Source organism: Cytobacillus massiliigabonensis, assembly GCF_900199725.1.
GTDB classification, from domain to species: Bacteria; Bacillota; Bacilli; order Bacillales; family Cytobacillaceae; genus Cytobacillus; species Cytobacillus massiliigabonensis.
This window is the reverse complement of sequence record NZ_LT904904.1, coordinates 1,983,840-2,041,510: the sequence shown is the minus strand read 5'-3', so window position 1 is coordinate 2,041,510 and position 57,671 is coordinate 1,983,840. Positions and strand designations below refer to the sequence as shown.

General features: G+C 36.7%; 58 protein-coding genes, 1 pseudogene and 1 riboswitch (1 of these 60 only partly in view). Of the genes and pseudogenes, 21 read left to right on the top strand and 38 right to left on the bottom strand.

The features are described from left to right. From C1726_RS21250 to C1726_RS21220, 7 genes are all read right to left on the bottom strand, one after another. A protein-coding gene (locus C1726_RS21250) for an ammonium transporter (RefSeq protein WP_102274970.1) crosses the window boundary here: on the bottom strand, positions 1 to 170 show its 5' end (the start). It extends 1,132 nt beyond the left edge of the window; only the first 170 of its 1,302 coding nucleotides appear in the window; the start codon lies at positions 168 to 170; its stop codon lies off the left edge, out of view. A 28-nt stretch (positions 171 to 198) separates the two neighbouring features. Then, entirely contained in the window at positions 199 to 1,677 is a 1,479-nt protein-coding gene (locus C1726_RS21245) for a glutamate synthase subunit beta (protein WP_102274969.1), read from the bottom strand. Positions 1,678 to 1,693: 16 nt separating this feature from the next. Then, positions 1,694 to 6,277: a glutamate synthase large subunit gene (gene gltB, locus C1726_RS21240; RefSeq protein ID WP_102274968.1), complete on the bottom strand. Its 4,584-nt coding sequence runs from the start codon at positions 6,275 to 6,277 to the stop codon at positions 1,694 to 1,696. Between the two features lie 219 nt (positions 6,278 to 6,496). Beyond that, positions 6,497 to 6,808, bottom strand: a complete 312-nt coding sequence (locus tag C1726_RS21235; protein ID WP_216629077.1) for an STAS domain-containing protein — start codon at positions 6,806 to 6,808, stop codon at positions 6,497 to 6,499. A 15-nt stretch (positions 6,809 to 6,823) separates the two neighbouring features. Next, a complete protein-coding gene (locus tag C1726_RS21230) occupies positions 6,824 to 8,509 on the bottom strand; it encodes a methyl-accepting chemotaxis protein (RefSeq protein ID WP_102274967.1) in 1,686 nt (561 codons plus the stop codon). A gap of 35 nt (positions 8,510 to 8,544) precedes the next feature. Further along, entirely contained in the window at positions 8,545 to 8,976 is a 432-nt protein-coding gene (locus C1726_RS21225; RefSeq protein WP_102274966.1) for an ATP-binding protein, read from the bottom strand. Beyond that, positions 8,977 to 10,062 carry a SpoIIE family protein phosphatase gene (locus C1726_RS21220; RefSeq protein WP_102274965.1) on the bottom strand — a complete coding sequence of 362 codons (1,086 nt, stop codon included), beginning with the start codon at positions 10,060 to 10,062 and terminating at the stop codon, positions 8,977 to 8,979. It abuts the gene before it with no gap. A gap of 1,073 nt (positions 10,063 to 11,135) precedes the next feature. Between C1726_RS21220 and istA the strand changes: the two genes are divergently transcribed. After that, positions 11,136 to 12,425: an IS21 family transposase gene (gene istA / locus C1726_RS21205; RefSeq protein WP_102271267.1), complete on the top strand. Its 1,290-nt coding sequence runs from the start codon at positions 11,136 to 11,138 to the stop codon at positions 12,423 to 12,425. Beyond that, entirely contained in the window at positions 12,418 to 13,170 is a 753-nt protein-coding gene (gene istB / locus C1726_RS21200) for an IS21-like element helper ATPase IstB (RefSeq protein ID WP_102271268.1), read from the top strand. Before istA ends, istB begins: the two co-directional genes overlap by 8 nt. A 195-nt stretch (positions 13,171 to 13,365) precedes the next feature. Here the strand turns inward: istB and C1726_RS21195 are convergent, their stop codons facing one another. The 6 genes from C1726_RS21195 to C1726_RS21170 form a co-directional block, all read right to left on the bottom strand. Continuing rightward, a complete protein-coding gene (locus C1726_RS21195) occupies positions 13,366 to 13,584 on the bottom strand; it encodes a hypothetical protein (RefSeq protein WP_235822877.1) in 219 nt (72 codons plus the stop codon). A gap of 231 nt (positions 13,585 to 13,815) precedes the next feature. Beyond that, on the bottom strand, positions 13,816 to 15,483 hold the full coding sequence (locus tag C1726_RS21190; protein WP_102274963.1) for a peptide ABC transporter substrate-binding protein: 1,668 nt from the start codon (positions 15,481 to 15,483) through the stop codon (positions 13,816 to 13,818). Between the two features lie 335 nt (positions 15,484 to 15,818). After that, positions 15,819 to 16,478, bottom strand: coding sequence for a TVP38/TMEM64 family protein (locus C1726_RS21185; protein WP_102274962.1), 660 nt, complete (start codon positions 16,476 to 16,478; stop codon positions 15,819 to 15,821). A gap of 122 nt (positions 16,479 to 16,600) precedes the next feature. Then, positions 16,601 to 16,987 (bottom strand): hypothetical protein, encoded by a 387-nt coding sequence (locus tag C1726_RS21180; protein WP_102274961.1) that lies wholly within the window; start codon positions 16,985 to 16,987, stop codon positions 16,601 to 16,603. Between the two features lie 106 nt (positions 16,988 to 17,093). Then, positions 17,094 to 18,467, bottom strand: a complete 1,374-nt coding sequence (locus C1726_RS21175; RefSeq protein ID WP_102274960.1) for a sensor histidine kinase — start codon at positions 18,465 to 18,467, stop codon at positions 17,094 to 17,096. Then, entirely contained in the window at positions 18,464 to 19,138 is a 675-nt protein-coding gene (locus C1726_RS21170; RefSeq protein ID WP_102274959.1) for a response regulator transcription factor, read from the bottom strand. The genes C1726_RS21175 and C1726_RS21170 overlap by 4 nt, the downstream gene beginning before the upstream one ends. Before the next feature lie 186 nt (positions 19,139 to 19,324). Here C1726_RS21170 and C1726_RS21165 point away from each other — a divergent pair, with 186 nt between their 5' ends. Next, entirely contained in the window at positions 19,325 to 19,954 is a 630-nt protein-coding gene (locus C1726_RS21165) for a LysE family transporter (protein WP_102274958.1), read from the top strand. A gap of 36 nt (positions 19,955 to 19,990) precedes the next feature. Here the strand turns inward: C1726_RS21165 and C1726_RS21160 are convergent, their stop codons facing one another. Beyond that, a complete protein-coding gene (locus C1726_RS21160; RefSeq protein WP_102274957.1) occupies positions 19,991 to 21,340 on the bottom strand; it encodes an amino acid permease in 1,350 nt (449 codons plus the stop codon). Positions 21,341 to 21,487: 147 nt separating this feature from the next. On the opposite strand from C1726_RS21160, the gene C1726_RS21155 reads away from it, so the two are divergent. After that, positions 21,488 to 21,667: an H-type small acid-soluble spore protein gene (locus tag C1726_RS21155; protein WP_102274956.1), complete on the top strand. Its 180-nt coding sequence runs from the start codon at positions 21,488 to 21,490 to the stop codon at positions 21,665 to 21,667. A 67-nt stretch (positions 21,668 to 21,734) separates the two neighbouring features. On the opposite strand, the gene C1726_RS21150 is transcribed toward C1726_RS21155, so the two are convergent. Beyond that, positions 21,735 to 21,947 (bottom strand): cold-shock protein, encoded by a 213-nt coding sequence (locus tag C1726_RS21150; protein WP_102274955.1) that lies wholly within the window; start codon positions 21,945 to 21,947, stop codon positions 21,735 to 21,737. A 352-nt stretch (positions 21,948 to 22,299) separates the two neighbouring features. Between C1726_RS21150 and C1726_RS21145 the strand changes: the two genes are divergently transcribed. Continuing rightward, positions 22,300 to 22,590, top strand: a complete 291-nt coding sequence (locus C1726_RS21145; RefSeq protein WP_102274954.1) for a DUF6509 family protein — start codon at positions 22,300 to 22,302, stop codon at positions 22,588 to 22,590. A 33-nt stretch (positions 22,591 to 22,623) separates the two neighbouring features. Here C1726_RS21145 and C1726_RS21140 read toward each other — a convergent pair whose 3' ends face one another. From C1726_RS21140 to C1726_RS21125, 4 genes are all read right to left on the bottom strand, one after another. Then, positions 22,624 to 23,031 (bottom strand): cytosolic protein, encoded by a 408-nt coding sequence (locus C1726_RS21140; protein ID WP_102274953.1) that lies wholly within the window; start codon positions 23,029 to 23,031, stop codon positions 22,624 to 22,626. A gap of 125 nt (positions 23,032 to 23,156) precedes the next feature. Continuing rightward, the gene (locus tag C1726_RS21135; RefSeq protein WP_102274952.1) at positions 23,157 to 23,357 is read right to left on the bottom strand and encodes a cold-shock protein; all 201 of its coding nucleotides are present in this window, start codon (positions 23,355 to 23,357) and stop codon (positions 23,157 to 23,159) included. A 123-nt stretch (positions 23,358 to 23,480) separates the two neighbouring features. Continuing rightward, the gene (locus C1726_RS21130; protein ID WP_102274951.1) at positions 23,481 to 24,935 is read right to left on the bottom strand and encodes a DEAD/DEAH box helicase; all 1,455 of its coding nucleotides are present in this window, start codon (positions 24,933 to 24,935) and stop codon (positions 23,481 to 23,483) included. A gap of 336 nt (positions 24,936 to 25,271) precedes the next feature. Beyond that, entirely contained in the window at positions 25,272 to 25,472 is a 201-nt protein-coding gene (locus C1726_RS21125; RefSeq protein WP_053476600.1) for a cold-shock protein, read from the bottom strand. 1,069 nt (positions 25,473 to 26,541) lie between these two features. On the opposite strand from C1726_RS21125, the gene C1726_RS21120 reads away from it, so the two are divergent. After that, positions 26,542 to 27,336 (top strand): nucleotidyltransferase domain-containing protein, encoded by a 795-nt coding sequence (locus C1726_RS21120; protein WP_102274950.1) that lies wholly within the window; start codon positions 26,542 to 26,544, stop codon positions 27,334 to 27,336. 180 nt (positions 27,337 to 27,516) lie between these two features. Here the strand turns inward: C1726_RS21120 and C1726_RS21115 are convergent, their stop codons facing one another. From C1726_RS21115 to ku, 5 genes are all read right to left on the bottom strand, one after another. After that, on the bottom strand, positions 27,517 to 29,181 hold the full coding sequence (locus C1726_RS21115; protein ID WP_102274949.1) for a glycerol-3-phosphate dehydrogenase/oxidase: 1,665 nt from the start codon (positions 29,179 to 29,181) through the stop codon (positions 27,517 to 27,519). 229 nt (positions 29,182 to 29,410) lie between these two features. Then, the gene (gene glpK / locus C1726_RS21110; RefSeq protein WP_102274948.1) at positions 29,411 to 30,901 is read right to left on the bottom strand and encodes a glycerol kinase GlpK; all 1,491 of its coding nucleotides are present in this window, start codon (positions 30,899 to 30,901) and stop codon (positions 29,411 to 29,413) included. A gap of 34 nt (positions 30,902 to 30,935) precedes the next feature. Further along, on the bottom strand, positions 30,936 to 31,760 hold the full coding sequence (locus tag C1726_RS21105; protein WP_102274947.1) for an MIP/aquaporin family protein: 825 nt from the start codon (positions 31,758 to 31,760) through the stop codon (positions 30,936 to 30,938). Positions 31,761 to 31,928: 168 nt separating this feature from the next. Next, positions 31,929 to 32,477, bottom strand: a complete 549-nt coding sequence (locus C1726_RS21100) for a glycerol-3-phosphate responsive antiterminator (RefSeq protein ID WP_102274946.1) — start codon at positions 32,475 to 32,477, stop codon at positions 31,929 to 31,931. A 122-nt stretch (positions 32,478 to 32,599) separates the two neighbouring features. Next, positions 32,600 to 33,430: a non-homologous end joining protein Ku gene (ku, locus tag C1726_RS21095; RefSeq protein ID WP_102274945.1), complete on the bottom strand. Its 831-nt coding sequence runs from the start codon at positions 33,428 to 33,430 to the stop codon at positions 32,600 to 32,602. A 145-nt stretch (positions 33,431 to 33,575) separates the two neighbouring features. Here ku and C1726_RS21090 point away from each other — a divergent pair, with 145 nt between their 5' ends. Next, positions 33,576 to 35,402 (top strand): DNA ligase D, encoded by a 1,827-nt coding sequence (locus C1726_RS21090; protein WP_102274944.1) that lies wholly within the window; start codon positions 33,576 to 33,578, stop codon positions 35,400 to 35,402. A gap of 38 nt (positions 35,403 to 35,440) precedes the next feature. Here the strand turns inward: C1726_RS21090 and C1726_RS21085 are convergent, their stop codons facing one another. From C1726_RS21085 to C1726_RS21060, 6 genes are all read right to left on the bottom strand, one after another. Continuing rightward, positions 35,441 to 36,685, bottom strand: coding sequence for an EAL and HDOD domain-containing protein (locus tag C1726_RS21085; protein WP_102274943.1), 1,245 nt, complete (start codon positions 36,683 to 36,685; stop codon positions 35,441 to 35,443). 183 nt (positions 36,686 to 36,868) lie between these two features. Continuing rightward, positions 36,869 to 37,339 carry a 6,7-dimethyl-8-ribityllumazine synthase gene (ribH, locus tag C1726_RS21080; protein ID WP_102274942.1) on the bottom strand — a complete coding sequence of 157 codons (471 nt, stop codon included), beginning with the start codon at positions 37,337 to 37,339 and terminating at the stop codon, positions 36,869 to 36,871. 17 nt (positions 37,340 to 37,356) lie between these two features. Beyond that, positions 37,357 to 38,550: a bifunctional 3,4-dihydroxy-2-butanone-4-phosphate synthase/GTP cyclohydrolase II gene (locus C1726_RS21075; RefSeq protein ID WP_102274941.1), complete on the bottom strand. Its 1,194-nt coding sequence runs from the start codon at positions 38,548 to 38,550 to the stop codon at positions 37,357 to 37,359. A gap of 25 nt (positions 38,551 to 38,575) precedes the next feature. After that, positions 38,576 to 39,232 carry a riboflavin synthase gene (gene ribE / locus C1726_RS21070; RefSeq protein ID WP_102274940.1) on the bottom strand — a complete coding sequence of 219 codons (657 nt, stop codon included), beginning with the start codon at positions 39,230 to 39,232 and terminating at the stop codon, positions 38,576 to 38,578. A 4-nt stretch (positions 39,233 to 39,236) separates the two neighbouring features. Then, complete coding sequence (ribD, locus tag C1726_RS21065) at positions 39,237 to 40,328, bottom strand: bifunctional diaminohydroxyphosphoribosylaminopyrimidine deaminase/5-amino-6-(5-phosphoribosylamino)uracil reductase RibD (protein WP_102274939.1); 1,092 nt, start codon at positions 40,326 to 40,328, stop codon at positions 39,237 to 39,239. Between the two features lie 128 nt (positions 40,329 to 40,456). After that, positions 40,457 to 40,601, bottom strand: a riboswitch (FMN riboswitch). A gap of 224 nt (positions 40,602 to 40,825) precedes the next feature. After that, the gene (locus tag C1726_RS21060) at positions 40,826 to 41,038 is read right to left on the bottom strand and encodes an XtrA/YqaO family protein (protein ID WP_102274938.1); all 213 of its coding nucleotides are present in this window, start codon (positions 41,036 to 41,038) and stop codon (positions 40,826 to 40,828) included. A 697-nt stretch (positions 41,039 to 41,735) separates the two neighbouring features. On the opposite strand from C1726_RS21060, the gene C1726_RS21050 reads away from it, so the two are divergent. Beyond that, on the top strand, positions 41,736 to 42,119 hold the full coding sequence (locus C1726_RS21050; RefSeq protein ID WP_102274076.1) for a hypothetical protein: 384 nt from the start codon (positions 41,736 to 41,738) through the stop codon (positions 42,117 to 42,119). A gap of 525 nt (positions 42,120 to 42,644) precedes the next feature. Here C1726_RS21050 and C1726_RS21045 read toward each other — a convergent pair. Next, positions 42,645 to 43,259, bottom strand: coding sequence for a hypothetical protein (locus C1726_RS21045; protein WP_102274075.1), 615 nt, complete (start codon positions 43,257 to 43,259; stop codon positions 42,645 to 42,647). 773 nt (positions 43,260 to 44,032) lie between these two features. On the opposite strand from C1726_RS21045, the gene C1726_RS21035 reads away from it, so the two are divergent. Beyond that, positions 44,033 to 44,416, top strand: a complete 384-nt coding sequence (locus C1726_RS21035; RefSeq protein ID WP_102274076.1) for a hypothetical protein — start codon at positions 44,033 to 44,035, stop codon at positions 44,414 to 44,416. A gap of 525 nt (positions 44,417 to 44,941) precedes the next feature. Here the strand turns inward: C1726_RS21035 and C1726_RS21030 are convergent. Then, entirely contained in the window at positions 44,942 to 45,556 is a 615-nt protein-coding gene (locus C1726_RS21030) for a hypothetical protein (RefSeq protein WP_102274075.1), read from the bottom strand. A 99-nt stretch (positions 45,557 to 45,655) separates the two neighbouring features. Further along, positions 45,656 to 45,922 (bottom strand): hypothetical protein, encoded by a 267-nt coding sequence (locus C1726_RS21025; protein WP_102274074.1) that lies wholly within the window; start codon positions 45,920 to 45,922, stop codon positions 45,656 to 45,658. A gap of 247 nt (positions 45,923 to 46,169) precedes the next feature. Between C1726_RS21025 and C1726_RS21020 the strand changes: the two genes are divergently transcribed. Both C1726_RS21020 and C1726_RS26990 read left to right on the top strand, forming a co-directional pair. After that, positions 46,170 to 46,628, top strand: coding sequence for a hypothetical protein (locus C1726_RS21020; RefSeq protein ID WP_102274936.1), 459 nt, complete (start codon positions 46,170 to 46,172; stop codon positions 46,626 to 46,628). A 208-nt stretch (positions 46,629 to 46,836) separates the two neighbouring features. Continuing rightward, positions 46,837 to 47,298 carry a CBO0543 family protein gene (locus C1726_RS26990; protein ID WP_102274935.1) on the top strand — a complete coding sequence of 154 codons (462 nt, stop codon included), beginning with the start codon at positions 46,837 to 46,839 and terminating at the stop codon, positions 47,296 to 47,298. A gap of 170 nt (positions 47,299 to 47,468) precedes the next feature. Here the strand turns inward: C1726_RS26990 and C1726_RS27040 are convergent, their stop codons facing one another. The 3 genes from C1726_RS27040 to C1726_RS21005 all read right to left on the bottom strand — a co-directional run bounded on the left by C1726_RS27040 (position 47,469) and on the right by C1726_RS21005 (position 49,366). Then, on the bottom strand, positions 47,469 to 47,714 hold the full coding sequence (locus C1726_RS27040) for a DNA cytosine methyltransferase (RefSeq protein ID WP_216629076.1): 246 nt from the start codon (positions 47,712 to 47,714) through the stop codon (positions 47,469 to 47,471). After that, a complete protein-coding gene (locus C1726_RS21010; protein ID WP_235822816.1) occupies positions 47,711 to 48,661 on the bottom strand; it encodes a DNA cytosine methyltransferase in 951 nt (316 codons plus the stop codon). The genes C1726_RS27040 and C1726_RS21010 overlap by 4 nt, the downstream gene beginning before the upstream one ends. 336 nt (positions 48,662 to 48,997) lie before the next feature. Continuing rightward, the gene (locus C1726_RS21005) at positions 48,998 to 49,366 is read right to left on the bottom strand and encodes a YopX family protein (RefSeq protein ID WP_180968258.1); all 369 of its coding nucleotides are present in this window, start codon (positions 49,364 to 49,366) and stop codon (positions 48,998 to 49,000) included. Between the two features lie 123 nt (positions 49,367 to 49,489). Between C1726_RS21005 and C1726_RS26800 the strand changes: the two genes are divergently transcribed. Beyond that, positions 49,490 to 49,624, top strand: coding sequence for a hypothetical protein (locus C1726_RS26800; RefSeq protein WP_268877036.1), 135 nt, complete (start codon positions 49,490 to 49,492; stop codon positions 49,622 to 49,624). 351 nt (positions 49,625 to 49,975) lie between these two features. Here C1726_RS26800 and C1726_RS20995 read toward each other — a convergent pair whose 3' ends face one another. Next, positions 49,976 to 50,869, bottom strand: coding sequence for an ATP-binding protein (locus C1726_RS20995; protein WP_102274932.1), 894 nt, complete (start codon positions 50,867 to 50,869; stop codon positions 49,976 to 49,978). A gap of 460 nt (positions 50,870 to 51,329) precedes the next feature. Between C1726_RS20995 and C1726_RS20985 the strand changes: the two genes are divergently transcribed. The 7 genes and pseudogenes from C1726_RS20985 (at position 51,330) to C1726_RS26795 (ending at position 53,540) form a co-directional block, all read left to right on the top strand. Further along, entirely contained in the window at positions 51,330 to 51,413 is an 84-nt protein-coding gene (locus C1726_RS20985; protein ID WP_235822875.1) for an SHOCT domain-containing protein, read from the top strand. Positions 51,414 to 51,443: 30 nt separating this feature from the next. Next, entirely contained in the window at positions 51,444 to 51,959 is a 516-nt protein-coding gene (locus tag C1726_RS20980) for a hypothetical protein (protein WP_102274929.1), read from the top strand. A gap of 23 nt (positions 51,960 to 51,982) precedes the next feature. Continuing rightward, positions 51,983 to 52,243: pseudogene (locus tag C1726_RS20975) on the top strand (excalibur calcium-binding domain-containing protein). Positions 52,244 to 52,314: 71 nt separating this feature from the next. Beyond that, the gene (locus C1726_RS20970) at positions 52,315 to 52,644 is read left to right on the top strand and encodes a hypothetical protein (protein ID WP_102274928.1); all 330 of its coding nucleotides are present in this window, start codon (positions 52,315 to 52,317) and stop codon (positions 52,642 to 52,644) included. A 10-nt stretch (positions 52,645 to 52,654) separates the two neighbouring features. Continuing rightward, a complete protein-coding gene (locus C1726_RS20965; RefSeq protein WP_102274927.1) occupies positions 52,655 to 53,053 on the top strand; it encodes a site-specific integrase in 399 nt (132 codons plus the stop codon). Between the two features lie 3 nt (positions 53,054 to 53,056). Next, a complete protein-coding gene (locus C1726_RS20960) occupies positions 53,057 to 53,392 on the top strand; it encodes a tyrosine-type recombinase/integrase (RefSeq protein ID WP_102274926.1) in 336 nt (111 codons plus the stop codon). Positions 53,393 to 53,405: 13 nt separating this feature from the next. Beyond that, positions 53,406 to 53,540 carry a hypothetical protein gene (locus tag C1726_RS26795; RefSeq protein WP_268877035.1) on the top strand — a complete coding sequence of 45 codons (135 nt, stop codon included), beginning with the start codon at positions 53,406 to 53,408 and terminating at the stop codon, positions 53,538 to 53,540. Positions 53,541 to 53,736: 196 nt separating this feature from the next. On the opposite strand, the gene C1726_RS20955 is transcribed toward C1726_RS26795, so the two are convergent. After that, positions 53,737 to 55,038, bottom strand: a complete 1,302-nt coding sequence (locus tag C1726_RS20955) for an NCS2 family permease (protein ID WP_102274925.1) — start codon at positions 55,036 to 55,038, stop codon at positions 53,737 to 53,739. Between the two features lie 177 nt (positions 55,039 to 55,215). On the opposite strand from C1726_RS20955, the gene C1726_RS20950 reads away from it, so the two are divergent. Further along, positions 55,216 to 56,010, top strand: a complete 795-nt coding sequence (locus tag C1726_RS20950) for an EcsC family protein (RefSeq protein WP_102274924.1) — start codon at positions 55,216 to 55,218, stop codon at positions 56,008 to 56,010. A gap of 244 nt (positions 56,011 to 56,254) precedes the next feature. Continuing rightward, positions 56,255 to 57,439, top strand: coding sequence for an IS256 family transposase (locus C1726_RS20945; RefSeq protein ID WP_102272155.1), 1,185 nt, complete (start codon positions 56,255 to 56,257; stop codon positions 57,437 to 57,439). The last annotated feature ends 232 nt before the right edge of the window (positions 57,440 to 57,671 follow it).

Here is a 57,671-nt window from a genome sequence, read left to right as displayed (position 1 = left end):
AAAATGATAGAGGCAATACCGAAAGAAAAAATAGTTTTACCTGCAATATGACCAGCATTTTTCATCCTAGTAGAGCCTGCTTCTAATAAAATAAACCCACCCTGCATGAAAATGACCAAAATTGCACCTAACATAATCCATAAACTATTAACCAAAAATAAATCCGCCATCTTCATGCCTCCAATATATTTAATTTTACTATTTGATCTTACTCATCATATATTTATCACAAACTAAAGCTGCTTCCCTCCCTTCACGAATCGCCCATACAACAAGGCTCTGCCCTCTGCGCACATCGCCAGCAATAAATACCCCCTCTATATTAGTTGCATACTTATCATTCTCCGCCTCCATCTTCTGCTGTTTTTCTTGTTTGAGCGCAAATGCTTGAAGCACTTCCACTTCAGGACCACTAAATCCAATTGCAATTAGTACAAGATCAGCGGACCATATTTTTTCACTGCCGGGGATTTCATGAATAAAAGTATTTCCATGCTGATCCGTTGTTTTCTCAATTTGAACTGTATGCAGCTCTTTCACATACCCGTCTCCATCACCAACAAATCTCTTCGTTAATATCGAATATTCCCTTGGATCGTTACCTATTTGTACACTAGCTTCTTCATATGCATAATCTAATGAGAAGGTATTTGGAAATTCTGGCCACGGATTAGAAGCTGTACGCTCAATTGGGAGCTGTGGATGCTTTCCGAATTGTACAATGCTTTTACACTTATGTCTTAAAGCAGTTGCAATACAGTCTGCTCCTGTATCGCCTCCCCCAATGACGATGACAGCCTTTCCTTCTGCCGAAAGATATGCTCGATCCGCCAAATTAGAATCTAATAAACTCTTCGTGTTAGCTGTTAAATAATCCATTGCAAAATGGATGCCTTTTAGCTCTCTCCCTTTAATTGACAAATCTCTAGGTTTTTGTGCACCAGTACAAAGAATAACCGCATCAAAACTTTCGCGTAATTCGTTTGCTTGAATGTCTTTGCCAATTTCCGTATTTGTAATAAACTGTATGCCTTCAGCTTCTAATAAACGAACTCTCCGCTCGACAATGTCTTTTTCAAGCTTCATATTCGGGATGCCATACATAAGCAATCCGCCTATCCGATCAGAACGTTCAAAAACAGTTACTAAATGCCCCAATTTGTTTAATTGATCTGCACATGCAAGCCCTGCTGGACCTGACCCAACTACTGCTACCTTTTTTCCAGTACGTATAGCCGGCTGGTTTGGAGTAATCCACCCTTCCGAGAAACCTTTTTCAATAATGGCGCGTTCAATGCTTTTAATGGCAACAGCTGAATTATTGATAGCAGCTGTACAGGATCCTTCACATGGAGCAGGACATACACGTCCAGTGAATTCAGGGAAATTATTGGTTTTAATTAACCTCTCAAATGCTTCTTTCCATCTTCCACGGTAAATAAGGTCATTCCATTCGGGAATTAGATTATTTGTTGGGCAGCCTATCATGGACCTTCCTATTTGAATCCCCGTATGGCAAAACGGGGTTGCACAATCCATACATCGTGCCCCCTGCTTTTCCATGCTGTCTTCAGAATGTGTCTGCAGATATTCTCCCCAGTCATTCAAACGTTCACTCGGTTTTCTTTCTATCGGCCCTTCCCTGTCATATTCAATATAACCAGTATGCTTTCCCATCGATTCACTCCTTTCTTTAATTCATTAAGCTTATAGTTCGTGACGTTGGATCTATTTGATTAGGGTTAATAAAATCAGGTATTCCTTCTGCCTTCTTATCATTCCAGCCCATTTTTTGAACAGCAAGTTTATATTCCTTTGGAATTACTTTCACCCATGTCGATAAAAGACCGTTCCAGCGATGTAGAATATATTCTGCTCGTAAACTTTTTGTATAATATTGATGTTTTTCAACAAGCTGCTTAAGCTCTTCGATTTCTTCTCTCTTATCAAGCGGCTCCAAAATGACTAAATCCTGATTGCATTTCTTATAAAAGTCTTCATAATCCTCTGCAAAAACATAAACTATACCGCCAGACATTCCAGCTGCAAAGTTTTTCCCAACTGATCCCAGAATAGCAACACGTCCCCCTGTCATATACTCACAGCCATGATCGCCAATTCCCTCTACAACAGCATGAACCCCGCTATTTCTAACACAGAAACGTTCACCAGCTAAACCATGAATGTATGCTTCACCTGATGTTCCTCCATAAAAGGCAACATTTCCAATAATTGTATTATTTTCAGGGGAAAAAGCAGATTTTACTGATGGATTTACTATGATTTTTCCGCCCGATAACCCTTTGCCTACATAATCATTTCCATCCCCCAAAAGATTCAGCGTGACTCCTTTCGGTAAAAATGCCCCAAAGCTTTGTCCAGCCGATCCCGAAAATTGCAATTCAATTGTATCTTCTGGCAGACCAGCCTGCCCATAACGCTTCGTTATTTCACTTCCTACAAACGTGCCCACTGTCCGATGAATATTTTGAATTGTGAAACTCGCTTTTACTTTCTTTTTATGTGTAAGTGCGGGCTGACAAATATCTAAAAGCACTTTCTGATCAAGAGAGCGTTCAAGCTTGTGATTTTGCGGTCTTTGATTATACATTCCCCCCTTGTTTAAAACCTTTGGCTTATATAATAGTGCTGAAAGATCCAAGTCTTTTGTTTTCCAGTGCGTTTTTGATTTATCTATTTGCACTAGCCTATTTGTTTGGCCAATCATTTCATTAATTGTTCTAAAACCAAGCTCAGCCATAATTTCACGAACATCCTGCGCAATAAATCGCATGAAGTTAACGAGATATTCCGCTTCCCCATGGAATTTTTTGCGCAGTTCAGGATCTTGGGTAGCAATCCCAACTGGACAAGTATTTAAATGACAAGCACGAACAAGAACACAGCCTAAGACAACGAGGGGTGCTGTACCGAAACCGAATTCCTCTGCTCCTAGCAGTGCTGCAATCACAATGTCTCGGCCAGTCATCATTTTCCCATCCGCTTCTATCGCAACCCGGTCTCTTAGCCCATTGAGCATCAAGGTTTGATGCGTTTCTGCAACCCCAATCTCCCAAGGCATACCTGTATGTTTAATGCTTGTTTTCGGTGCTGCACCCGTTCCGCCTTCTGATCCGCTTATTAAAATGACATCTGCCAGCCCTTTCGCAACACCGGCAGCAATTGTGCCGACACCAGCCTTCGCGACAAGCTTAACACTAATTCTCGCTTGCGGATTGGCATGTTTTAAATCATGTATGAGCTGGGCAAGATCTTCTATAGAATAGATATCATGGTGCGGCGGTGGTGAGATTAGACCAACACCTGGTGTAGAGCCTCGCACTTCTGCTATCCATGGATAGACTTTGCTACCTGGCAAGTGACCGCCTTCACCTGGCTTTGCCCCTTGAGCCATCTTAATTTGAATTTCCTCCGCATGGATTAAATAATGACTTGAAACCCCAAATCTTCCTGAAGCAACCTGCTTAATCGCACTTCCTCTCCTGTCGCCATTTTCATCTGGGATACTGCGGTCTGGATGTTCTCCCCCTTCCCCGCTATTGCTTTTGCCTCCAATCCGATTCATCGCAATTGCAATTGTTTCATGAGCCTCTTGGCTTAATGAACCATATGACATGGCTCCCGTTTTAAAGCGTCTGCAAATTGATTCAATACTTTCCACCTCATCTATTGGAATGGACGGAGTCCTTTTAAATTCCAGCATCCCACGCATGAAAATAAGTTGTTCTTCATTGGCCAATTCCGCATATTTTTTATAAAGCTGATAATCATTCGTACGGCATGCATACTGCAGAAGATGTATTGTTTCAGGACGGAAAGCATGAGCTTCTCCACCATACCGCCATTGAAAATCACTGCCGCTCTTTAATGTTTCCTCTTTATTTTTTTGTTGGAAGGCTTCTGCATGCCGAAGCAGTGTTTCTTTCGCAATTGCTTCGAGTTTCATTCCGCCTAATCTTGCTGGTGTTCCAGTAAAATACTTTTCAATAACGAGAGAATCAATTCCAACAGACTCGAAAATTTGTGCTCCCCGATAACTTTGAATAGTAGATATCCCCATTTTAGAAAGGACTTTAATCATTCCATGTGTTGCAGCTTGAATATAGTTCTCTATTGCTTCAAAGTAATCTAATGTTTGATTTGGCCGGCTAATTAGCATGTCTTTAATTGTCTGAAATACAAGATATGGATTGACAGCATCTGCCCCATACCCAATTAGCATACAAAATTGATGGGCATCTCTTGCCTCACCTGTTTCTGCGATTATACTCACCTTCGTTCTAGTTCCCTGCCGTACTAAATGGTGATGAACCCCGCTAACCGCAATCAGTGCTGGAATGCCCGCAGCACTTTTGTCCATATTTCTATCAGATAAAATTATGATTGATACTCCTTTTTTAACTGCTTGATCAACCGAAGAAAATAAATGATTTAATGCCTTTTCTAAACCTTGTTCTTCATCTTTGACATCAAATAAAATTGGAAATGTTTCTGTTTTAAATGAAGCATAGGGATTATGCCGGAGCCGCTTAAGCTGATCATCCGTGCAAATTGGTGTTTCCATCCGAATGCGACGGCAATTTTCAGGTGTTGGATTGAATAAATCTCCTTCAGCACCCAGTAAGGTGACAGTCGATATAACAAATGATTCACGTATAGCATCAATTGGAGGATTGGTTACTTGGGCAAACATTTGTCTAAAGTAATTGTATAAAAGCTGTGAATGATTGGAGAGAACAGCTAATGGTGTATCATTCCCCATGGAACCTACAGCCTCTTTCCCCTCCATTGCCATTGGTTCAATATGCTTTGCCAGCTCTTCATACGTGTATCCGAATGCGCGCTGAAATTGTAATAGATTTGTGCTTTTTTCTTGATGAGATTTATTCACTTCCGGCAGCATACTCAAATGAATCTGTTTTTCATCTAACCATTTGCGGTATGGAAATTCATTGGCGATGCTTTCTTTTATTTCCTTGTTCGAGAGAATGCTGCCTTTTTGTAAATCTACTAACAGCATTTCTCCAGGGCTTAGTCTTCCTTTTTGAATAATTAGATCAGGATCTATATCAATTACCCCTGCCTCAGATGAGAAAATGATTGTATTATCAGATGTTACATAGTAACGTGCTGGACGGAGACCATTGCGATCTAGCATCGCACCGATTTGCTTTCCATCAGTGAAACCTAAAGCAGCAGGTCCATCCCAAGGCTCCATCAAATGGCTGTGATATTCATAAAATGCCTTTAATGAATCCTCCATACGTTCGTCTTTTTCCCAAGGTTCAGGTACCATCATCATTGCTGCATGGGGTAGGGAGCGTCCAGATAGGATCAAAAATTCCAAACAATTGTCAAAAGATGAAGAATCACTTCCATCTAAATCAATAATTGGCAATAGTTCATTTATCCTCACCCCAAAAACTGAAGATTCAATTACTTTTTCCCGTGCTTTCATCCAATTTACGTTCCCTTTTAACGTATTTATTTCTCCATTGTGAATTAAATATCGGTTTGGATGGGCTCTTTCCCAGCTCGGAAAGGTATTTGTACTAAATCTTGAATGGACAAGAGAAAATGCAGATGTAAAAATTTTCTCCTGGAGATCAACGTAATAAGCACCTAGCTGTTCAGGAGTGAGCATCCCTTTGTAAACGATTGTCCTGGAAGATAGACTGGAAATATAGAATTTTTCACTTCCAGCCAATTGTCTTGCTCTAATAGTTTTTTCCGTTTTTTTTCGAATAACATAGAGCCTTCTTTCAAAAGAAGCATCGTCCATTTCTTTATCCGTTTTCCCAATAAACACTTGTCGAATAAATGGCTGACTGCTCTTAGCAGAATTCCCAAGAGTTGAATCATCGGTCGGGACAGTTCTCCACCCTAATAATTGTTGGCCCTCTTTCTCTATGAATTTTTTTATTTGATGCTCACATTTCTTCCGCCATTGCATCTTTTGTGGCAAAAAAATCATTCCAACCCCGTAATTTCCTGCTTCAGGAATACTTATCTTCTCACATTTAGTTAAGAAAAACTGATGAGGAATCTGAGTCATGATTCCAGCTCCATCTCCAACAGCAGGATCACTACCTTGACCTCCTCGATGCTCTAACCGGTTAAGCATGGACAATCCCTGCCTAATTATTTGATTAGATGAATTGCCATTTATATTAGCAACAAATCCGATTCCGCACGCATCATGTTCATAAGCTGGATCATATAAACCTTGTTTCAAAGGAGTCATATTATTTTTCATCATTCCACCCTTTCTTATGGTTATGAAGAATAAAAAATTACTATTTTAATTTGATTTAATTTTTATAATTTTCTTATTTTTATATTGTATATTTTGTTATTAATCTAATCAATACGTTTTTTATATAAAATCAATCTAATTATTAGAACGATTGATTATTCTTCATAAAAAAAGCTGTGATGTATAATTGTAATCTACAATTCATACATCACAGCTTTTTTATTCGATATCAAATACTTTATTTAATCTAGTTAGTTCAAACAGTTCTTTAATTTTCCCGCGAACGCCTTTAATTGTTAATGTTCCTCCTTTTTGTGTACATCTTTTATGAAGGGCAATGAGCACACCTAAACCTGAGCTATCTATATAGTTTACCCCCCCTAACTCTATATCCATTGTATGGATGCCTTTATCAATCTGCCGAAGCAGTCTTTCGCGTAACTCTGCTGCCTCTTCAACATATAGATCCCCTTCCAAAACAACCTTTATCCTAGTTGGTGTGGTTGATGAAATTTCCATATTCTTTATCATGGCCCGCTAATCTCCTTATATTTTAAATATTTGTACGGATGTTTTTAGTTCCATGGCCATCGCACTAACTTCCTCTGCACTCCCTGATAATGTCTCAATCGCTGCCGATGATTCTTCGGTTGCTATAGAGACTTCTTCTGTTTTTGCAGTAGTATTTTCCATTACAGTTGAAAGCTCATCTATTAAGGATACAATTTTTTCAGAGCTTGCCACTTCTTCATCTGTTACATCAGTAATCCCATCTACTTCCTTTGAAGTAACAGAAACGGCTGAAAGAATACGATCTAATGCACTGCCTGCACTGGCTACAATTTTCACTCCTTGCTCAACCTCAATTCTATTCTGTTGCATTGCCTGTACCGCTTCACCAGTGCTCCCAGATATTTTCCTTACAAGCTCTCCCACTTGATGTGCTCCGTCATTGGATTGTTCTGCTAATTTACGTACTTCTTCTGCTACAACCGCAAATCCACGACCTTGATCCCCTGCTCTTGCAGCTTCAATGGAAGCATTTAGTGCAAGAAGATTCGTTTGATCCGCAATGCTAGTTATCATTTGCGTTATATGACCGATCTCGATTGAATACTGATCTAAGCGCTGAATGAGATCTTCAGTTTCTATTGTTCTTGTCTTAATAATTTCCATTTTATTAATTGAATCGTTTACTATTTCCTTGCCCTCACAAGCAGTTTCATAGGTAGCTTTAGAATTAAGCAAAGCAGATGAAGCTTTTCCTTTAGCTATTTGGATAAGAGAAGAAAGCTCTAATAAAACTTTCGTAACATCCATTACAGATTGATTTCCCTTTTCAGTGTTCGCTGCTACTTGATTCATTGATACCGACACTTCTGTAGCAGATGCAGCCACTTGTTCGCTTGAAGCTGCCATTTCGTCAGAATATGCCGACAATTCTTTAGAGGACTGATAAACGGAAGATACGACTCTTCTCAAAGATTCATTCATCTCATTAAACGAGCTTGCAAGATCACCAATTTCATCCTTATTCTTTACTTGAATTGCTTCTCCGGTCAAATCTCCATTTGCTATTTTGTAGGCTCTTTCAGATATTTTCCTAACAGGCTGGGCAATCATTTTGCCTTCAAACAGCCCAATGCCAATCGCTAATACAACAGCAAATAAAACTATAATTAAGAGAGTAAGTCGTGATTGAACATATTCTTTCTCATTTTGTTTAATTAAGTCTTCGGCGACTTGCTTCTTTATTTTTATCAGCTCTTTTAAGTTTTCGCTTGCAATAGTAAAAGGTTCTCTTCCAAGCTTTAATCCTTCATTTGCTTCTTCATATTTCCCCGCTCTTATAAGGGAAATATTTTTTGCCACTCGATCAGTGAACAACGTCCAGTTCGTTTGAAACTCTTCAAACTTTTTCTGTTCCATTGGAATCATTCTGCCTTTTTTGTATTCACTAATTAGTTCACTTATATAGGCAATATTTTCCTCAGCAATCGTCGTAAGATCAGGATCCTTAGTATTTCCGGCAGTTACCATTTGAACCCTAGTATTCTCTGAAAACTTGGCAATTTCAGCTATTTGACTTAGCGGTACAACCGTATCCTCATGCATAGATATTCCATTATCATTTACTGCGGAAAGTGTTGATACCGCTGTGATGCCAAGCCCAGCCATTATAACAACAATAATAAAATACGAAAATAATAGTTTCATTGTTAATTTTGACATCTATCGGAGCACCTCAACGCTTTTTTTGGTTTGGATTATATATTACAGTCTGCTTCTGTCCTTATATATTTCATTAAAAGCAATTCATTGCCTTTTTGATTAAAAATCATTTTATCTGTAGCCATTTTTATAATGCTGAGCCCTCTGCCACATTCACTAGTTAAATTTTTCTCAAATAATAACTCAGGTGAACTAGTTATCTCTTTTAATGTTTTACTAACATTAAAGCCTTCACCCGCATCCTTAATTCGAACAATTAGACGTTTACCAGAGGCAATCCTCAAACTCAGTGTAATTGGATTCATCGAATGATTAGCGCAAAGGGCATTATTTACCGCTTCATTAATTGCCACTTCCATGAGAAAAGAATCATTCACACCAAAAATATTCTGAACATCCGCTTTAATTAATGAACGGAGCAGACAAAATTCTTCATGTGTACGAAATCTAAGCTGAAGTATGTTCATTCATCCTCCTCCAACTTGTTTTATCAAGATTCCAATGGCAGATGCATCATCTTTTAATTCTGAAATACTTACCCCGCTTAACATGTTCATATTTCCTTTTAAGTCATTTGCGTGAAATGTATTGTTCATTTCAATAATATCCATAAAACCATCAGTCATGAAAAACAATAATTCTCCCATTCCGATCTCTTCTGTAATTTCATCAAAAGCAGGCTCATTCAATATTCCTAAATATGGACCAGGCTGCTTTACAACCTTTAATTCACCATCTGATTGACATTTAATAAATTTATTTATTCCTGCACAGGCATATGTCAAGATGCCATTTCCCAGATCAATCCTGAAACAGAGAGCCGCGGCAAATGTATCTTCCAGAAAGTAAATCATTGATTCTTTATTAATGGCTTTCAATACATCGACAAGTGTACTATTATTATCAAAATTTTGGCGGAACAATACTCGTAATACGGAATTTTGGAAAGAAGCGGTTACCCCATGTCCCATAATATCTATAATATAACCAGATAAAACCCTTTTTTCTGAGTCCCAGTAATAATCAAAGAAGTCGCCTCCAAGATAGTTCAATGGTCTGAAAACAGTATCAATTTCTAACATCTTTATATCCATGGGTGTAGGGAGCAAGGTTCTTTGAAGCATACCAGTCCTTATGATATCCCTTCGTAATTTTTCTTCCTCTGAGATATCCGACACAACTCCCACAAATTGGTTAATGATATTTCGTTTATCTCTGATAGCAATGATGCTTAGCTTTTGGAGAAACAAACGTCCACTTTTATGACGATTCCATATCTCCCCTTCCCATCTCCCTTCCGATGTTATCCGCTTCCATAATTCGCGGTAAAAGGCTTTATCATGAAGATTTGACTTTATAATATTAAGATTTTTCCCTAGTAATTCTTGAACAGAATAGCCTGTAATCAAACAATATGCTTGATTGACATTTAAGATATTCGCATTTATATCTGTAATAACTAGGCCTTCTTTCATTCCTTGGAATACTGAATAAACGACATTCGAGGAGGTAAGCATTTTTTGCAGTTCTTCATTGTTTCCTCTATCATCCATGTTTAGTTCAATGGCTATTTCCTACACCTTCTTTGTCGATTTTTCCCATTANATTAGCAGCAAACTAATTTTATATAGTGTTTCCTAGAATAAAGCTGAAATAAAAAGGTATAAAAATCCAGCAGATAGTGCTATGTGAAATATAGATAGCCAAAAATTTTTCCTTCGAAGATTAATAACAGCCAAATCGGCATTGTATATGAAAATGGCAGCATAACAAACTATTAAACCTGAGTCTATTTTACCTATTAATAAGAAAATAATTATTAGTACCAATAAAGAAAAACCAAGAAACTTTTTCAACTCATTCACCTCTTAGAAATATTTTACAGTTGGAAGTTTGAAATGTATAGAGTGATTAAAAGGATTAATAGGATTCTTTAAAGGAGGAATGAACGTGCGTGAGATAAAAGTTCGTGGCTACTTTAGTTTACTGTTGAAAAAAATAGAGCTAATCGGATATCCGATCAGCTCCTTAGTTTTTGATATTTACTAATTTCGAATCCTGCATTAAAAATTGAAATTACCATTATGAAGAAAAATAGGATTTGAATAAATGAGTTAGCAGACCAATAGCCTATAAAGTTCATAAAAACCAGAATAAAAAATAATAATGCTGTAGTGACAGAGATAATAGATCTAAATTTGTTATTCATAAAAACCTCCTCGTATATATGTAAACAATTATAGTATAAGGTTAACATATTCTATTGAGTGTTAAAACCCAAAATTTAACAAAGATTTATGAAACTGAGGAGAAAGCTGTTTAAAAAAACTACCTTGTTATAAAAAGGTAGTTTAAGCAGATAAAGCAAAAGACTTTTTCATCAATAATAAAGGCTTACTGACTTACTTTCTTGGTATGTTGGTTTTTGTAGAACCATTTGAAATGCAGACGTGATATGTAGTTGGTTATAAACATAGTGATAAAACTCCAATACCAGGTCCAATTTTCTCCATATTTAATAAGTCTAGTGTATTTTACAAATGCTAATTTAAATATGTACAAAAATGATTAAATAAAGGTGTACAGTTTTGACTCGGTTTTTCATACTAATCTTGAGGTGATTAGTATGTACATAGCGTTGAATATCCAGACAGATTTTGAGATTAATAGTCTTACAGACTTACCGAAACTAAAAATACTGATGGAGAATTTAAATATGCGAATTAATAAGAGTCAATTAGCTAGGGAATTAAATGTGGACCGGAGGACCATTGAAAAGTACCTTAATGGGTTTACTCCAAAGAAAACCAAGAATAAAACTTCGAAATTTGATAAGTTCTACGGAGTTATTTCACTCCTCTTATCAAAAGAATCAAAACAAGTATTTTATTACAAAAGAGTGCTATGGCAATACCTAAAAGATAATCATGGATTAGATTGTGCAGCTTCATCATTTCGTAGATACATCCAAAGTAAGCCGGAGTTCCAATCTTATTTTAGTGAAGGAAAGAGAACGAATCCAACACCGTCTAGTATTCGATATGAAACACCGCCTGGGGAACAGGCACAGCTGGATTGGAAGGAAAACCTTCGGTATGAAACGAAAGATGGAGAAATTGTTTATATCAACGTAGCTGTCTTATTACTTTCTTTTTCAAGATTTCGTACTTTTTATATGAGTATATCGAAGTCACAAAGTGTACTATTTTCATTTTTGACAGAAGCCTTTGAAGCTATCGGGGGCGTTCCAAAGAAAATCATGACTGATAATATGGCAACTATAATGGATGATGCGAGGACGAAACATTTCAAAGGGAAAGTGAATAAACGTTTCGCTCAATTTGCAGAAGACTTCGGATTCAAAGTACATCCTTGTATCGCAGGAAGGCCAAGAACAAAAGGGAAAATAGAATCACCCATGAAATATCTTGACGAAATCTATGCCTATCAAGGGAAACTTAGTTTAGAAGAACTTCACAAGTATGTACAGCAACTCGGAGAAAGAATCAATAATAGTTATCATCAGGGGACTGGAAAAATACCGATTTTAGCCTTAAAACGAGAAAAGAATCTCTTACTGCCCCTACCACGGCAACAAATAAGAGATTCTTACAGAATCAACCATACACTAGTAAAAGTAAATTCATCCAACATGGTATCCTATAAATCCAATCAATACTCAGTTCCAGCTGAGTATCGAGGAAAGACAGTTGGTTTACAAGCATATGATGATCAATTATTCATTTATTATAACACGGAGTTAATTGTCCAACACAAAATAAGTCATCAAAAAATCAATTACAAGGAAGAACACTACAAAGATGAGCTCAGTAGAGCTCTTCCCTACTATCCTGATATTGATGAATTGGCAAAGAAAAATCTAGAGGCAATTGGAGATGTGTATAAAAATGAATAATTCTTACCAACAGTTAGTGCAAAATCTTGAATATTTGAAACTCAAGCAAATGATCCAGCATTTAAGTGAAACCATCGACTATAGTGTAGGCAATCAGGTATCCTTCGTGGAGACACTCGTAAAACTTACAAACTATGAGATCGATGTTCGTGAGAAGAACATGATGCATTCCATGGTAAAGGTGGGGGCATTTCCCCACCTTAAGGAAATAAATGAATTTGATTTTGATTTTCAACCATCCATTAATAAACAACAAATACTTGATTTTCTTACTTTGCGTTTCATAGAAGAGAAGGAAAACATTATCTTTTTAGGACCTAGTGGTGTAGGAAAAACTCATTTAGCAACGTCAATTGGAATAGCCGCTGCCAAAAAACGAACAAGTACCTATTTTATTAAATGTCATGATTTACTACAACAATTAAAAAGAGCTAAAATTGAAAATCGATTAGAAGCAAGGTTGAAACATTATACCAAGTATAAGCTGCTTATTATCGATGAAATCGGATATTTGCCTATTGATGCTGAAGATGCAAAATTATTCTTTCAACTAATCGATTTCAGGTACGAAAAAAGAAGTACTATCCTAACCACCAATATCAATTTCAAGTCTTGGGACGAAATATTTCAGGATTCCAAACTAGCTAATGCGATCTTAGATCGTGTTTTACACCATGCAACGGTAGTTAGTATTGTTGGAGAATCTTATCGAATAAAGAATCATCTTGCGAAAGAGCCCGAGTAATTTTGTACATATTTAAACGATCAATTATGTACATGTTTAGGTTGACATTTATACCCATTAAATTATTTTATTACTTTTTACCTATTTTTCCTATCTCTATAAACAGAGTTCACAATCATTTCATTAATTTATGTAAAATAAGTGAAAATAAAAGACACTAACAAGTGTTAGTGTCAAAAAACAAGTGTATTCTAGTTATTTTCCTTGTACTGCTTCTTCTTTTGTCCTTTCACGTTCCTCAAACCATAACTTTAAATGAGTGAAGATTGTAAACAAAAGAAAGAAGTTCATCGCCCACACAGAAATAAAAGGTCCAATCCCTCCAAAGTCAATTGTTTGGTAGTTTTTCAATAACAAAACTACATAGGATTCAATAAAAACAAGGATAAATCCCCCAATCCCAGCAATAGTCATCCGAATCAAACCTTTTCAACCCCTTTATCAAATTATAATTATTATAATTTATTTTTTTAATTTATTAAATGATAAATATCACAAAATTGTCATATTTTTTTATTTACATCTATTGATCTTTATAATAATCTGCACTTTGAGTTAAGCAGACTATTTAGTCAGACCTGTACAAAACAAAGAAAAGACTATCGAGACAACTCGACAGCCTTTTCGTATCATATTGCCTTGTTCTTATTCGAAATAAGCCCATTTATACTGCACATCACCAAGACCAGATACAGCCACATCTTTTAAGTTTTCAGCTTGTACCCAGTTGTTTGTGTAGAAGTAAATAGGGGCAACTGGCATATCTTCCATAAATACTTTTTCAGCATCTTTTAATAACTGCTGACGTGCATCATGGTCGCCTTCAGTCGCAGATTTAGCTAATAAATCTTGGAACTCTTTGCTTTCCCATCCTGTATCGTTGTTACCACCTTCAGCATCACGATACATTTCAAGGAAGTTGATTGCATCGTTAAAGTCACCTAACCAGCCCATACGAGCTACTTGATAATCTAGTGCATGTACTTTATCTAAATATACTGCCCACTCTTGGTTATCAAGCGTTACTTCAATGCCAAGGTTTTTCTTCCACATATCTTGGATTGCTTGAGCAATCTTTTGGTGTGCCTCAGATGTGTTGTAAGAAAGAACAATGGCTGGAAGCTCAGAAGCATCTTTAAAACCAAGCTCCTCTAAACCTTTTTGTAAAAATTCTTTTGCAGCTTCAACATCATTATCAGGGAAATGACCTTTTTCATTTTCAGGGAACATGGACGGCGGTACAATTCCCATTGCCGGCAATTGTGCACCTTGAGTAATGTTATCAATTAATTCCTGACGGTTAATGGAATGTGCAAGAGCTTTACGAATATTCACGTTAGCAGTTGGTCCAGCGGTTGTATTGAACTTATAATTGTAAACACCCGCAATTGATTGTGTAATTAAACGTCCGTCATCCTTAAGGGCTTGCATGGCATCCGTTGGAAGGGCACCTGTTGGGGCACCTGCCCAATCAAGCTCCCCGTTATCGAACATAGATAATTCAGTGTTTGGATCATTAATCATAATCATTTCAATTGTTTCTAATTTTACTGTGTCAGCATCCCAATATGTTTCATTTTTTTCAAGAAGTATCTTATCGCTATGAGACCATTCAGTCATAACGAAAGGCCCGTTAGACGTATAGTTATCACCAGCATCATTTGCCCAGTCAGGATTCGCTTCAGCAATCTTGCTGTTGATTGGCAGATAAGTATAGAATGCAGTTAATTCTAAAAAGAATGGTGTCGGATTGGCAAGTGTAACTTCTAGCGTTTTATCGTCTAAAGCTTTAACACCTACATCATCAAGTGAACCGCCGTTTAAGTTTGCATCTTCTCCACCTTTAAGGTAGTAAAGCTGGTATGCATACTCAGATTGGTTCTTCGGATCTAATGCCCACTTCCATGCATATTCAAAGTCTTTCGCAACGACAGGATCTCCATTTGACCATGTAGCATCGCGTAATGTAAAAGTATATACTGTTTGATCGTCAGAAACCTCTACTTTTTCTGCAGCAGCCTCTTCCGGTTTTCCTTCTTTATTGATACGAGTTAATCCTTCAAATGTTTGACGAAGAACTGTGCCAGAAGTAGCATCTTTCGCTAATCCTGGGTGCAATGAAGGCGGTTCAGTATTAATGTTTACACGTAAATTTTGTGGTACATCAGGATTTGCCTCAGCAGTTTCATTGCCTTCAGCTTTTTCACCATCGCTAGACGCTGGTTCATTGCTTTTCCCGCCGCCGCTACATGCAGCGAGGAACATACTAAGAACGAGCAGCATACTAAAAAAGAATGATAATCTCTTATTCACAATTTTCCCCCCTATATTTTATCTCAAACGGATATTACATTTTGTTATTCACTTAATATTCAACTATGTGCCCTATGTATTTTGATTATTCGCTAGTAATTAAGTCATGCAGATTACTAACTTTTAGCACGAATGTAAATAAATAGTCAGATAGGATTAAGCTTTGTAACAATTTTGTAAAACTCCGTCTGTTAAGATTATTATAAATAGTCGGAAAACTTTATGCAAGTAGTTTTCAATTTTTTGAAACATCTGTCAGTTTTAATCGCTGTTTTACAGGATAAATACTGACAGATATGATCTCTATGACTTTTGGATTATATGAACTTCTTAGCCTATTTCTGATTTTCTCTAGCGGTTTTCCTATTATTTTTGCGATAGAATTTTTTAAACAAATAAAAGAGTAATATTAGGAAAAAAGCAAGAATCCCTAATACATATACATTTATTTCCCCTGAAAATAATCCCGCAGGTATAAGAGATAATATAATAAAATAAATAAAATTACCGATTGAAGTAGCTGTAATAAATTCCTTTAATCGTATCCCGCTTAATCCCGCTGTAATATTTATAATGCTCGTCGGAATAAAGGGAATCACTCTTGCTTGGAGTACATATAAAAACCCATGCTTCTCTCCCATATTTACTATCTCCGGCTTTAATTTCTTCAACATCCAATCTTGAAATCCAAACCGAATGCCAAGAAAAACGATAATGCTTGAAATTATGCTCGTTATCCAGCTCCAAAAAAAACCATAATACAGTCCATATAGGGCAATATTTAATGAAATAACTAAGATAAGCGGAATAATTGTAAATGAGTTTTGGATGATCATAATAATAAAGGTGATGCCGAGAGTATAATATATATTTTCACCGAGAAAGGATTTAATCGTTTCAATATCACCTGATTTTAATACGTGGTATAAGCTTGAATTAAAAAAGAAATAAATGGCGACGGCAATTAATGCCAATAAGATGATTAACTTATGCAAGGTTCTTATAATGCCACCCCCCAAATGAATCTTAATTGACTTAACAACATCATATCAAATTTGTATGAAGACGTTGTGAAAAAAATTAAAAAGCACCTGGCTCCCCAAGTACTTTTTTTGCCTTACTTTTCTTTTATAAAAGTTAATAAGAAAAAGAATAAAAAGCTAAGTAATAATACGGTGCCGCCCGCAATGTAAAGGATTGTATGCATAACAGGAGAAAAAATCGCAGGTTTAAAAATAAATAGTGCCATTCCTCCAGTTAATCCTATTGAGCCAGCAATAGCCGAGTACACGTGAAGCTTAGCAAGCAGCCCTAATTTCGGTGAAAATATTTTATAATAAACAGCCCAAGCAAATATTGTTAACCAGCCTACAACTAATATATGGGCATGAATTGGTCTAAAAGCATAGCTGCCTGACCCTGCCATATGCGATCCTAAAAAGGAGCCAATTAATGCAAAAATTGCTGATAATCTTAATAAAATCGTACTGTAATTATTTTTCATCAAACCATTCTCCCTTAATATAAATTACCACTATTTCCATAGTGTTAATTTATATAATGAATATGAACGGATGATGAATGAAACATTACAATTCTTTTTAATTTATCTAAACTTTTCGCAAACGGATAGTAAACGTAGTCCCTCTTTCCTTTCTACTTTCTACACATATTTTACCGTGGTGCATTTCAACAATGGAGTAAACGATGGATAAACCCAGTCCTGTTCCTTCAATCGTGCGGGTTCTCGAAGAATCCCCCCTGTAAAACCGATCATAAATTCGTTCAATCTCTCCCTCATCCATTCCTATACCGGTATCCGTGAAAACAATTACATAGTAAGTGTCATTTTCCGTGAGAGAAATGTCGATCTCCCCATTATCAATATTGTATTTAATTGCATTCGTTAATATATTTTCCCAGACTGAATACAGCAGTGATGGGTCACCATTGACAAAGGTTTCAGGCAGAGTATAGCTCATCACGATTCCCTTTTCATTTAAGTTCCATTGATATTGTCTGATAACCGTTTTGATTTGTTCACTTAAATTGAAATGCTTTACATCCATCAAATCTTTCTTAGAATCAATGGAAGACAATAATAAGAGCTGCTTTGTCAAATTGGATAAACGAGTGACTTCAGATTCCACAACCTCTAAATAACTTTTCTCTTCACTATCTAATTTCCTAGCTCTCAATAGCTTTATGTATCCTTTAATATTTGCTAAAGGGGATTGAATATCATGTGAAATGTTAGAAATAAATTCTTTACGCATATCATTTACATTTTCAAGCTTACTTGCCATCTTTTTAAAGCTAGCCGCAAGCGCGCCAATTTCGTCTTGCCGTTGAATAGAAAGCTTAATTCCAAAATTTCCTTCTGCAATTAATTTTGTTGCCTTGTTCAATTTACTGATTGGCTTCACTAAAAATTTTGTGCTAATTAAAACAAACATCATGCTAATTAGGATTGTGCCGACAACAATCCAGCCAAACATAATATGCATTTCATTAAACAAAAGTTTAATATCTGGACGGAGAAAGAGTGCATAGGCTTTGTTTTTATATTCAATAGGAACTCCAACTGTATTTTTTAATTCATTTGCAAAAAATCCAGTCACAAAGGTTTTATGAGGAAATTGCGCAATCCCATGATAAATCTGGCCATTTAATACTTCAGTAACAGCTTTATCTGATAGTTCGCGTTCTCTAAATTCTGCACCATAAGTCTTTTTCATGCCCCCATCAGTTATGTACAGCTGATAGCCAATCGATCCAATATGTTCTAAATATTCATTTAAATTTATCTGATCATGTGAATGAAGAAAATCAGAAATCTCAGATGCCATCTTAACTATTTTCAAGTCATTTTGCCTCTTTAAATAGTTTTGATAATACATATTTGTAAACAAAAATGAAAGGATTCCACTGAAAAACATAATTGCAATCGTTGTAACAGCAAATTTAGAGTAAAGAGATTTCATTTGCGAACCTCAAGAGAATAGCCAATGCCTCTAATCGTCTTTATTGAAAAATCATCGGATGCTTTCAAGAAACGCTCTCTTAATCGTTTAATATGAACATCAACTGTTCTTTCATCCCCCTCATAATCGATTCCCCACACTTGTTCAATTAATTGGGCTCTGCTAAACACTTGATTGGGGTGTGATGCCAAGTAATATAAAAGCTCAAACTCCTTTAATGGCAGGATGAATGTTTTCCCATTCCATTCTACCTCATAGCTTTTTTTATTAATCAAGACGGAACCGATTTTTATATTTAATTCACCTGCTTTTCCGTATCTTCTTAATAACGCATTCACCCTAAATAAAAGCTCTTTTGGTTCAAACGGCTTAACTAAATAATCATCTGTTCCAGATAAATATCCTTTTTCCTTATCTTCAATTTGACTTTTTGCAGTAAGTAAAACAATGGGAATATCAAAAGTTTTTCTTATTTCCTCAGTTAATGTGTATCCATCCATGTAAGGCATCATAATATCAACAATGGCTAAAACACATGGATGCTGATGAAGCATTTTCAAAGCCTCTGCCCCATTGCCAGCCTCAATAACCTTAAACCCTTCCCTCATTAACAGCTCTTTTACTAAATACCGCACATGCTGATCATCGTCAGTAACTAGGATCGTTTGCATTTTCTCACCCTCTTTTAGTCATCTCTTCTATTTTAAAGAAATTTTTTATTTTACACCATTAGTAATACACACTTCAAGTTAGCTTCGTTTCTTTTATAGATACGATGCAAAAAATTGTTGTCGTACAAGCCTTCCGCTAAGAATAAAATGGGTAAAAACGAAACGGCAATTTAAGGAGATGTACGAATGAGTATTTTTATTGGATATGTATTTCTTGGACTATCACTCGCCGCACCCATTGGACCGGTAAATGCAGCACAATTGGATAAAGGGATTAAAAGCGGATTTTTCCACGCTTGGCTAGTTGGGCTTGGCGCCATGATTGCAGACATTATATATATGCTGGCCGTTTTTCTCGGTATCGTTCACTTTCTGGAAATTCCTTTTATGAAGGCCTTCCTATGGTCTTTTGGTTTTTTTGTCCTCGTATATACTGGGATTGAAAGTTTAATCAGTGCAGGAAAAATCTCTTCAAACACAAGGGGTGCTGAAGAATCAGCAATGAAGTCATTTTTCTCAGGTTTTTTAATGTCTATTTCAAATCCGCTGACCATTCTTTTCTGGCTAGGAATTTACGGCTCTGTCCTTGCAGAAACAGCTGTTAAATATGATAAAACTCAAGTGGCTATCTACAGTCTTGCAATTATTATCGGATTATTGCTATGGGATATCACGATGGCAGGTGTTGCCAGCAGTTTCAAAAGATTTCTGTCCATGAAGGTTTTAACTGCCATTTCTATTTTATCTGGACTATCCTTAATTGGGTTTGGTCTTTATTTCGGATACCAGGCAATTATCCTATTATTTTTCAGCTAAAGAAGAACTCCACTTTGGATTAAGTGGAGTTCTTCTTTAGCTTTTTTTCTTTTTATTGACAGTAAAATGTTTAATGATTAGGACAATCAGAACGAGCCCAACTAATAATACACTTACAAAAAAACCTGGTCTGCTTGACTTGTGTAATAAAGTCCCGCTGACCGCTGTCAAAATAAGCGCCATTCCAGCAAACCTTTTGAAGTGATCGAATCCGGTTGGCTGAATTAGCCTAGGAAATGAAATAAGAATAAAGAACCAATTATATAAAAGCATCAATCCTGCAGCAGTTGTAATATATTCATAAATACTATCGGGCATAACGAGTGATAGAATAATTGAGGTAATTAGCCCTCCGATTGTTAAACCCAATGCCAGAGGCGGTACTTTCAGCTTCCCCTTTTTGGAAAAGATTTTTGGAGCATCCCCATCTTCAGACAAAGTTACAAGCATGCTCGTCACAGCGAATAAAGATGCTGCCATGGTCGAAAATCCAGCAATAATTATCCCTCCATTAAAAACATGAGGAAAAAAATCTAAATTATATTTATCAAGAGCAATGACAAATGGGCTTTCTTTCGTGTTAAATTTTTCTACTGCCACTAGACCTGTTGCCAGCGTGAGGGAAATTAAATAGATTGTCATTAGGATCATTAGCATAATCGTTCCCGATTTTCGCGCATCCTCTTTATTTTTTAATCTTGGAGCCATGATGCCCATAATTTCTATACCGCCAAATGCATAAAACCCAAAGATAAGAGAAGACCATAGCCCCTTTACACCGTTTGGCATAAATTCGTTCAGATTATTCGGAATCGAAAAATCCTTGCCGCTTCCACCAAACAAACCAAATAAAACAGCTATAGCCAAGATAATAAACATAAGAATAGCTGCAACCTTTATTACCGCAAATACATTTTGAGCACGTTCAAAGCCTTTCGTACCTATAACGACTACAATTATACCTAAAACGGCATAACCTGAAGCAAAAATCCAAAGCGGAACTTTTGGAAACCAAAATTGTGAAAGGATTGATAGAGCAGTCAACTGGCTTCCTGTAATCAGCATTTCCGAAAACCAATATACCCAGCCGCTGCTGAAACCCGCCCAAGGACCATATGCTTTTTTCGCATAGGATCGAAATGATCCTTCTTGAGGATCCTGAGCAGACATTTTCCCAAGAGCATCAGCGACAATATATGTACCTAAGCCAGCAAGAAGAAAGGAAATCAGAATCGAAGGACCCGTCATTTTAATTCCGATTCCTGACCCTAGAAAATAACCAGTCCCGATGATACAGCCAACTCCGATTAGCGAAAGCTGCCACCATGCTAATTTTTTGTCTTTTTTATTATCACCTTGCCCGCCTGTACGCACTGGTATCTCCATCGTTTTCCCTCCCATTCAATCCAATTTATTATTGAACGAAGGACTTAGGTTTATGTACCATTATAATTAAATAATGAAGCTTTGTTTTATGTATAAAAAATGGGATTTAACTAAAAATATAATGATTATAAATGAGGAGTGATATCAGTGGATATTAAACGGGTTAAGCAAATCCTATCTTCTTCTGCTGAAATAGAAGTGACATATAACGGTGCATCTGTCTGGATTGACCGGCTTAATGAAGATGGGAAAACAGCTACTGTACATTTACGGGGACCGCTGGAGGAACGATCAGAAGTTGATATTACTGAATTACAAGAAGGATAAAAGATATGCCACCCAATTTTTAAATTGGGTGGCATGATAAGTTTTCTGATTCTAAACTACTTTTATATTAACTGTTCGCATAAATGCTATTATTATTAACAACCTGCAGCTCTTTCGTTGTTTCTCTCATTTCACTTTTGCAGATTGGGCATGTTGGTGTTTGGCTGCTCTTAAAATTATCTCTTATCCAGCAATTGCACTTCTCTGAAGTACATTCCCACACCTTAACTTCCTCCAATTTCACTTCTTCTGTGTTTTTTCTTCCAAAACCCATTGCCATATTAGGCACCTCCTAAAGAGTAGAACCCTTTTTTAAATAAAAAATAAAAACACTTGTTAAATAAAGGGACATAAAAATATCAACTCTAAATAACAAGTGAATTATGGGCAACTTATTTTCAATGTTCAGCTCATTAATTAGTATAACATAAATTCCCTACATCGTCAAAATCTTATAGCAGATACATTATTATATGGGGCAAATAGGACAAATATTCCTCTACCCCTCGATAAAATTTTAAAAAATGAAAACCTTATTCATAAATCGTGTAATACTATCCTATCCTTATGGGAAAGGTGTATAATGTTTTAGTTAAGTTTACGTTAATGCTTTAAAAGGAAGGATGAAACCTATGAAGATCACAGGCTATTCTGTTGAACAATTAAACGACCCAACAGGCATTTTAATAGGAGAGCGTTTTGAATTTTTTTTAGATATCGAAGTAGATGAAGATGATGAATTATTTTCAGAAAATGGCGTGCAGCTTCGGATACTATTTTATCAAAATGAAGATGATAGCCGGATACTGAATTATCATTTTCTTTCCTCTGAAAAAATATTAGAATTTGCCCTTGATGAGGATGAAGAACAAACGATCACTAAATTTTGCAGCGAGCATCTATCAGTTGAAGAAGAGGAATGAAAAGAGCAGGGTTCTCTGCTCTTTTCTTCTTATTTAAACTTCGATATTCTTTCCATCTTCCGCAATATGATACATAAGGTGTGCTAGGTGATGAATCGGACTGTATGCTTCCTCCTCATCTTCCTCTTCATCCTCATATTCCTCATTAAACTCAAGATCATTTAAATGCAAAGCAGCAAATTGATAAAAATCCTTCAGTTCAAACGCGTAGCATGCACTTGGGTCTTCATTTTCTTCTTCATATTGAAGAACCATATAAGATTCATTCCCATCCGCATCAACTGCATCAAAGTAAATAAAAAATCCAATATTCGTATCTAACTCGAATAAATGTCTTGTTCCACCCTCAGTTAATCGGTCAAAGTCTTCTTCACTCAACTTTTGCACCTTCATAGCATCCACTTGATCTTCCTTATGAAATTGTACTGTAAATTCCTTCACGGCATTTCCCCCTTTTCCTTTCTAATCTAACACAATTATTGAAGCATTCATATTATTACCCAATTTATTATTGATGAATCCAAATAAAAAGAACCCTAAGCGGGCTCTTTTTATCTTTTTATGGTTTATACTTTCGTTACATTAACAGCTTGAGGACCACGCTGGCCATCTTCTATGTCAAAATTAACTTCTTGACCTTCATCTAGTGTTTTGAAGCCTTCACCTTGAATCGCAGAAAAATGTACAAATACATCATCTCCACCTTCAACTTCAATAAATCCAAAGCCTTTTTCCGAATTAAACCATTTTACTTTACCTGTTGCCATTTTCAAATCCTCCTAAATATTAACACTAACAGAACACGATAGTTATCCTGCATCTATTAGTATGGCTATTTAATTCGGATCTTATCCATTTAAACAGATGAAATTTGAATAGAAAGTTGAAATTTATTTGCTTCTAGTTCTATTTCTGCTTCTATCTCTTCGGTCTCTTCCACCGCCGCTGCCAGCAGTTCTTCCACGATCTCTGCCTCGGTCATTATATCGTTTTCTGTCTCCGCCACGGTCCCCTCTAGGCTTTCTTACACGAATAGGTTCAACAGCAGTTAATTTGACTGGAGTGACATCAGGATCTTTCGTTAATAGTTTTAAAGCAGCAGCTAGTAATGAAACAGAATCTGTGTCATCAAGCAATGATTCAGCTATTCGCTTATAATCAGCATGATCATTATTCTCTATAACTGTCATTAAACGGTTAATTGTTGCCTGCTGATTACCGATTAGCACATCTTTAAATGATGGGACTGGCATCTTCGCCATCTTACTTTTTGTTACATTTTCAATAATTTTTAAATGATCAATTTCTCTTGGAGATACAAATGTAACAGCAAGACCTTTTTTCCCAGCACGGCCAGTTCTGCCAATTCGATGAACATAGCTCTCTGGATCCTGAGGAATATCAAAATTGTACACGTGAGATACGCCGCTAATATCAAGGCCTCTTGCAGCTACATCCGTTGCAACCATTATGTCAATTGTTTGCTCTTTAAAACGGCGGATTACCTGATCACGTTTTGATTGCGGGATATCTCCATGGATTCCTTCCGCTGAATATCCACGTTTGATTAAGCCTTCTACAACTTCATCAACACGTCTTTTTGTACGCCCAAACACAATCGCAAGCTCAGGAGATTGAATATCTAAGAGGCTGCAAAGCACATCAAATTTTTGCTTTTCATGGACTTCCATATAATGCTGTTCAATATTTGTTACAGTCATTTCTTTTGCCTTGATTTTTACTAATTCAGGCTCTTGCATAAATTTCTCTGCAAGTGATTGAATTCTTTTTGGCATAGTTGCAGAGAAAAGCATGGTTTGGCGTTCCCCTTTAATTTCACCAAGAATTCTCTCAATATCCTCAATAAAGCCCATATTGAGCATTTCATCAGCCTCATCTAATACAACCATTTTTAAGTTGGCAAGGCGAATCGTTTTTCTTTCAATGTGGTCAATTAATCTTCCAGGAGTTGCAGCAATAATTTGCGGTCTATTTTTCAATCCGCGAATTTGTCGATTGATATCCTGTCCACCATAAATTGGCAAAGTTTTAATTCCCTTTACTTGGCCAATTCGATTTAATTCTTCCGCAACCTGTACTGCAAGTTCACGTGTTGGCGCAAGTACCAGTCCTTGAACGCCTTCCTCTTTACTAACTTGCTCTAATAAAGGAACACCAAATGCAGTAGTTTTCCCTGTTCCTGTTTGTGCCTGTCCAATCATATCTTTTCCTTTTAAACCAATAGGAATCGCCTGTGCCTGAATTGGTGTCGGCTCTTCAAATCCCATGTTCGATAATGCTTTTTCTAATTCATTACTAAGACCAAAATCTGAAAAAGTTGTCAAAGTAGTAGTTCCTCCTTATATCTACCCTATTTCAAGGTTTTCCTTATTTCAAAAATATCAATAGCTACGTTAATAGGTTTTCCAGTTTGTATCTCTTTTTTACATAAGCTTTATTTATTTTTCCATTTAGACAACATTCATTAGAGCTTTTTTCCAAATCGCTCCCGAGGAAAAAGTGAAATTACAATTCCGAAAAAGCAAACTGTGATTGGATTCTCTTTTGAGGAATAAATGAAGAATACAAAGTGGAGAACTCGAACAAATGTATAAATGCCATTTTTTTAAACGTAAAAAAGTGATGCATGACTGACATGCATCACCTCATTTTAAAAATGATTATGCTTTTTCTACGTTAGCAGCTTGTGGTCCACGGTTACCTTCAACGATTTCGAAAGTTACAGCTTGACCTTCTTCTAAAGTTTTGAAGCCTTCAGATTGGATAGCTGAGAAATGTACGAATACATCTTGACCTTCTGAAGATTCGATGAAACCGAAACCTTTTTCTGCATTAAACCATTTTACTTTACCTGTGTTCATGAGATTACCTCCAAAAATGTGTTCACTATAAGTCTTTATTATATAAACTTAAACATAAAAAAGTCGCAGTACAATGAAATGGGGAATAAAAATCGCCTACATTTCATTGCAGCTACGACCACTTATCCATAAAATATATAACGAACTTTAGCGTTATCCTAATCATAAGGGCATACCCCTTATTTGTCAAATCTTTTTTATTTCATGACATCGAGTCATTCTATTCGATATATTCGAGATTTCATTTTCTTGTCAAGCGTAAGCGTCAAAATAATGTTCCGAAGACGTTTCGCAATTTCTTAAACCTAAAACAATGAAAGCCCTTCCTCTCTTCCATCCTTACGGCTCCTAGGCCGTGCCAGCGGGAATCAGGTATAACAAAAATATAAGGGAATTGTTCACTCTCTCGAGATTTTAAAGTTATGTGTAAAACTGAAGTGTAAAAAAGCGAGGTCCTCTCTGTTTTTCGAAAGGATCATTTAAGAAGAAATTCAACATGTTCTGTTGTCCACAAAATTATTCTTAATTCCTTACCTATAGCGCACTTAAATCTAAAAAGAGCCTAATTATACTTATCGATAAAAAACCAAAAGTCGTATTTCTGCAAAATGAAACGGCTAATGCGGTGACATTTTGTCTGAATTCACGACTTAGCTTTTACATCTCAAATACATCAGCATTCATTTTAGCAAAGATACTAATTTATGTCAACCTTTTACAATTATTATTATTTTTTCTGCATTCATACTCCCTTGATTACGTTAGCCTTGCATTAATATAGAAATTAAGGGGGAATTTCTGGAGGCACTGTAGAGCAGCCTCATGAAAAAAAAGAAAAGAATTAAAAATGGTAAACCGCTTTCGATCCTGCATAGCAAACATATATCCTTTTCTGAGAATCAGAAAACAAATAACTTAATGAAAAAACTTCCTCTAAAAACTAAAGGAAGTAGATTTTAACAATAAAAGGAGCAACAATCCCTGTCCCTTCTTCAATTTGGGGCAGGGATTTTATTTTTAATAAAGAACATACATAATTAAAGAAATCTATATAAATGGAGGATAAAACTTGGAAAAGCATATTCAGGAAGTATTAAAACAAATCGAGAATGATTACAACATAAAGATTCTTTACTCATGTGAATCTGGCAGTCGTGCATGGGGATTTCCTTCTAAGGACAGTGATTATGATGTCCGGTTTATTTATATTCATCAAAAAGATTGGTATCTTTCCATTGACCGAGGAAGAGATGTGATTGAGATACCGAAAAATGACCCAATCTCAATTCCAATGGATGAACTATTAGATGTGAGCGGATGGGAACTTACGAAAGCATTGAGACTGTTTAGAAAATCAAATCCACCACTAATGGAGTGGTTACATTCAAGCATAGAGTATCATGAAGCATTCTCAACAAAGGAAAAATTAAAAACCTTAGCAGAGAAGGTTTTCTCACCCGCATCTTGTTTATACCACTATCTAAATATGGCAAAAGGCAACTATCGAGAGTACCTGCAGGGTGAACATGTGAAAATAAAAAAATATTTTTACGTACTCCGCCCAATCTTAGCTGCCCAATGGATCGAAAAAAAATACACACTTCCTCCTATTGAGTTTCAAAGCTTAATTGAGGTGTTATTGCCTACCGGTGAGCTTAGAGAGGAAATCGATATTTTATTGAAAAGAAAAATGTCTGGCGACGAGTTAGATTTGGAACCTAGAATTGATCTAATCAATCTATTTTTAGATAAGGAAATCATTCGTTTAGAGGATTATGCAAGGAGTTTGAACGTACAAATTACAGATCCAACGCAACACTTGAATGAGATTTTCAGAGAAACTTTAAAGGAAGTATGGGGTTAAGTAAAAATAGAGCAACTGAGATTAAAGTTCCATTTATGTTCACTCTATAGTCCTCTTGGTTACCGTCATCACAATTTTTTCATGTTCTCGGGGATCATTTATAAAAAAATAAACCAGCCCCAATCGAAAACGATTGGGGCTGATTCACTCTTCTTAAATGTTCAATTCACTCAAAAAATATTATTGTAAATCAGATGGAACTGCAGCATCTTTTAAAGCCTGGTGCATCCCGGCTTCAAATTTTGCCCTTACATCCTGATTCCAATCAAAGTAGTCTGCCATATAATTAAGAACTTGTTCTTGATATGTTCTTACTGTTTCGATATCAAACAAGATCGCACCTGTTCTGCGATTAAAGAAGTCGATTGGCGTTGCAGCCATTTCATTTTCTAATGCATATTTTAATTTAACCAAAAGTCTAACAGGCATTTGATATTTTTCTGCTTCATTTTTGCCATGACCTTTTACCAATTTAAATAAATCAGGAACATTAGAACCGTACATAGCTGCAAGATGTGCCGCATCTTCTTTCGTTAAGCCTGCTGCAACGCCAGCTTCGATTTGCCCAGCTATAAATTCCTTAAATTTACTTGAGCCCCCCACTTCCCCGCCGGAAATTGGCAAATGCTTTGTTTGGCAGCTTGGGAAATTTCTATTTTGTTCTTCACTAAATTTTTTAACAAGAACATCAACAATCGTTTCCGCCATTTTTCGATAGCCTGTCAGTTTTCCTCCAGCAATGGTGATTAAACCAGTTTCAGATTCCCAAATTTCATCCTTACGGGATATTTCAGAAGGATCTTTTCCTTCTTCCCAAATAAGCGGACGAACACCTGCCCAGCTTGATTCTACGTCTGCCTCCGTAATTTTCACCTCCGGGAACATATAATTAATCGCTTGAATAATATACTCGCGGTCCTCAGCTGTCATGTGCGGGCTTACTGGATCATCTCCATAAAAAGTATCTGTTGTCCCTACATATGCTTTACCTTCTCTCGGAATGGCAAAAACCATTCGTTTATCTGGTGTATCAAAATAAACAGCTTGTTTTAATGGAAAACGGGATTGGTCAATCACTAAGTGAACCCCTTTTGTCAGCTGCAGTGTCTTTCCCTTTTTTGATCCATCTTTTTCTCGGATCGAATCCACCCATGGACCAGCAGCATTGACTATCTTCACTGCTTTAATTTCATATTTCTCACCAGTAAGCTGATCAGCAGCAAGAACACCAACTACTTTTCCATTTTCATATAGCAGCTGTTCAACCTTTGTATAATTTAGCGGTGTTGCCCCTTTGTCTGCTGCCGCTTTCATCACTTCGATTGTTAAACGGGCATCATCTGTACGGTATTCAACATAATAACCTCCGCCTTTAAGTCCATCCTTCTTAACTAAAGGCTCCTTATTAATTGTTTCCTGCACATTTAGCATCGTTCTGCGTTCTGCCTTTTTAACCCCGGCAAGAAAGTCGTATACTCTTAGACCGATGGAGGTGCTAAATTTCCCAAATGTGCCCCCTTTATGCATCGGCAGCAGCATCCACTCTGGTGTCGTTACATGGGGACCATTTTCATAAACAATCGCTCGTTCTTTGCCTACTTCGGCAACCATTTTCACTTCAAATTGTTTTAAGTAGCGAAGTCCGCCGTGAACGAGCTTTGTTGAGCGGCTTGAAGTTCCCGCTGCAAAATCCTGCATCTCTACAAGTGCAACGTTCATCCCCCTAGTAGATGCATCAAAAGCGATACCAGCGCCCGTAATCCCCCCGCCAATTACTAACACATCAAACGTTTCATTTTTTAGCTTATTTATCATTTCACTTCGATTATGATTTGAGAATTTCATTCCTATGTCCTCCCTTTATTAAAAGGTAATCAGTATAAGTTATTCCCGTTAATGAAAGCCCGCAACAATAAAGGTACATGCGGTCATGGTTTGCACTGGAGCAGAACACAAAAAAGAGACCACAAAATACATTATCGATAAACGATAATGATTTTGTGGTCTCTCCGGTTCTCCTGCCGAGCTATTAACTTATTTTCATTATAACATACATAACAATCAATGAAAACACTTATTTAAATGCCATTGCCGCATTCACAGCCTTCTTCCAGCCATTATATAGGTTTTCGCGGCTATCCTCATTCATGCTCGGTTCAAATGATTTGTCGATTGCCCATTGATTCGATATCTCATCTTCATTTTTCCAATAGCCAACCGCAAGTCCAGCTAAATAAGCTGCACCAAGAGCAGTTGTTTCATTAATTGTTGGTCTTTCAACTGGTACATTTAAAATATCACTTTGGAATTCCATGAGGAAGTCATTCTTTACAGCACCGCCATCAACTCGCAATGTCTTTAATTCAATGCCTGAATCTGCCTCCATTGCGGATAGTACATCTTTCGTTTGGTAGGCAAGCGATTCTAATGTAGCACGGATAAAATGCTCCTTAGATGTGCCTCGTGTTATTCCAAATACCGCACCTCTAACTTCGCTATCCCAGTAAGGGGTTCCGAGCCCGACAAATGCAGGAACAACATAAACACCTTCAGTTGAATTCACCCTTTTCGCATAGTCCTCACTGTCCTTTGCGTTTTGCAGCATCCTCATTCCATCACGCAGCCATTGAATGGCAGACCCTGCAACAAAAATACTTCCTTCCAGGGCATATTCCACTTTTCCATTCACTCCCCATGCAATGGTTGTTAGCAGGCCATTTTCAGAACGCACAGCCTTTTCACCCGTATTCATCAGCATGAAGCAGCCTGTACCATAAGTATTTTTCGCCATTCCTTTTTCAAAACATGCTTGTCCGAAAAGAGCTGCTTGCTGATCTCCTGCAGCACCCGCTATTGGAATTTCCTTGCCAAAGAAGTGATAGTCAACTGTATGACCGTAAATTTCTGAAGAAGGGCGTACTTCTGGAAGCATCGATACTGGAACACCTAAAATTTCCAGCAGCTCTTCATCCCATTTTAACTCATAAATGTTAAACATTAATGTTCGTGAAGCATTCGAATAATCAGTCACATGGGCTTTCCCGCCGGAAAGCTTCCAAATAAGCCAAGTATCGATAGTACCAAATAATAACTTCCCTTGCTCTGCTTTTTCTCTTGCCCCTTCCACATGGTCTAAGATCCATTTCACTTTTGTCCCAGAAAAATAAGCGTCAATTAATAGACCTGTTTTTGCACGGAATGTATCATCATAACCTTTTGCTTTCAAGTCTTCACATATTTCACTAGTCTGTCTCGATTGCCAAACAATCGCGTTGTAAATAGGCTTTCCTGTTTCTTTATCCCAGACAACCGCCGTTTCGCGCTGGTTTGTGATCCCGATCCCAGCAATTTGCTCTGGTTTGACTCCTGATTCTGAAAGCACCTCAGCAATAACTGAAAGAATAGAACCCCAGATTTCATTTGCATTATGCTCCACCCAGCCTGGCTTTGGGAAATATTGCGTGAACTCCCTCTGAGCTAGATGGGCAATCTCTCCTTTGTTATTAAAAAGAATCGCTCTTGAACTAGTAGTTCCTTGATCCAGTGATAGTATAAACTTTTCCATTTTCCTTCCCCCGTTCAATCTTAAATTCTTTCGATTATGCCGCAGCTTTAGAAGATTCTGTATTCATTTTCTCTTTTTTCCCCATAAGATAAACAATGATTAATATTATTATATTAACAGCTAGAACTGTCCATAACATATTTGAAAGTTTTCCCGTAAAGAAAATCTGATAGAAAATTGATCCAAGGGAACCTCCCATAATTGGTCCTAGAACTGGGATCCACGCATAGCCCCAGCCTGATTTCCCTTTTCCATGAATCGGAAGCACAAAATGTGCAATACGAGGGCCTAGATCACGAGCAGGATTGATTGCGTAGCCTGTCGTACCGCCAAGAGACATTCCGATCACTACAATCAATAGCCCCACTGCAATTGGATTTAAACCTTCTGAAAACTTATTTGCACCTATAAATAATAGACCGAGTACAAGGATAAAAGTCCCTATCACTTCACTTAATAGATTTGAAAAAGTATGAGGAATAGCAGGGCTTGTCGAAAAGACAGCCAATTTCGCACCCTCGTCATCTGTTGCCTTCCAGTGCGGCAGATAATGAAGGAATACGAGGACACCGCCTAAAAACCCTCCAATCATTTGTGCAATAATATATTCAGGCACATCTGCCCATGGAAAGTCCCCATTCAATGCTAGACCAATCGTAACAGCCGGATTCAAATGAGCGCCGCTTATCGAACCAACCGCAAACACGCCCATCGTTACTGCTAAACCCCAAGCAATTGTAATAACGACCCATCCTCCGTTAAAAGAAAATGTTTTCTTTAGATTCGCTCCGGCAACGACGCCTCCACCAAATAATATCAAAATCATCGTTCCGACAACTTCTCCCATAAAAGCCGACATCTCAAATCCCCTCTCTCATCCTAAAGGCAGAATTAGACGAAAAAAAAGAGACCCACGACAGAATACACCTTAATGAAGGCAAAACTGTGTGAATCTCCTAATCTCCGACACAAAAGAATTAACTTGTAAATTGAGTATACAACTCTATGAAAACGTTGTCAATTAGATTTAGTCGTAAAATATTTCCCATAAATCCATCTTTGAAGTCGTAATCGCTGAGGCTCCAGCCTTCAATGCATTTTCCACTTCTTCCTTCGAACGTATAAGACCGCCAGCCAAAATAGGCGTATTTAACCGCTGATTCACCTCTTCTATCATCCACGGCATCGCACCAGGCATAACTTCGATATAATCAGGCTTGGTCTTCTCTATTAGCTTATAGCTTTTTTCTAGCGCATGGGAATCAATCAGAAAAATCCTTTGAATCGCTATGACTCCCTTTTGCTTTGCTTTTAAAATGACACTAGATTTCGTTGAGATTAATCCAAACGGTTTATACTCTTGGCAAATATATTCAGTTGCATAATCATCACTTTTTATCCCGTGAATCATATCAACATGATAAATCATTTTTTTATTGCATGCTTTTGCCATTTGATTTACATTTTTTAGTTGGGCAATATGCATATCCAAAAAAACACCAATTTTATAGGGACTTTTTAAAAATTGCTCAAATTCCTTCATAGTTGTAGATGCAGGCAATATTTTTTGTTCCATTTTTTCAGCTCCAGTTTTTGACTATATCCCATATACTAGAAGGAAATAATAAATAACTCAATACAAATTGAAAGAAAGCCGATTTTTTTCTAATAAAATCGGCTTTTATATGATAAGAATATCTATGCTTCCTTTTTCACTTTGGATGAGGCACGTTTCTTTTTTGCCGCAGGCTTCTTCGGTTTCGTCTTATCAATCGATGCTTGAAGAGCTGCCATAAGGTCGGTCACATTTGCAGCAGGCGCTTTTTCAACCGGTGTGACAATTTCCTTCCCTGTACGTTTTGATTCAATCAGTTCAAGAAGCGCTGTCCGGTATTCATCCGTATATTTCTCTGGCTCAAAGTCTGTTGTTAATTGGTCGATTAACAAAATTGCCGTATCAATTTCCTTCTTAGTTACTTTATCTTCTGCTGGAACATTGGGAACATCACCTGCTTTTCGAACCTCATCAGGGTAATGAATCGTTTCCATTACGAGTGTCTTTTCATAAACACGGAGAACAGCTAGCTGCTCTTTAGAGCGAATAATAATTTTTGCTAATCCAACTTTCTCAGATTCCTCTAGTGCCTTTCGCAGCAAGGAGTAAGCCTTCCCCCCGCCATCACCAGGTGACATATAGTACGTACGATCATAATAAATCGGATCTATTTGTTCCATTTTTACAAAATCAATAATTTCAACCGCCTTATCTTCTTTCTCTTTTTTTAATTTTTCCAAATCCTCTTCATCAAGAACGACAAATTTCCCTTTTGTATATTCATATGCTTTAACAATTTCCTCTGTCTTAACCTCTACATCACAGACAGGACATACTTTCTCATATTTAATTGGTGAGTGACATTCTTTATGAAGATTTCTTAGCTTGATATCTTTATCTTCCGTTGCGGCATGGAGCTTAATCGGAATGTTGACAAGTCCAAAGCTAATACTGCCTTTCCATATTGTATGCATATTGAAGCTCCCATCTTTTTGTTCTTAATTTGTGTTACAAAGCATAACTCATACATTTAAAATGATGGAAAAAGAATCTTATCGATTAGTTTTTTTATAATTGGAAAAAATAGAAGATACGTATGCCATAAGGAGGTTTAAGCATATGAAGCCAATGCTGCCTAGCCTTTCCTTTGAAATTCCAAAAGGGAAAGAGTGGCTTTATGAAGTGAAGTATGATGGGTTTCGGGCGATTTTACATTGGGATGAAAATGAGATGACTCTTATGAGCAGAAACGGCAAATCACTATTAGAATTATTTCCAGAAATTCGATTATACCTTGAAACGACCAAGGAAAAAATTGCCCCTTTTCTGCCTCTCACATTCGATGGAGAATTGGTCTTTCTCGAAAATGCCTATAAGGCACATTTTGGCTCCATTCAAGTAAGAGGAAGAATGCGGTCAGAAAAAAGGATTGCAGAAAAAGCAAGTGCTTCCCCTTGCAGATTACTCATTTTTGATGTATTAGAACTAAGCGGGAGGACAGCAAAAAATGAGCCGTATCTTTCTAGGAAAGCACAATTGCACACATTTTTTGAACAATGTGAACTCCCCTTAAAACCAGATGAAAAAAGCACGATGCTCATTCAAATGCTTCCATATTATAAAAATTTTGCTGAGGTTTGGGAAAAGGTTACTCTTTATGATGGAGAAGGACTTGTAGCAAAACAGCAAGATAATAAATGGGAAGAGGGGAAAAGAACTTCTTTATGGATAAAGTATAAAAATTGGAAATACGCCACTTGCTTTATCACCTCATTTGAGAAATCAAATGGCTACTTTTATACTGGTGTTTACAAAAACCAGACAATTATTCCGATTGGTCAATTTATCTTTGGCATTAAGCCTGATGAGAAGAGAGCACTTGCCCAAATCATTAAAGAGAATAAGGCAGCTGAAGACAGTCAATTTATTTATGTAGAACCAGCCATTTGTGTAGAAATAAAATATTTAGAAATATATGATGAGCAGATGCGTGAACCACATTTCCATCAATTCAGATTTGATTTAAAACCAGATTTATGTACATATGATCAATTCATCCAAGGACAAAAAAACCTTCCAGTGGATGTAGAAATTACCCATCCAAATAAACCATTATGGGATGATCCTCCTATACAAAAAATTGATTTCATCCATTATTTAAGAGAGATTTCTCCATACATGCTTCCTTTTTTAAAAGATCGATTATTAACAGTCATCCGGTACCCTCACGGAATATTCGGAGAATCCTTTTATCAAAAGAGCTGTCCGGAATATGCACCCGAATATGTTGAATCAAAACGAGCAGATGGAATTAATTACATTGTTTGCAATCATTTAAAAACCTTGCTATGGCTTGGTAATCAGCTTGCTTTTGAATACCATATCCCTTTTCAAACAATACATAATCAAAAACCAAGTGAAATTGTATTTGACCTTGATCCTCCATCAAAAGAAGCATTCGGACTTGCAATTAAAGCAGCAAAATATATTAAAGAAATTCTCGATCAGCTTGAATTAATTGGTTTTGTTAAAACATCCGGAAATAAAGGACTGCAAATATATCTTCCTCTCCCGGAAAATACGTTTACATATGAAGAAACGAGATTATTCACATCCTTTATTGCGAATTACTTAGTTTCAAAAGAACCAGATTCTTTTACAATAGAACGGATGAAAAAAAATCGCGGCAATCGGCTTTATGTTGACTATATTCAACATGCAGAAGGGAAAACAATTATTGCTCCCTATTCAACAAGAGGAACAAAAGAAGCCACAGTTGCAGCTCCTCTTCATTGGGAGGAAGTGAATGATCATTTACAAATTACTGATTTTCAAATTCCTGCGATTATAAAAAGAATTAATCAACTCGGCGACCCTTTCCATCAATATTTTGCAGTGAAGGAAAAACAAAAGTTTCAGCCGGTACTAGATTTCTTAAAAAAATAGAGAAAGCCTGCCAGCATCAAATGGCAGGTCTTCTGCTGTTAAATCAATTGTTCTCCAAAACTGAGCTCATTCGCCCAGCTTAGCGATTCGGCGTATATTTTAAATAAATCTTTCTCATCAATTGTTAACTCTTTACATTTTTCACTAATTACCGCCCACTCTGCTTTTTCGACTGCGAGTACAAGATCTAGGACATCTTTCAGCTGATTATCTTTTCCCGTTAACGCCTCGCAAATTTCCTCCTCAAGTGGTAAATCCTTTAGAATCATATCCATAGGCATGCATAATAATGAATCTACCATTGAAAACATTCCCGTCATAAAATTACTTGGAGATGATGGACGATTCTGTCTAATTTTTTCAATTTCCTCACACATTCTTGCTCTTGTCAAGCTAATATGGATCATTTCTTGTGAAATCTCTCGCTTTCCTATCGATGATTCCCGAACAGCAAGTACATATATCCACTTTTGGAGCTCAATTAATCCCAGTAAGACAACAGCCTGACGGATCGAATTAATTTTTTGCTTCGGTCTAAAAGCTGGAGAATTAATTAACTTTAATAACTTATACGATAAAGAAATATCCCGTTCAATTAACTCGGTAATTCGGTCAATATTTGGTTCAGTCATCGATAAATTTTGAATCATTTCATAATACGAATGGAAATATGTCGGTACATCATGTGTCGATATTATTACGGGCTTTGCAAAGAAATACCCCTGAAAGTAATGATAGCCCCGTTTCTTTGCATCTTCAAACGCTTCTCTTGTTTCAACCTTTTCAGCGACCAGCTCAATATTTAAGTCTTTCGCAATCGCTTCGATCTTCTCTCTCATTTCAATGGGAGTGAATAAAAAATCTACTTTTAGAATATCCGCAAATTTTAAAAGATCATGAGTATATGGATTTAATTCATTCAATATAAAGTCATCCAATGCGATTCGATAGCCTTGTGCTTTTAAATCCATACATATTTCAATCAGCTCTGGACTAGGGATAACCGTTTCTAGAATTTCTACAATGATTTCACGCGGTCTAAAATAAGTTGGAAGACCTAACTTAAGCAAATTTTCTGTAAAATTAATGAAACAAGGTTTGCCGTTAGAAAGCTTATCAATCCCTATACTTAAAAAGCTATTTATAATAAGTTCAGTGGTTGCCTGGTCTCCATCTACTTCCGGGAAAGCATTCTCTTTTTTATCCTTTCGATAAAGAAGTTCATAACCAAACACTTCTTCTGTTAGATTAAAAATCGGCTGCCTTGCAACAAAAACTTCCATCATTTTACCTCCGACAAAAAATTAACAAATTTTACACTTTTTTCATTATATACGAAAACAAATATTTAAAAAGTCGAAATATGTTGATTACAAAAATATTCTCTCACATTTTAATTCTTCTGTCATCAAAATGGGGTACTGAATTCAACAGTACCCCATTACATTATTATTCTATGAGAATGTCTAGTTCATCAGCTGTTTGTATAAATTCCCCATCTCTATTGCTCCCACAGCAGAATCCCAGCCTTTATTGCCCGCTTTCGTTCCTGCACGTTCGATCGCCTGTTCAATTGTATCTGTTGTTAAAACGCCGAAAATAACTGGAATACCACTTTCCATCCCCGTGGACGCAACTCCCTTGGCAACCTCATTACTTACATAATCAAAATGAGGTGTTGCCCCACGAATCACAGTTCCTAGTGTAATGATTGCATCATATGCTCCTGATTGAGCAAGTTTCTTAGCTGCAAGCGGAATTTCAAATGCCCCTGGCACCCAAACAATCGTCACGTCTTCTTCTTTCACACCATGCCTTTTTAAGGCATCTTCTGCACCACTTAATAATTTCCCAGTAATAAATTCATTAAAACGGGAAACCACAATAGCCATTTTCAATCCTGTACCAACTAAATGGCCTTCAATTACCTTTTTCATAAAACATCTCTCCCTAATTAAAAAGTTAATAAATGGTCAAGCTTGGATTTTTTTGTTTTAAGGTATGATTCATTTTCTTTTTTCGCTGGCATTTGCAATGGCACACGCTCTGTTATTTCAAGACCATATCCTCCCAGACCAGCTATTTTACGCGGATTGTTTGTTAAGAGTCTCATTTTCCTTACTCCTAAATCAACTAGTATTTGTGCCCCAACCCCATAATCACGCAAATCATCTGCAAATCCCAGTTTATGGTTAGCCTCGACGGTATCATATCCTTCTTCCTGAAGCTTATAAGCTTTTAACTTATTAAGAAGACCAATTCCTCTGCCCTCCTGCCTCATATAAAGAAGAATGCCTTTTCCCTCTTTCTCAATTTGTGCTAGTGCCGCCTCTAATTGAGGACCACAGTCACAGCGGTTAGAGCCAAACACATCACCTGTTAAGCATTCAGAATGGACCCTCAATAAAACTGGTTCATCCCCTGTGATTTCTCCCTTAACTAAGGCTACATGATCCTTCCCATCTATCGAATTCGAATAGCCAACTGCTTTAAATAATCCAAACTCTGTCGGCAACTGAATCTCCACTTCTCTTTTAACATGGTTTTCATGCTTGTACCGGTACTCAATTAATTGTTTAATTGTAATTATTTTTAAATCGTACTGTTTGGCAACCTCTTCAAGGTCATTCATTCGGGCCATTGTTCCATCGTCTTTCATTATTTCGCAAATAACTCCTGCTGGTTCAGCTCCTGCTAGGATAGCAAGGTCAATAGCTGCTTCCGTATGGCCTGCTCTCCTAAGAACGCCGCCTTCCTTGCCAACAAGAGGAAAAATATGGCCTGGACGATTAAAATCTGTTGGAGAGGCACTCTTATCAAGCATTTTCTCAATTGTTAATGCACGCTCAAATGCACTAATCCCAGTTGAGGTGTCTTTATGATCAATTGAGACCGTAAAAGCTGTTTTATGGCTATCCGTGTTACTAGTTACCATTGGATGCAAATCCAGCTTTTTAGCCAATGATTCTGCAATAGGGACACAAATTAGGCCCCTTCCTTCTTTGGCCATGAAATTGATTGTTTCCGGCGTTACATACTGTGCAATTGAAACAAAATCACCCTCATTTTCCCTGTCTTCATCATCGCAAACTATAATGACCTTTCCCGACTTTAAATCTTCTATGGCTTCTTCTATTTCACTAAGCATATCATTTACCTCCAATTGTCTTCTTTTAAGAAAGGAATCCGTGTTCTTTAAGAAAGTTTTCTGACAACGTTTGTTTAGGGCTCGTATCCTTTTGATGTTTATTCATAAAAGAAAACAAATATTTAGCTAACATATCAAACTCAATGTTGACAGAATCCCCTGGATGCTTTAAATCTAGGACAGTCTCTTTTGCTGTATGCGGAATAATTGAAACTGTAACCGAATCATCCGTTATCCCAAATACCGTTAAAGAGATGCCATCTATCGCTATTGAACCTTTCATTAAAAGGAGATGACTGAATGAATTTGGGACAGAGATATCAATATATATAGCATTTTCACTAACTGACTTTTTTAGGATTTGACCAGTGCCATCTACATGACCTGTGACAAAATGTCCCCCAAACCTCCCATTAGCCGCCATCGCTCTTTCTAAATTTACCTTTGTTTGTTCTTTAACAGATGATAAAGAGGTCCCATTAAATGTTTCAGGCATGACGTCCATGGAAAACTCTTTTCCATTCAAATCTGTAACAGTTAAACAGACACCATTGACGGCAATACTGTCTCCTAAATGAACATCTTCTATTATTTTTGATGCCTTAATTGTTAACTTTATCGTCTTTCCATTTTTGACAGCTCTCTTCACTGTGCCTAGTTCTTCAATAATTCCTGTAAACAATAACTTACCCCTCCTTTAGAGGCTTGGCTACTAGCTTTATGTCTCTTCCAATATTCTCAATGGATTCAAATATTAGCTTCTTTGCATGTTTCACGAGCTCAATGCCTGTTCCCCCAATAAAAGGGATGGCCTCTTTTCCGCCAATAATTAATGGTGCAACATACATAATGATTTGCTGAAATGCATCATTTTCGACGAAGGAGGCATGAATTTCTGACCCTCCTTCTACTAAAACAGACATGATGTTCCTTTTTCCAAGTTCATTTAATACTTCCGGAATCAGTACAGTGGGTGTTGAGAAAGGAAAAACCTCTACACCATATTTCTGGATTTCTTTTGCCTTCCTTTCATCCATACTATTTCCTGTAAATATAATTGTTTTTGCGGCTCTATCCTGAATAACATTGGATTCAACAGGTGTCCGTAAATGTGTATCTAATATCAATCGAATGGGATTTTTTCCACCTTGGGGCAGTCTGGTGGTTAAATGTGGATTATCGTGAATAATCGTATTCACTCCTGTTAGGATTGCATCGTTTGCATGTCTAAGTTGATGAACATCTAATCTGGATTCTGGAGAGGTAATCCATTTGCTGTCACCAGTTTTTGCAGCAGTCTTTCCATCTAAAGATGCTGCCGCTTTGATTGTAACGTAAGGGGTGTTTGTTTGAATAAAATGAAAAAATGGTTCATTCATTGCATAGGCTTGTTCTTTTCCGATGCCCACCTCTACTTCTATACCAGCTTTTTTCAGCATAGTAATCCCTTTACCTGCAACAAGAGGGTTTGGATCAAGCACCGCAACAACGACTCGCTTAATGCCTGATTTACAAATTAATTCTGTACAGGGAGGTGTTCTTCCGTAATGACTGCAAGGCTCTAGTGTAACGTACAGTTCTGCTCCCTTCGCCTCAGACCCAGCCATCCGAATGGCGTGTACTTCCGCATGAGGGGTTCCAGCCTTTAAATGAGCACCCATTCCAATAATTTGACCGCGCTTAACAACAACAGCTCCAACTACCGGATTAGGGTTTGTTTGCCCTATCGTTGATTGTGCCATCTTTAATGCCAAGTTCATATAATCTTCATCTTGCATACAACTCTTCACATACTCCTTTCATCAATTGATTTCTCCAGAAAAAACAAAGCCCCGCACAAACATGTACGGGGCAAAAAATACATAACCAAAGAAGCGTAAAACAATACAATTTTTACGCAAACTAGTCATTCCTTCTCCCATCCAGACTTTAACTGTCGGCTTTGGAATTTCACCAAATCCACCGTTTTCAATAGTTGAAACCGGGTCACGGACTAAGAGGTCGCCCTCATCACCGCCGGTTGGGAATTTCACCCTGCCCCGAAGGAATATCTATTCGATTGTACACTTATTATCTAGGACGAATACCATTAATGTCAAGGTTTCTGGATTTTGAATCCGTTCTAATTTGAAGAAAAAGATGGTTGTTGACTAAGTTCGTCAACATTTCGTCAACTGAATTGAATGAGCCTCCTTAATAAATGGGGCTCTTGTCTTTTCTTCTACACAGCATTCCTATTATAAAAACTCGAAAAAAAATTTAAATTTCCCCAGCACTAAAACTCTTCCCCTTCATCAAACTTAACCCTCTTGACCTTGCCTAGATGTGTTATTATTTTCGTCTCACCATGAATCGGCAATTCAATTAGCCGAGCCTTCCCATCACACACAACAATAGCAAAGCTTCCTTTTTGTTCCATTATATCAACTTCTAGTATATTTGTCCTAGGATTAATTTCTATCGTTTTCAGCCTGGCAGCTTCTTTCAAGTGGACCCCTCCCGTGATATAATTTGAGTGGGTAGGTCAGGAAGAGTCCTGGCTTTTTTATTTTGGTTAAAGGCGGGATCATCATAGAAAAAGAAATTGATTTGACTATTATTTATAACTACATAGATTATCCAGATAAGATTAGTGGTCGGTGTGATAATTGCAGTAAGGCGCATTTCCATAGTTCCATTAGCAACGGCAAATTAATAAGAGAATGCAGTAATTGTAGGATGAAGAAAAGCATTTAGCTTTTTCATACTTAGATTACGCATATTAAAATCAACTAAGGGTACTTTAATTTATACCGAGCAAGACCAATCCTCCACATAATTGACTACACTCAAGATTCAGGTTCTTGCTCGGCTTCACATTTTAAATTGCGACACTCTCCATTTTTCCTGTCAACTCAAGAACCTTCTATCTTTTGTTTCTATAATAATCAAACCACGACAGTTGTTCCGAGGTAATCAAACCTTCATTTTCTCTTCCCTCTTCTTACCCACCAGTAAAGTTTATTCTTTCAAATTTGCCAAGTGATTTATTCCCTTTAAATAATTTTATATATTTTTATTTAAATATAACTTTTTTACTATACTTGTAATAATTATGCTAATATTATCCTGATATTGCACTATATTCTAAAATAGCGATAAGAAAAATTTCATTAGGATCTAACAAAAATCTGGAGGGATTAAAGGTGAGTCTTTATCAAAAAGAAAAGAGAAAAATAATAATATGTTTATTAGTAGGCTTATTTTTTGATATAGTTTTTGTTATAAAAATAATTGAAGAACCTTCTACGGACCTTTCATACTTTTTTACATGGTTTGGAATATATACTCTAATTGCCTGTACATTATATCCGTTAGGTTTCGTATATGTTTGGAAAAAAATGATGAAATCGGAATTAAACTCTCACAAATTCGATAAAAACTTACCATATACTTTTAGAGAGCAGAGAGATGGTTGGGCTTTTTCTTTTGCAGTTACTATTTTCCTTATGTTCTCCTTTGGTTGGATACTAGGACCATTTTTTGCATATAGCCGTTTAAAGGATATAAAAATGTATGAGCAGTGCTAGTATTAGCTGTAAGCTGATCACCAACGTTTCCTAAATGTGTTTTTAGCTGAACCATAAATTTTTGAAAAGAGGATAAAGGGGCTAAAAGCAGAATCCTTTTTCACTTTTATCCACCATTATCTTAAGAATAACTATTTACTCCTCTTACAATTACTCTAAATAAACCTTAATTTTTCCTCTCATATCGTGGTTATTAAACTCTTCCTATCTTTTGTTTAGTTTAAAGTGAAAAAGAAACTCGGTATCATCCTATTCTTTGCAGCTTTATTCGGAGCTACTTCTGCTTCAGCTGCATAAATAGAACCGCAAGGATGTTCAATAGGCACAAGCAAGTGTGAGTTTGATAAATAATACTTATATAGGCTGACTTTCTAAGTTTTATTTAGTTAGTCAGCTTTACATATGATTTATTTTCCTATCATATCGTTTCGCTAAATACTCGGAATGTGACAATCCTAACCAAACTTTAAATAATATTTTTGGGTTCGTTATAGGTTGAACTAATCTCCTTCTCAATGACCATAATTATGGTCCGATACGATTTACAGTAAGCGACGCAGATCTATATCGGGCACTACCAGCCTCAGATACGGCCCTTATAAACACCGTTTCTCCTGCAATTAAATTTGTTTGAACTGTCCTTCCTATTGTGTTTACCATAACAATATCTCCTTGTATGCTGCTAATAAAGGTATCGATTCTGGATCCTACAATCATTCCAGTGGAACTGCCTTCAATCCAGAATCCAACGGATTCTCCGGATTCTAGCAATACGGTGATGTCAGCGCTAATTTCATAAACACCATTCATTTGGATAGCAATAGTATTCGTTGCGGGATTTGGCAAAGTATTTAAACTAGGTCCAGCAGGTGGATCAAACTCTATAAGACCACCTACCATAACTTCTCTAATTGTAATATCCCCATACAATGAACCGAATGCAGGAGTTACTCCTGGGCCTTGTTCGCCTTGTATTCCTTGAATTCCTTGAATTCCTTGGGGCCCAGGTGGGCCTGGAGGACCTTGAATACCTTGAGGTCCAGGTGAGCCTGGAGGACCAATTAATCTTGGGAGCTTTGGCGGTTTTGAACCAGGACTAAGTGGACAGCACCCCTGAAAAGGTTGGTTATTGTGAGCCATATCAATCACCTCATAAACATTTCATCTTATAAAATATGTTTGTGAGTTTAATAAGGATTGGACGACTATTACATTTATACAGAANTCCCGTGATATAATTTGAGTGGGTAGGTCAGGAAGAGTCCTGGCTTTTTTATTTTGGTTAAAGGCGGGATCATCATAGAAAAAGAAATTGATTTGACTATTATTTATAACTACATAGATTATCCAGATAAGATTAGTGGTCGGTGTGATAATTGCAGTAAGGCGCATTTCCATAGTTCCATTAGCAACGGCAAATTAATAAGAGAATGCAGTAATTGTAGGATGAAGAAAAGCATTTAGCTTTTTCATACTTAGATTACGCATATTAAAATCAACTAAGGGTACTTTAATTTATACCGAGCAAGACCAATCCTCCACATAATTGACTACACTCAAGATTCAGGTTCTTGCTCGGCTTCACATTTTAAATTGCGACACTCTCCATTTTTCCTGTCAACTCAAGAACCTTCTATCTTTTGTTTCTATAATAATCAAACCACGACAGTTGTTCCGAGGTAATCAAACCTTCATTTTCTCTTCCCTCTTCTTACCCACCAGTAAAGTTTATTCTTTCAAATTTGCCAAGTGATTTATTCCCTTTAAATAATTTTATATATTTTTATTTAAATATAACTTTTTTACTATACTTGTAATAATTATGCTAATATTATCCTGATATTGCACTATATTCTAAAATAGCGATAAGAAAAATTTCATTAGGATCTAACAAAAATCTGGAGGGATTAAAGGTGAGTCTTTATCAAAAAGAAAAGAGAAAAATAATAATATGTTTATTAGTAGGCTTATTTTTTGATATAGTTTTTGTTATAAAAATAATTGAAGAACCTTCTACGGACCTTTCATACTTTTTTACATGGTTTGGAATATATACTCTAATTGCCTGTACATTATATCCGTTAGGTTTCGTATATGTTTGGAAAAAAATGATGAAATCGGAATTAAACTCTCACAAATTCGATAAAAACTTACCATATACTTTTAGAGAGCAGAGAGATGGTTGGGCTTTTTCTTTTGCAGTTACTATTTTCCTTATGTTCTCCTTTGGTTGGATACTAGGACCATTTTTTGCATATAGCCGTTTAAAGGATATAAAAATGTATGAGCAGTGCTAGTATTAGCTGTAAGCTGATCACCAACGTTTCCTAAATGTGTTTTTAGCTGAACCATAAATTTTTGAAAAGAGGATAAAGGGGCTAAAAGCAGAATCCTTTTTCACTTTTATCCACCATTATCTTAAGAATAACTATTTACTCCTCTTACAATTACTCTAAATAAACCTTAATTTTTCCTCTCATATCGTGGTTATTAAACTCTTCCTATCTTTTGTTTAGTTTAAAGTGAAAAAGAAACTCGGTATCATCCTATTCTTTGCAGCTTTATTCGGAGCTACTTCTGCTTCAGCTGCATAAATAGAACCGCAAGGATGTTCAATAGGCACAAGCAAGTGTGAGTTTGATAAATAATACTTATATAGGCTGACTTTCTAAGTTTTATTTAGTTAGTCAGCTTTACATATGATTTATTTTCCTATCATATCGTTTCGCTAAATACTCGGAATGTGACAATCCTAACCAAACTTTAAATAATATTTTTGGGTTCGTTATAGGTTGAACTAATCTCCTTCTCAATGACCATAATTATGGTCCGATACGATTTACAGTAAGCGACGCAGATCTATATCGGGCACTACCAGCCTCAGATACGGCCCTTATAAACACCGTTTCTCCTGCAATTAAATTTGTTTGAACTGTCCTTCCTATTGTGTTTACCATAACAATATCTCCTTGTATGCTGCTAATAAAGGTATCGATTCTGGATCCTACAATCATTCCAGTGGAACTGCCTTCAATCCAGAATCCAACGGATTCTCCGGATTCTAGCAATACGGTGATGTCAGCGCTAATTTCATAAACACCATTCATTTGGATAGCAATAGTATTCGTTGCGGGATTTGGCAAAGTATTTAAACTAGGTCCAGCAGGTGGATCAAACTCTATAAGACCACCTACCATAACTTCTCTAATTGTAATATCCCCATACAATGAACCGAATGCAGGAGTTACTCCTGGGCCTTGTTCGCCTTGTATTCCTTGAATTCCTTGAATTCCTTGGGGCCCAGGTGGGCCTGGAGGACCTTGAATACCTTGAGGTCCAGGTGAGCCTGGAGGACCAATTAATCTTGGGAGCTTTGGCGGTTTTGAACCAGGACTAAGTGGACAGCACCCCTGAAAAGGTTGGTTATTGTGAGCCATATCAATCACCTCATAAACATTTCATCTTATAAAATATGTTTGTGAGTTTAATAAGGATTGGACGACTATTACATTTATACAGAACCTACCTTGTGTTTATTAACCCCAATGATCATGACGCTTTAAAATCTCAATAACTTCACCAATGTAAGGTTCATCAAGATTAATAACTACATAGTTGTTAAAAGGATACTTACCTTCCTTCTCCCTTCCGTATTCAATCCAGCCTGCAACATTATTGAATTGAATGCGGAAATCTTCCTTTGATCTTCTAGGTACATATTTTTCAAAATCTCGCTCATTAATGACAGTGAAACGACGCTCAAATCCTTCTTTAACCGTTCCTTTAAATGCACTTTCCGGCATCCTCTTTCCCTCCTAATCAACTAAAAACCCAAAATAGAAAAGCTCCAATTGCTGCTCCAAATGCTATTAATAAAACGGCTGCTAAAACAAGGGCTCCTTTTATTTCATTACCGTTATAGATAAAGCAACACTCCTATCATTTTGTTTCGTATTGATTTCGAACTGCGACAAAATATGTTACATTTCTAGGGAATAAAAGGTGTTAAATATAACAAACTAATTTTAAAATATAAAGGATGTGTCAAAAATGAGAAAGCTATTAATACAAATATCCTATGTAGGCTTGCTTTTATCATTGTCGCCAATTTGTTCTTATGCAGAATCATTAGAAAAGTTACCGGCAACCGAAACATCTGAAAAATGGGAAATTGTAATTGGGAAACCTAATGCAAAGGACACAAGCCTCAACAAATCAGATAGACCAGACTTATATAATGTATACAGTATGGTCATTAATAACATTAGTAACAAAGACAACGTTGAATTAATTAGAATTGAAGTCTATAGAGATCACCCAAACTCAACAACAGAATATGAACTTTTTACTGTTGACTATAAGGGAAATAAACCTTTAAAACCAGCTTTTGAACATCACAACTTTCCTTTATATACTAAAGCATCAAAGTTAAAAGTTTTTGTTACTTGGGCAGAAAAGGATGACAAAACTGATCGTAAATATAAAGAACAATTCGTCTTTCAACAGTAAATTATTTTACCCTAGAGAGGTTGGACCTCTCTTTTTTTAATTTCGCTTATTGTACCCTTAAGATACTCGCTGCTTATTAAGTTGATGATCTATTCATCCATCACGAAGTTGAAAATCTTCTTCAAATTGAAATTCAAACTTTTTTGCATTATTTGTTCATGATTGGATAAACTAATTTTTAATTCTTTTTTATAGGGAACGATATAAAATGACCTTCCTCCTAATTTTCTTTTGTTTTATTTTTATATTAGTGCTGTATCTGATTCCCAAAAATATATCGAAGTCTGAACAATACACAATCGCATTATTTTCAATTCTGATAGGCTTGATGGTAGATGTAGTTTTAGACATTAAATATCATCTGTATGGCTATATTTCTCCTGGTGTCCAATATTTAGGTTTCTTGCCGATTTTAGTTTTCTTTCCGGTTGCAGGTATTGTGTTCATAAATTTCTATCCGAGTAAAAAACCATTAATGATTAAGTTACTTTACATTATTGGGTGGACTATTTTTAGTTTGGTTTTCGAATATATCTCAATTGTGGCTGGTTATTTTTATTACAATGGTTGGAAATACCAGTATTCAGCTATCTCATATCCTTTTCTATTGTGGCTTCAATTATTGCACTTTAAATTTCTTAAATCTCTAAATAAAAATAAGGATTCTTAATTGGTTAATACTTTTCTCATGAAACCTAAAGCTCAAGTTTCTGCCAGCTTGTCCTAAGTCACTACTTGGATAACTACATATAATAATCTGAACAAAATATCCTTAGCCAATCAGTTTGCTTCTGAGCCATAAATGGCTCTTTTTTTCATTAGCATTTTTACTCTTATGTTTCATAACTTTTTCCCAATTTCGTATATAACATTAGCCGTAACGCCATTGCCAGCTTGTTTATAAAGTTGGCTGTCCGAATTAACAGCTGCTGCTTGATCGAAAGCCCAGTCTGGGTAACTCTGCAATCTCCAACATTCACGTGGAGTTAATTTTCTGACTCTAAATCCATCTTTTAAATAATTATCTTTCTGTACAGTTGTAATCGTATTGCTTATTCCATCGGGTCTTGGTTCTAACTTAGTCATATTATGGCGACTTTCTTGTATTTCTCCCTTTTCATATAATTTTCTGATTTTTTACCGTATTCCGTTCTTGTTGGTCTTAATATTGCTACTCCATGCCTATCCTGTGCTGTCAAAGTAAACATTGGCTCTCCAGGCTCTTTAAATCTTCTACCGTTTTGCTGTTTTTCTAATCGATCCGGAGTAAGGACAGGGCGAACAAGAATTTTGTTTCCTTCTCCATTATTTGTAGTCAAGGTAGGCGCTAATCCCTCACTGTCGTAAACTTGTCCATTCATTCCATTTCCAGAAGGATTTACATTGCCTTTCACCATTACATGGTGGCCTCTTCCACCCCTTTGACAAGTGTCCAAAGCTTCTGTAATTCCATCTGGAGCGAAAGTTTGAAGATTTCTTCTATATCCTTCTCTGTGAGCCACTACTTTAACTGGTAAACTAGTCTTTCTGTCTGCTCCTTCGATAGGAAATACTTTTCTGGTACTTCCTCCTCTAAGATGTCCGATAATGAACACTCTCTTTCTGTTTTGTGGAATCCCGTAGTCTTTAGAGTTAAGCACATCCCATTCTGCATCATACCCGACTTCATCCAAGGTTCTGAGGATTGTCTCAAACGTATTACCGCCCTCGTGGTTGAGGAGTCCTGTGACATTCTCAAGGAATAAATAGCGTTGTCTGAGAATAGATGCGAAGCGCATAATTTCAAAGAAAAGAGTTCCGCGAGTATCTTCGAAACCTTTTCGCTTTCCAGCAACCGAGAAAGCCTGACACGGAAATCCTCCACAGATAACGTCTGTATGTCCGATTCCTCGAATAGACTCATCTGAAACTGTTGTAATGTCATGGGCTGTCCATTCTCCTTTCGTATCATGAATAGCTTCATAGCTTTTTCTAGCAAATTTATCAATCTCTACATAACCGATACATTCATGACCAGCCATTTCCATTCCCATTCTGAAACCACCAATCCCTGCAAATAAATCTAGGAATTTGATACCGATCACCGCCTAGTAAACTTAATAATTCCTTTGTTATGTTAAATTTAAGAATTGAAACAGTGTATATTTCATGCGAATTTATAAATACTAATCATTGAAATATCCAACAAAGATAGGAATGATACGATTGTTTAATCAAAATACTGTTAAGGGCTTACTCTTAAGTACGGTATTATCATCTATTTTTAGCATTGTTCTTATTTCGATGACGGTTTATCATCACATGACAGTAACTAACTTGCTGGAATCACTCAAGAATCGATAACCACTCTTCGTGGTTATTTTTATGATTCAAGAGTTGATTAACTCTGGATTTTCGTAAATGTTGCCGATGATTTTACAATAAAGATTGATCGTATTTAGTAGCTGTTCAGCCATTAACTCACTGCATTCAGCTACAAATGAACCTAGTTTATATTTCACGATCCATTTGAAGTTTTCATCATCCTGCAACACATCGCCTTCGAAAATTTCTTTGTTATGGATATTTCTTAGACCTGTGTATTGTCCGACGGATTCCCACTCAACAGGAACAGTACCTTGGCCATCTGCTTCACTGTAAGCCAATTCATCTTCATAACTTAAAATCAAACTGCCAACAAACCATTTAATATCACCGTAATCTTCAATCGGTTTACCACGATACTTTATCTCACGCACGTTCATTCCTCCTAACTACTGTGTCGATTTGTATATTAAATTGTCTGATTTTTACGAATTATTTATTTCGATGGGCTACCAATATTTGTTATAATTAGTTAGTAACTGGAAAGGGGTGAAATTATGAAAAAGAAACTACTTTACATAACTTTGGCATTTGGTTTTGTAGTATCTATCTCAGCAACACCTGCCTTTACTTCCGAAGCATCAGCTTGCGGTTGGCCAGCTAAAGATGAGAACATGTGTCCAACAGATTAATTTTGTCTGGAGCGCTAAGTTTCTTAGCGCTTTATTAACTTTTAAATAATTTAATAAACATAATACAAAATTAGTTTGCTGCTACTGCTAATCCCTTAAACTCGTAAGCTCCAGCTGCTTGATACAATACACCGTGCTTTTTGCTATATGGATTTTCTTTTCATCAATCAGCACACCTCTTTTACTAAATTTATCCGTTCAAGTTCAGCCTTTCTTGCTGTCACGCGATCATATATAGCTTTAATCCTTACCTGCCATTGTTCTTCAGACATTGGTCCGCAATTCGAGCAACCATGAAATGATGAATAGCAGCTGCCATAATCATGAATAATACCTGTTCCATTGCACAAATTACACATTTGGTGCATCTACCAATCTATGATTTAAGATTTTCCTATCACCTTGAATCACAACCGTGAAGTCTTGACACATTTGATAAATTCTAGTCCCCAATGCCTCATCTACATCAACTAGTTCATCCACTGTAAGTTCTGAAGAAACAAGGATTGGCTTGTGATTTAAGTATCGATAATTGATGACTGCATATGTTTGTTCTACTTGCCATTCAGTAGCCCTTGGCTTTCCCTTTACTGGCTTAAACAGATCATCAATGAACAGCACATCAACATTTTTCATACGTTCAAGTTTTTCTTCCAGCCTGTCAAAGTCATCTTTCAAATCATTGAATCCCTCAACATAGGGGAAATATAAGACTGGTACATTAAGCCGATTAATTAAGTTGTTTGATATAGCCGTTAGCAAGTGGGTCTTTCCTGCTCCAGGTTGCCCATGCAACGCTATACTGTTGGATCTTCCTCTTCTAATTTCTTTAAACTCTTGAAAGTACTCTAAAGCACACTCATAAGCATCTAAAATAACGGAGGGTTTATTCTCAGTTATGAAATTTTCAAATCCCAGTTGCTTAAATTCATCTGTGATTTCACTAGCATTCAAAAACTTTTGTGAGCGGACATTTGCAGCACAATCACACTGTTTTGAAAAAGTATCGCCCCATTCCCATGCTTTAGCTGGTTCACATATTTTTCCGGAGAGAAAATCATCTTCTGCAACCATTTCAGCTGGATATTGCCAAGTGTGTACTTTGCCATTAATCAGTTTTGTATCTTCCAACCAGTCAGTGTCTTTATGAACCCTATAAATAATAATTCGCTTATCTTTACATTTAGGGCAGCTATACGTTTCTTCTTCGGATTCTACCAACCCTATTGCCTGTGATTGAGTCATCCGGCTTCTTAGGGACTAGAGTACTTCTTCGATTCTTCCTGTCGCCTTCACCATTATCAGGAATCCTCTTTTTCGCAACCTTCTTAGCTTCATCCTTGGCTTTAATAGCTTCATAGTGTTCAAGAATGTATTTCTCGCAGTAATTAAAAGGCCTTTATGCAACCTTTAGGATTTCTCTTTGTGTATTCCTGAAAGCACTGCTCTAGCAATTTGATTATTTGTACGGGCGGCACCGTACGGGCGATAATCTGGGCGATTGCTTCGTAGTCCTTTGTGGTAGGATATACAGGCTTGCCTTCTTGCATGGTTCGTAAATCGATATATTTTTCAGCTACTAAATCTACAGGGTCAAATTCCTTAATTGTATTAGTAGTAGTATTGTTTATCTTTGGAATATCTTTATTAGAGTGGACATTTTTGTCCACATGACTGGACGTTTCTGTCCACGGCAGATGAAATCTTGAAATTCAAAACTTTACTTGACGATGGAATTATCACCTCTGAGGAATTTGAGAATAAGAAGAAGGAGTTACTAAGTTTATAAGTATTTAATGAAATAGCGAAGGAGTTAATAATGAGGAAACTCTCTGTCTTCTTTATAGCAATCTGTTTATTATTCTTAACCGCATGCAGCGAAACAACTAGCAATAAAAGCATTAAACCAATTTTAAACGTCGAACAGTTTTCATTGGTAAATCAGGCCTTTGTGAAAGAAAAAATTGGTGAACCTAAGTCTATTGACACATGGAACTATGAATCTCCATCGATGGTTAAACATGTATTAACTGCGTTGGAATATGATTGGATTGGATATTATTCAGAATTTCACTTTGATGATAAAGATCGTTTAATCAGAATCAATATTTATCCTAGCGATAACAAAGAATCGCAATTTGAAAAAACATCCTTTGAGAACTATTTGAAACAATTAGGAATTACTCCTGGTGAAAATATCACAAAGGTTGCTGATACTGGTGCAGCATGGCGCTACCAAAAGGTATCAGAAAAAGTTGATGAAGTATGGTCGCTTTATGATGGTAATAATATAGAAACTATTAAAATTTCATTTGATGTTAGACCATTTTTATAAATATATGGATGGAGGTATTATCTATGAAAAAATTGTTGCCAGTAGTACTAGGAATAGGACTAATTTTTGGGTTATCAACAACTACAGATACTGCTCAAGCTGCAGCAAAAAGTTATAAAAACTGAAAAGAGTTAAATAAGGATTATAAAGGCGGTGTCGCAGAATCTTCTTCCTCTAAAAATAAAGGCGGTAAAACTAAATACAAACCGCATGTTTCTAAAGAGCTTTATAACGCTAATAAGGATAAAGACCGAGACAAAGACGGTATTGCTTGCGTAAGATAAGATTTGCCCTTTTTGGGCTTTTCTTTTCAACATAAAACAGAACGTATATTCCTAAAAAAGGAGGAGAAACGATGGCTAGCATCCAAAAAAGAGGAGAAAACTCTTGGTTATTAGTTGTGGAAGCTGGATATAACGCCCAAGGAAAGCGAATTCGGCGTACCAGGACTGTACGTGTAGAAGATGAAGCCCTACTTAAAACAAAGAAAAAATTACGGGATCACCTCGAACTCGAACTTGCCAAATTTAAAATAGTAGTCGAAGCTGGAGATTATATCGCTCCTGAAAAAATGTTATTAAAAGACTTTATTGATGAATGGTATCGGAAATTCGCAATAAAACATTTAGGGGATAAAACACGCATAGAACAATTGGGATTGATGCTGAATCACATCTCCCCCTAACATTGGCCATATGAGAGTAGATAGTATCAAACCGATCCATATCATTAACTTACTTGACATGCTCGGGGAGGACGGCAGCAGAAAGGATAACAAATCTGGAGGATTAGCTGATTCTTCTATTTATCAAGTCGATAAAGCATTCCGAAGCTTATTTGACCGAGCAAAGGAATGGCAATTAATCAAAGAAAGTCCTATGCAAGATCTAAGGCGGCCTCGAATAAAAAAGAAAGAAATGAATTACCTTGATGAAAACGGTGCGTTTGATTTACTTGCTGCATTAAAGAATATTGATCTTTTATGGCGAATGTATTTCATTACTGCTATGATAGGTGGTTTGAGGCGTGGTGAAAACCTTGCTCTAGAGTGGGAATACTTTAATTTTAAAGAGAATTTTATAAGTGTTACATAGAATATTCCTATATTCGAAAATAGAATACCAGTTATTAAGGAAACTAAAACAGGTGTAAGTAGACATGTGTCAATGCCAAGTTGGTATATGGATGAAATGAGATTATTTCAGGAAGAATGGATTAAAGATAAAGAGGCAACAGGTGATTTATGGGCCGGGGGAAATAGAGAGTTTGTTTTTCATTCTGGATTCGGACGCCCGTACTATCCGCAAAAAGCAACAAATGAATGGATAAAGTTTCGGGAAAAATACGGCTTTGAAGGTTTACGTTTACATGACATGCGCCATACAATGGTTGCCCTGTTAATTGAGGAAGGAGTAAACTTAAAGACTATATAAAAAAGGGTTGGACATGCCAGTTTTAGAACAACATCTGATACATATGGGCATGTATCAAAAAAGACGTCAGATGCTTCAGCAAACAGCTTCAACAAATTCAATCCAAACCTTTTCGTCAACAAGAGCTATTCAAGATGAAAATCAATAGTTTGCAAACCTTGTTATATCAATCTTTTTAGCTGTATACAATAATGAGGCAGGTGGTTTATGTCCTCCCTGCCCCGAAGGAATATCTATTCGATTAGTTGCATTTTATCATGTGAAGACAAAATAAACAATTTAAAGCCTTTTAGATTCAAAAAAAGAAGCACCCAAAAGTGCTTCTTTCATTTATTTACAATCTATTAACCTATCACATGAAAAACAAAATTAAAAAGAAAGAGTCCTGCAATAACATACAAGGATAAGGAAACTTCCCTTGCTTTACCGATCGCAATTTTGAGAATCGGATAAAGGATAAAGCCAACAGCGATTCCATCTGCAATGCTATACGTAAATGGTATCATTGCAATGATAAAAAACGCTGGAAAGCTTTCACTTAAGTCTTTCAAATCAAGATTACGAATATTTTGCAGCATCAATCCGCCAATAATCATTAAAATCGGTGCAATGGCACTATTTGGAATCAGCTTAATAACAGGAATAAAAAATGCAGAGAGTAAAAAGAGCAACCCAGTAATGATTGTCGTTAATCCTGTTCTGCCTCCTGCAGCCATACCAGCCGTACTCTCAACAGTTGCCACAGTTGGACTTGTTCCAAATACCCCAGATAGCATCGCTGATATCGAATTTGCCTGGAAAGCGCGAGTAAACCTATCGGAACGATTAATAAATGAAACATGGCCATGAACCAAACCGATATTTTCAAACACAAGAACCATCGTTAATGAAAAGACCGCAATCCAGAAGGTAATTGATAAGATATTATCAAATGACATGGCACCAAAAACTTCCATATAATCCGATAATGAGAATGCCTTCTCCTCTGTTTGCGTAAAGTCAATCAAGCCAAATAACCATGCAATCACTGAGCCCGCAACTACCGTAATCAAAAAGTTACCCGGCGTATTGCGCATAAAAAGAATAATGGCTATCAGGAAAGTAAGAATGGTCGCAAGCACTTGCGGTTCTCCAAGCTCACCTAGAGCAATGATTGAATTTGTCCCTTTCTCGACAATCCCGCCCTTTTCTAGTCCGATCAGCATTAAAAATAAGCCAAGTCCCACAGTTATTGCTTCCTTCAATGATTGTGGAATGGATTCACTTAAGACAGTCGAAAAACGAGAAAAGGCAACAAAAGTAAAGATTAAACCAGAAACAAAGACGACGGCTAACGCTTCCTGCCAAGACATTCCCATTGATTGAACAATGGTATAAGAAAATAATGCATTTATCCCCATGCCCGGTACAAGAAGAATTGGCACATTAGCCCAAAAGCCCATTAATAGGCAGCCAACAACAGATGTAATAATCGTTGCAAAAATAGCTGCTTCAAGCGGAATCCCAGCTTCCGATAAAATCAGTGAGTTAACGGCAATAATATATACGATTGTAAAAAAGCCAATCATCCCTGCCAGAACTTCACGTTTAATCGAAGTCTGATTTTCCTCAAGCTGAAAGAAATGGGTAAACCAGTTTTTCTTCATGATGAAACGACCTAACTATTCAATTAGCCCTCTCCCTACCCGCTCCCCCTGAATAATTCAGGTGAGCCACAAGGCAATATTTTAACAAAAATTTTTCACTTTGCCAATAGGAATGAATCTTTTTCGTATGTTGTCACGTATAAAAGTATATCTTAAAAACGGAAGGATACATGCACTGTGAATGAAACGAAAGAACAATTACTAGAGGAACTGAAAAAGAGCGAGGATTGGGAAAAGGACCAAAGTGATTTATGGTTTTGGGAGAAAATCGGTCGACTTCCCTTTAAAATACTGGACAAGTTTACGCCTGCTTTTCTGCAGAATAAGATCGGTGTGATCTTGGATGAATTAGGTCAGTATGTACAATCCGGAGGAAGCTATTTAAGCTCCGTTTCTTCCGTTAAGTCTTATTACCCGAATCGAGATGTGGAAAATTTAGAAGATGTTGCAGCAATTCCGATTCTAGAAATGGATCAAACAGTTACAAAGCTAACCGGAAACCGCAAAAGACTTGCCACTGTTCAAGGGGCGAGTACGGGAATCGGAGGCATCTTTACGCTAACCATTGATATCCCCTTACTGCTTGGTATGCAGTTAAAAACGCTTCAGGATATTGCGATATGCTACGGCTATAATCCGGATGATAAAAAGGAACGAATGTACATTGTTAAAGTTCTTCAGTTTGTCTCTTCCGATATTGTCGGGAAAAAGGCGATCTTAAATCAGCTTTCCCTCATCGACTCGCCGGAAGATGAACAGGCAAAGAGAGAGGTTATTTCAGAACTTCAAGGCTGGCGTGAAGTCGTATTCACTTACCGGGATCAGGTTGGCTGGAAAAAGCTATTTCAGATGATTCCAATTGCTGGTTTGCTATTTGGCGCTTTCATCAATCGCTCAGCTGTTAACGATATTGCTGAAGCTGGCATGATGCTTTACCGGAAGAGAAGAATTAAAGAACGGTTAGCTGATTAAAATGGTATAGGTACGAATTTCAATTGTAAGATATCAAATAGTCCGAGGATAAGAATTGTGAAAGACCTTTCACACGTACTCTTACTAAATTTTGTCCTTCATACCCTTGATGAAGGACTTTTTTATAGTTTTTCAAACATGCTTTGGATTAAGCCCATATAATTGTGTAAAAAGAAAAGGAGTCAAAATAATTCCTCTTGTCTACAATGTTAACAGCGACGAAAACAATGAGGAGGAACTTATTTTGACTCAAATTCAGTTTAACCTAAATATTGAAGATTTAAAAGACGCCGTTATGAATTCTGATTTAGGCGCCGTTATGAAAGCCTCTGTAGTTCTAGTGTTAAATACAGTGATGGAAAAAGAACGTGATGATTATTTACAAGCTGGAGCTTACGAACGTACTCCTGACCGGCAGGACTCTCGGAATGGTTATTATGAACGTGGTCTACTTTTGAATATTGGTAAAATAACCTTAAAGGTACCTCGTACACGTAATGGGGAATTTTCACCATCCGTTTTTGAAAGATATTCCCGGTGTGACCAAGCTTTTGTCCTTTCCATGCTTGAGATGGTTGTGAATGGGGTATCTACTCGGAAGGTCAAAAATATTATTCAACAATTATGTGGAGTGAGCGTTTCAAAGTCTTTTGTTTCTTCACTAACAGAAAAGTTAGATCCCATTGTTAACACGTGGACAAATAGGCCCCTAAATACAATGTATTATCCCTACATGTTTGCAGATGCCATGTATATTAAAGTAAGGGAACATAACCGTGTTGTATCTAAGGCAGTTTATATTGCAACCGCCATTAATGAACAAAATGGTCGAGAAATCCTGGGTTTAAAAGTAGATCACGCTGAGAGCTATGAGGCTTGGCAAAGATTTTTTCAGTACTTACAATCTCGTGGTCTTCAATCACCTAAACTAATCATATCTGACGCACATAAGGGCTTAAAAAAGGCTATTACCGAAGAATTTGTGGGGACTACTTGGCAACGCTGCTCCGTGCATTTTAAACGTAATATCTTTAATCATTTGCCAAAAAAAGACATGGATGACGTAAAAATTGGCTTAAAGAGAATATTTGACGCTGTAACAATTGAGGATGCTAGAGAATTTAAAGAGGAATTTGTGAAGCATTTTGCAGAAAATCCAAAACTAGATAAGGCAATATCGACGTTAGAAGATGGCTTCGAAGATGCCATTCAATACTTAAACGAACCTTCGAAATATCACCTTTATATTCACTGTACAAATTCATTGGAACGATTAAATCAAGAGGTTAGGAGAAGGGAACAAGTTATAAGGATTTTTCCCAATACACAGTCAGCGTTTAGATTAATAGGGGCACTTTTAATGGATATTGCAGAACAACAAGCAAACAAAAAAATAAAGGTAGGGAATACTCCATACCAAAGAAATTAGATGATAAGTTGTTTTAGGTATGTTGGACGGCCTAATTTCGAATTGACATTGAGCCTCCGCGGGCATGATGTAAAGCCAGGAAGCCAGGAGTTTAACAACCCCTGGCTTGCCCTCCAGGCTATCATGCCCGCCCCTCAATGTAAATTCGAAATAGTGTAGTCCACTTATTATAGTTTTGATTATGTCGAAGTTTATTGTTGACACTTTTTACACAAAATTCAGGACTTGACTG

Excerpts from the sequence above, each read along its gene's own strand:
- C1726_RS21245 (WP_102274969.1), bottom strand. The coding sequence starts at position 1,677 with ATGGGAAAGCATACTGGTTATATTGAATATGACAGGGAAGGGCCGATA.
- gltB (WP_102274968.1), bottom strand. The coding sequence starts at position 6,277 with ATGAAAAATAATATGACTCCTTTGAAACAAGGTTTATATGATCCAGCT.
- C1726_RS21235 (WP_216629077.1), bottom strand. The coding sequence starts at position 6,808 with ATGATAAAGAATATGGAAATTTCATCAACCACACCAACTAGGATAAAG.
- C1726_RS21230 (WP_102274967.1), bottom strand. The coding sequence starts at position 8,509 with ATGTCAAAATTAACAATGAAACTATTATTTTCGTATTTTATTATTGTT.
- C1726_RS21225 (WP_102274966.1), bottom strand. The coding sequence starts at position 8,976 with ATGAACATACTTCAGCTTAGATTTCGTACACATGAAGAATTTTGTCTG.
- C1726_RS21220 (WP_102274965.1), bottom strand. The coding sequence starts at position 10,062 with ATGGATGATAGAGGAAACAATGAAGAACTGCAAAAAATGCTTACCTCC.
- istA (WP_102271267.1), top strand. The coding sequence starts at position 11,136 with ATGTACATAGCGTTGAATATCCAGACAGATTTTGAGATTAATAGTCTT.
- istB (WP_102271268.1), top strand. The coding sequence starts at position 12,418 with ATGAATAATTCTTACCAACAGTTAGTGCAAAATCTTGAATATTTGAAA.
- C1726_RS21195 (WP_235822877.1), bottom strand. The coding sequence starts at position 13,584 with ATGACTATTGCTGGGATTGGGGGATTTATCCTTGTTTTTATTGAATCC.
- C1726_RS21180 (WP_102274961.1), bottom strand. The coding sequence starts at position 16,987 with ATGAAAAATAATTACAGTACGATTTTATTAAGATTATCAGCAATTTTT.
- C1726_RS21175 (WP_102274960.1), bottom strand. The coding sequence starts at position 18,467 with ATGAAATCTCTTTACTCTAAATTTGCTGTTACAACGATTGCAATTATG.
- C1726_RS21170 (WP_102274959.1), bottom strand. The coding sequence starts at position 19,138 with ATGCAAACGATCCTAGTTACTGACGATGATCAGCATGTGCGGTATTTA.
- C1726_RS21165 (WP_102274958.1), top strand. The coding sequence starts at position 19,325 with ATGAGTATTTTTATTGGATATGTATTTCTTGGACTATCACTCGCCGCA.
- C1726_RS21160 (WP_102274957.1), bottom strand. The coding sequence starts at position 21,340 with ATGGAGATACCAGTGCGTACAGGCGGGCAAGGTGATAATAAAAAAGAC.
- C1726_RS21150 (WP_102274955.1), bottom strand. The coding sequence starts at position 21,947 with ATGGCAATGGGTTTTGGAAGAAAAAACACAGAAGAAGTGAAATTGGAG.
- C1726_RS21145 (WP_102274954.1), top strand. The coding sequence starts at position 22,300 with ATGAAGATCACAGGCTATTCTGTTGAACAATTAAACGACCCAACAGGC.
- C1726_RS21135 (WP_102274952.1), bottom strand. The coding sequence starts at position 23,357 with ATGGCAACAGGTAAAGTAAAATGGTTTAATTCGGAAAAAGGCTTTGGA.
- C1726_RS21125 (WP_053476600.1), bottom strand. The coding sequence starts at position 25,472 with ATGAACACAGGTAAAGTAAAATGGTTTAATGCAGAAAAAGGTTTCGGT.
- C1726_RS21115 (WP_102274949.1), bottom strand. The coding sequence starts at position 29,181 with ATGAAATTCTCAAATCATAATCGAAGTGAAATGATAAATAAGCTAAAA.
- glpK (WP_102274948.1), bottom strand. The coding sequence starts at position 30,901 with ATGGAAAAGTTTATACTATCACTGGATCAAGGAACTACTAGTTCAAGA.
- C1726_RS21105 (WP_102274947.1), bottom strand. The coding sequence starts at position 31,760 with ATGTCGGCTTTTATGGGAGAAGTTGTCGGAACGATGATTTTGATATTA.
- C1726_RS21100 (WP_102274946.1), bottom strand. The coding sequence starts at position 32,477 with ATGGAACAAAAAATATTGCCTGCATCTACAACTATGAAGGAATTTGAG.
- ku (WP_102274945.1), bottom strand. The coding sequence starts at position 33,430 with ATGCATACAATATGGAAAGGCAGTATTAGCTTTGGACTTGTCAACATT.
- C1726_RS21090 (WP_102274944.1), top strand. The coding sequence starts at position 33,576 with ATGAAGCCAATGCTGCCTAGCCTTTCCTTTGAAATTCCAAAAGGGAAA.
- C1726_RS21085 (WP_102274943.1), bottom strand. The coding sequence starts at position 36,685 with ATGGAAGTTTTTGTTGCAAGGCAGCCGATTTTTAATCTAACAGAAGAA.
- ribH (WP_102274942.1), bottom strand. The coding sequence starts at position 37,339 with ATGAAAAAGGTAATTGAAGGCCATTTAGTTGGTACAGGATTGAAAATG.
- C1726_RS21075 (WP_102274941.1), bottom strand. The coding sequence starts at position 38,550 with ATGCTTAGTGAAATAGAAGAAGCCATAGAAGATTTAAAGTCGGGAAAG.
- ribD (WP_102274939.1), bottom strand. The coding sequence starts at position 40,328 with ATGCAAGATGAAGATTATATGAACTTGGCATTAAAGATGGCACAATCA.
- C1726_RS21045 (WP_102274075.1), bottom strand. The coding sequence starts at position 43,259 with ATGGCTCACAATAACCAACCTTTTCAGGGGTGCTGTCCACTTAGTCCT.
- C1726_RS21030 (WP_102274075.1), bottom strand. The coding sequence starts at position 45,556 with ATGGCTCACAATAACCAACCTTTTCAGGGGTGCTGTCCACTTAGTCCT.
- C1726_RS21025 (WP_102274074.1), bottom strand. The coding sequence starts at position 45,922 with ATGCCGGAAAGTGCATTTAAAGGAACGGTTAAAGAAGGATTTGAGCGT.
- C1726_RS21020 (WP_102274936.1), top strand. The coding sequence starts at position 46,170 with ATGAGAAAGCTATTAATACAAATATCCTATGTAGGCTTGCTTTTATCA.
- C1726_RS26990 (WP_102274935.1), top strand. The coding sequence starts at position 46,837 with ATGACCTTCCTCCTAATTTTCTTTTGTTTTATTTTTATATTAGTGCTG.
- C1726_RS27040 (WP_216629076.1), bottom strand. The coding sequence starts at position 47,714 with ATGACTAAGTTAGAACCAAGACCCGATGGAATAAGCAATACGATTACA.
- C1726_RS21010 (WP_235822816.1), bottom strand. The coding sequence starts at position 48,661 with ATGGGAATGGAAATGGCTGGTCATGAATGTATCGGTTATGTAGAGATT.
- C1726_RS26800 (WP_268877036.1), top strand. The coding sequence starts at position 49,490 with ATGAAAAAGAAACTACTTTACATAACTTTGGCATTTGGTTTTGTAGTA.
- C1726_RS20995 (WP_102274932.1), bottom strand. The coding sequence starts at position 50,869 with ATGACTCAATCACAGGCAATAGGGTTGGTAGAATCCGAAGAAGAAACG.
- C1726_RS20980 (WP_102274929.1), top strand. The coding sequence starts at position 51,444 with ATGAGGAAACTCTCTGTCTTCTTTATAGCAATCTGTTTATTATTCTTA.
- C1726_RS20970 (WP_102274928.1), top strand. The coding sequence starts at position 52,315 with ATGGCTAGCATCCAAAAAAGAGGAGAAAACTCTTGGTTATTAGTTGTG.
- C1726_RS20965 (WP_102274927.1), top strand. The coding sequence starts at position 52,655 with ATGAGAGTAGATAGTATCAAACCGATCCATATCATTAACTTACTTGAC.
- C1726_RS26795 (WP_268877035.1), top strand. The coding sequence starts at position 53,406 with ATGCCAGTTTTAGAACAACATCTGATACATATGGGCATGTATCAAAAA.
- C1726_RS20955 (WP_102274925.1), bottom strand. The coding sequence starts at position 55,038 with ATGAAGAAAAACTGGTTTACCCATTTCTTTCAGCTTGAGGAAAATCAG.